At 59.6% G+C, this 45,798-nt stretch carries 35 protein-coding genes and 1 pseudogene (1 of these 36 cut by a window edge); 24 read left to right on the top strand and 12 right to left on the bottom strand.

Features of this window, described 5'->3' with window-relative positions; translation table 11 throughout:
- Positions 1-251 precede the first annotated feature (251 nt).
- From AC0L3U_RS31785 to AC0L3U_RS31775, 3 genes and pseudogenes are all read right to left on the bottom strand, one after another.
- Positions 252-413, bottom strand: a pseudogene (locus tag AC0L3U_RS31785) (Y-family DNA polymerase); the annotation flags it as partial.
- Between the two features lie 223 nt (positions 414-636).
- A complete protein-coding gene (locus AC0L3U_RS31780; RefSeq protein ID WP_259219230.1) occupies positions 637-1,035 on the bottom strand; it encodes a Rid family hydrolase in 399 nt (132 codons plus the stop codon).
- A 106-nt stretch (positions 1,036-1,141) separates the two neighbouring features.
- On the bottom strand, positions 1,142-2,668 hold the full coding sequence (locus AC0L3U_RS31775; RefSeq protein WP_259219231.1) for an NAD(P)/FAD-dependent oxidoreductase: 1,527 nt from the start codon (positions 2,666-2,668) through the stop codon (positions 1,142-1,144).
- A 45-nt stretch (positions 2,669-2,713) separates the two neighbouring features.
- Between AC0L3U_RS31775 and glnT the strand changes: the two genes are divergently transcribed.
- From glnT to AC0L3U_RS31755, 4 genes are all read left to right on the top strand, one after another.
- Positions 2,714-4,060 (top strand): type III glutamate--ammonia ligase, encoded by a 1,347-nt coding sequence (gene glnT, locus AC0L3U_RS31770; RefSeq protein WP_259219232.1) that lies wholly within the window; start codon positions 2,714-2,716, stop codon positions 4,058-4,060.
- A 24-nt stretch (positions 4,061-4,084) separates the two neighbouring features.
- Positions 4,085-4,981, top strand: a complete 897-nt coding sequence (locus tag AC0L3U_RS31765) for a class II glutamine amidotransferase (protein WP_259219233.1) — start codon at positions 4,085-4,087, stop codon at positions 4,979-4,981.
- Positions 4,982-5,096: 115 nt separating this feature from the next.
- Positions 5,097-5,744: a GltB/FmdC/FwdC-like GXGXG domain-containing protein gene (locus AC0L3U_RS31760; protein WP_259219371.1), complete on the top strand. Its 648-nt coding sequence runs from the start codon at positions 5,097-5,099 to the stop codon at positions 5,742-5,744.
- Positions 5,744-7,072, top strand: a complete 1,329-nt coding sequence (locus AC0L3U_RS31755; RefSeq protein ID WP_259219234.1) for an FMN-binding glutamate synthase family protein — start codon at positions 5,744-5,746, stop codon at positions 7,070-7,072. Before AC0L3U_RS31760 ends, AC0L3U_RS31755 begins: the two co-directional genes overlap by 1 nt.
- A gap of 14 nt (positions 7,073-7,086) precedes the next feature.
- On the opposite strand, the gene AC0L3U_RS31750 is transcribed toward AC0L3U_RS31755, so the two are convergent.
- The gene (locus AC0L3U_RS31750; protein ID WP_259219235.1) at positions 7,087-8,139 is read right to left on the bottom strand and encodes a helix-turn-helix transcriptional regulator; all 1,053 of its coding nucleotides are present in this window, start codon (positions 8,137-8,139) and stop codon (positions 7,087-7,089) included.
- 603 nt (positions 8,140-8,742) lie between these two features.
- Between AC0L3U_RS31750 and AC0L3U_RS31745 the strand changes: the two genes are divergently transcribed.
- From AC0L3U_RS31745 to AC0L3U_RS31680, 14 genes are all read left to right on the top strand, one after another.
- Positions 8,743-10,029 (top strand): ABC transporter substrate-binding protein, encoded by a 1,287-nt coding sequence (locus AC0L3U_RS31745; RefSeq protein ID WP_259219236.1) that lies wholly within the window; start codon positions 8,743-8,745, stop codon positions 10,027-10,029.
- Positions 10,029-10,799 (top strand): ABC transporter ATP-binding protein, encoded by a 771-nt coding sequence (locus AC0L3U_RS31740; RefSeq protein ID WP_259219237.1) that lies wholly within the window; start codon positions 10,029-10,031, stop codon positions 10,797-10,799. Before AC0L3U_RS31745 ends, AC0L3U_RS31740 begins: the two co-directional genes overlap by 1 nt.
- A 1-nt stretch (position 10,800) precedes the next feature.
- Positions 10,801-11,568, top strand: coding sequence for an ABC transporter ATP-binding protein (locus AC0L3U_RS31735; RefSeq protein WP_259219238.1), 768 nt, complete (start codon positions 10,801-10,803; stop codon positions 11,566-11,568).
- A gap of 3 nt (positions 11,569-11,571) precedes the next feature.
- Positions 11,572-12,453: a branched-chain amino acid ABC transporter permease gene (locus AC0L3U_RS31730; RefSeq protein ID WP_259219239.1), complete on the top strand. Its 882-nt coding sequence runs from the start codon at positions 11,572-11,574 to the stop codon at positions 12,451-12,453.
- Positions 12,454-12,456: 3 nt separating this feature from the next.
- Positions 12,457-14,112 (top strand): branched-chain amino acid ABC transporter permease, encoded by a 1,656-nt coding sequence (locus tag AC0L3U_RS31725; RefSeq protein WP_259219240.1) that lies wholly within the window; start codon positions 12,457-12,459, stop codon positions 14,110-14,112.
- Between the two features lie 47 nt (positions 14,113-14,159).
- Positions 14,160-16,493 carry a LamG domain-containing protein gene (locus AC0L3U_RS31720; protein ID WP_259219241.1) on the top strand — a complete coding sequence of 778 codons (2,334 nt, stop codon included), beginning with the start codon at positions 14,160-14,162 and terminating at the stop codon, positions 16,491-16,493.
- Positions 16,494-16,517: 24 nt separating this feature from the next.
- A complete protein-coding gene (locus AC0L3U_RS31715; RefSeq protein ID WP_259219242.1) occupies positions 16,518-16,880 on the top strand; it encodes a N,N-dimethylformamidase alpha subunit family protein in 363 nt (120 codons plus the stop codon).
- Between the two features lie 66 nt (positions 16,881-16,946).
- A complete protein-coding gene (locus AC0L3U_RS31710) occupies positions 16,947-19,265 on the top strand; it encodes a LamG domain-containing protein (protein WP_259219243.1) in 2,319 nt (772 codons plus the stop codon).
- 66 nt (positions 19,266-19,331) lie between these two features.
- Positions 19,332-20,000: a helix-turn-helix domain-containing protein gene (locus AC0L3U_RS31705; protein WP_259219244.1), complete on the top strand. Its 669-nt coding sequence runs from the start codon at positions 19,332-19,334 to the stop codon at positions 19,998-20,000.
- A gap of 771 nt (positions 20,001-20,771) precedes the next feature.
- Positions 20,772-22,193, top strand: coding sequence for an amidase (locus tag AC0L3U_RS31700; RefSeq protein ID WP_259219245.1), 1,422 nt, complete (start codon positions 20,772-20,774; stop codon positions 22,191-22,193).
- Between the two features lie 1,314 nt (positions 22,194-23,507).
- Positions 23,508-24,608: a hypothetical protein gene (locus AC0L3U_RS31695; protein WP_259219246.1), complete on the top strand. Its 1,101-nt coding sequence runs from the start codon at positions 23,508-23,510 to the stop codon at positions 24,606-24,608.
- Positions 24,609-24,651: 43 nt separating this feature from the next.
- Positions 24,652-26,430 (top strand): phospholipase D-like domain-containing protein, encoded by a 1,779-nt coding sequence (locus tag AC0L3U_RS31690; RefSeq protein WP_259219247.1) that lies wholly within the window; start codon positions 24,652-24,654, stop codon positions 26,428-26,430.
- 63 nt (positions 26,431-26,493) lie between these two features.
- Positions 26,494-26,772 carry a hypothetical protein gene (locus tag AC0L3U_RS31685; RefSeq protein WP_259219248.1) on the top strand — a complete coding sequence of 93 codons (279 nt, stop codon included), beginning with the start codon at positions 26,494-26,496 and terminating at the stop codon, positions 26,770-26,772.
- A 10-nt stretch (positions 26,773-26,782) separates the two neighbouring features.
- A complete protein-coding gene (locus AC0L3U_RS31680) occupies positions 26,783-27,211 on the top strand; it encodes a hypothetical protein (protein ID WP_259219249.1) in 429 nt (142 codons plus the stop codon).
- 30 nt (positions 27,212-27,241) lie between these two features.
- Here AC0L3U_RS31680 and AC0L3U_RS31675 read toward each other — a convergent pair whose 3' ends face one another.
- The 6 genes from AC0L3U_RS31675 to AC0L3U_RS31650 form a co-directional block, all read right to left on the bottom strand.
- On the bottom strand, positions 27,242-28,273 hold the full coding sequence (locus tag AC0L3U_RS31675; protein ID WP_259219250.1) for a S1/P1 nuclease: 1,032 nt from the start codon (positions 28,271-28,273) through the stop codon (positions 27,242-27,244).
- A 42-nt stretch (positions 28,274-28,315) separates the two neighbouring features.
- On the bottom strand, positions 28,316-29,014 hold the full coding sequence (locus tag AC0L3U_RS31670; protein WP_259219251.1) for an SGNH/GDSL hydrolase family protein: 699 nt from the start codon (positions 29,012-29,014) through the stop codon (positions 28,316-28,318).
- Between the two features lie 66 nt (positions 29,015-29,080).
- The gene (locus AC0L3U_RS31665) at positions 29,081-30,598 is read right to left on the bottom strand and encodes a DUF2235 domain-containing protein (protein ID WP_259219252.1); all 1,518 of its coding nucleotides are present in this window, start codon (positions 30,596-30,598) and stop codon (positions 29,081-29,083) included.
- A gap of 106 nt (positions 30,599-30,704) precedes the next feature.
- Entirely contained in the window at positions 30,705-31,442 is a 738-nt protein-coding gene (locus AC0L3U_RS31660; protein WP_259219253.1) for an RES family NAD+ phosphorylase, read from the bottom strand.
- Positions 31,435-32,115, bottom strand: a complete 681-nt coding sequence (locus tag AC0L3U_RS31655; protein WP_259219254.1) for a hypothetical protein — start codon at positions 32,113-32,115, stop codon at positions 31,435-31,437. Before AC0L3U_RS31655 ends, AC0L3U_RS31660 begins: the two co-directional genes overlap by 8 nt.
- A 778-nt stretch (positions 32,116-32,893) precedes the next feature.
- Positions 32,894-33,043, bottom strand: a complete 150-nt coding sequence (locus AC0L3U_RS31650) for a hypothetical protein (RefSeq protein WP_259219255.1) — start codon at positions 33,041-33,043, stop codon at positions 32,894-32,896.
- 1,240 nt (positions 33,044-34,283) lie between these two features.
- Between AC0L3U_RS31650 and AC0L3U_RS31645 the strand changes: the two genes are divergently transcribed.
- Genes AC0L3U_RS31645 through AC0L3U_RS31620 form a run of 6 tightly spaced genes read left to right on the top strand, consistent with a single transcriptional unit; the run spans position 34,284 to position 40,397 of the window.
- On the top strand, positions 34,284-35,384 hold the full coding sequence (locus AC0L3U_RS31645; RefSeq protein ID WP_259219256.1) for an ABC transporter substrate-binding protein: 1,101 nt from the start codon (positions 34,284-34,286) through the stop codon (positions 35,382-35,384).
- On the top strand, positions 35,362-36,381 hold the full coding sequence (locus AC0L3U_RS31640; protein ID WP_259219257.1) for an ABC transporter permease: 1,020 nt from the start codon (positions 35,362-35,364) through the stop codon (positions 36,379-36,381). Before AC0L3U_RS31645 ends, AC0L3U_RS31640 begins: the two co-directional genes overlap by 23 nt.
- A complete protein-coding gene (locus tag AC0L3U_RS31635) occupies positions 36,375-37,172 on the top strand; it encodes an ABC transporter ATP-binding protein (protein WP_259219259.1) in 798 nt (265 codons plus the stop codon). The genes AC0L3U_RS31640 and AC0L3U_RS31635 overlap by 7 nt, the downstream gene beginning before the upstream one ends.
- Positions 37,166-38,338: an acyl-CoA dehydrogenase family protein gene (locus AC0L3U_RS31630; protein WP_259219260.1), complete on the top strand. Its 1,173-nt coding sequence runs from the start codon at positions 37,166-37,168 to the stop codon at positions 38,336-38,338. The genes AC0L3U_RS31635 and AC0L3U_RS31630 overlap by 7 nt, the downstream gene beginning before the upstream one ends.
- Positions 38,339-38,367: 29 nt before the next feature.
- Positions 38,368-39,462 carry an LLM class flavin-dependent oxidoreductase gene (locus AC0L3U_RS31625; protein WP_259219261.1) on the top strand — a complete coding sequence of 365 codons (1,095 nt, stop codon included), beginning with the start codon at positions 38,368-38,370 and terminating at the stop codon, positions 39,460-39,462.
- The gene (locus AC0L3U_RS31620; protein WP_259219264.1) at positions 39,459-40,397 is read left to right on the top strand and encodes an ABC transporter substrate-binding protein; all 939 of its coding nucleotides are present in this window, start codon (positions 39,459-39,461) and stop codon (positions 40,395-40,397) included. The genes AC0L3U_RS31625 and AC0L3U_RS31620 overlap by 4 nt, the downstream gene beginning before the upstream one ends.
- A gap of 230 nt (positions 40,398-40,627) precedes the next feature.
- Here the strand turns inward: AC0L3U_RS31620 and AC0L3U_RS31615 are convergent, their stop codons facing one another.
- Positions 40,628-44,488, bottom strand: coding sequence for a hypothetical protein (locus AC0L3U_RS31615; protein WP_259219265.1), 3,861 nt, complete (start codon positions 44,486-44,488; stop codon positions 40,628-40,630).
- 34 nt (positions 44,489-44,522) lie between these two features.
- Positions 44,523-45,798, bottom strand: partial view of an argonaute/piwi family protein gene (locus tag AC0L3U_RS31610; protein WP_259219267.1) — the 3' portion only. The gene runs 257 nt beyond the window's last position; the window shows 1,276 of its 1,533 coding nt (coding positions 258-1,533); the start codon falls outside the window, past its right edge; it ends in the stop codon at positions 44,523-44,525.

The following is a 45,798-nucleotide window of genomic DNA, read 5'->3' as shown; positions in this document are numbered from 1 at the left end:
GCCGCCTTGGCGGCGAGCGTCGCATCAATCGAGATAACGGGCGAGCCGGTATACCGCGACAGCAGTGGATTGCGGGCACTCAGCTCGCTGCCGGTACGCGTTACGACGAAATAGCCTCAGGCCGGGCTCTTTGCAGCGCAAGGGCGCCACCACTGGCACGAGTCGCCGACCGGCGCGCCAGATGGCCGTTAGGGTCGGCGCGGGGAAATTGTGCGGCTTTGGCTTAAGATGCGCGCGCTCGCGGGCTTCGCGGCGACCGCCTTGTGCACCTCGAAGCGCGGCTTCACGAGGATGAGGTCGGGGCATTGCCTCTTCGCCGTCCCCGACCGTATGGCCGACCGAATGCCGAACTTGCGGTCTTCGTAGCATGCAGTCGCCACCACGCCGCAGGACGTGTGGCGTGCCGATGGATGCGATGCGTAAGCTTCCCGAAAAAGCAGGCCTGAGGCTTGCGCTCCGCGATTACCTCGACAAAATATGCTCGCCAGCCTGCTCATAGGATCGAAAAAGGCCCGAAGCTCGTTCGAGCTCCGGGCAAGTGGAGGGAGAAGCACCCGATAGGGCACCCTGCCGCCATTCGCTAGGTCCCTAGCTCGCTGGCGGCTGCGAATCACTGATTTGGCGGGAGCGCTGAGCCTATTCGATCAACGCATAGGCCTCGATCTCAACGAGCTGCCACTCGCGCAACATCGAGGTGACTTGAACAAGCGTTGAAGCCGGTCGAATCGCGTCGAAGATCTCAAGGTGAGCTCTTGCGACTTCGTCGGCGTCAGCAATATTGCGGACGTAGACAACAGTTCGGACAACATCACTAAGTTCCGCGCCTGCTGCCCCAAGTGCAAGCGAAATTATCTTGAACGCGCCTATCGCTTGGTCATAAGCGCAACGCGCTTCGAAGCCGGCCGGCGCACATGTGCCGGAGACGTGTATTTGGCCACGCTTCGCAACCGCTCGCGAATACCCAAAGATATTTTCATAAGCTCCGCCAGAGGATATGTTTTGCCTATTTCGTCGCGCTCTCGTATCAACTGTCATCTATACTCCTTCCGTGCAATGTCGTGGTGGCGGTAGTTAGTCGAGTCTGGCGGGCCCTCCCGTTCACAAGACCAGCAGTTTCAAACGCTGCAATCGGTGCTCTGTCTTACAGCCCTGTGGCATCGCGGACACGGTACCATGCTTCGAAACAAGGTACCGCCGGTCTTGCGAATGCGTGCAAAGCATGACTTGGAAACGTCAGCGCATCGAATGCCGACCGGCCTTCCGCCTTCCCGAGCATTTGAAGCGCAATCTTTCGTCCGAAATGGGTAGATCGCGAAACGCCCGTTCCGCAATATCCCATCGCGTAATGGATGCCATCGGGCGTGCGACCCAAGTGCGGGAGCTCATCGAACGTATACCCGATCAAGCCGCTCCAGGCGAACGACACCCTCACATCGCTCAACATCGGAAACGTGCGGAGGACATCGCGAGCCAGATGCGAATACCCGGCAAGAGCGGAATCTCTGGCGAAATGGTTTCCGCGTCCGCCCCAGATTAGCCGGTTCTCCCCCGGTGCTGGACGGAAATAGAAGAAGACGCGATGGGTGTTGCCGTAGACGCGCCTCTTTGGCATCAGCTGATCGAAGAGGTTCGCGGGTATTGTCTCGGTGGTCAGTTGCGCCGAGCGGATCGGGACAATCCGCTTACCAAAGAACGAGCCCACATTCTTGGTGTACCCATTTGTTGCAATGAGAACTTCTCTGGCCTGAGTCTCAAAGCCATCGAAGTGTAACGTATGTACGGTTCGCTGACTTGTGATCTCGCGTACGGCGGCTTGACCGTGAACCACAGCACCAGCCTGGATGACCCGGTCCAAAAGTCCCGCATGATACCTGCCTGGATGCAGGCTCGCATCGTCCGGTAGCAGCGATCCGCCATGGAAAAGATCTGAGCCGATCTCCTTATGCTGCTCAGATCGAGTGATCATACACGAGTCGACGCCGACGTACTGTCTCAAGTCTTCCATGTCGCGAGCCATCCTCTCGTAATGCTCTGGCCGCATCGCGCCTCGGAATCGCCCGCAACGGGCAAATGAGCAGTCGATCTTCTCTCGTTTGACAAGGGCTTCGATGCCGTCGAGCATCTCGATCCCTTCGCGAAGCAACTCGATCGCTTTCCGCTCGCCCTTCATCTGGACGAGGGTCTTCACCCGAAACTTCTGATTGCCGCTGCCGACTTGGCCGCCATTGCGCGTGCTTGCGCCAAAGCCGGGCACTCCAGCGTCAACGACCACGACGTGCCGTCCCGCACGAGCAAGGACCAAGGCGGCAGAAAGTCCGGTGAATCCCGCTCCGATGACAACAACGTCGGCTTTCTTCGGCGGCCTTGGCCAAGGGCCCATCATCGGGGGCGCTGCGTGCCACCAGAAAGGAGTGCCCGGCGTGGACCAGGACTTGGCGCAGCCTTCCGCAAGCTCCCACAGGCGAATGCCTATCTGCTCTTTTTCGGCGTCAGCCATTTCGATGGAGATCGACACGTCGTGTCCTAAGCGTGAGAGCAACTTGCATATAATAAAAATAACTTGCACAAAATGCAATATCAGAATACAACTTCTTCGTCGGGCATGGGCAATGCGCCAGACTTGGTGCAACATGGCGACGAGCCATTCAAAGGAGAAGTCAGAATGCATCTCCCGAACGCGTGGACTGGTGCATTGTCACCCGGATGTTTGGCGATGCCCAGGCAGTTGGACCTTGCCGGCGCGCACGCGTTTCTCAAGCAAGCGGGTGTCCGTTACGTTCTTGCGCAATTCGTCGATCTGCACGGAGTCGCCAAGAGCAAAGCCGTGCCGGTGCAGCATCTCGATGATGTTTTGACGGACGGAGCCGGATTTGCGGGCGGTGGCGCGTGGGGCCTTGGACTTCTTCCCCATGAAGCCGAATACATGGTGATCTGCGAGCTCGATACATTGACGGTGACGCCATGGGCGCCGGGATATGCGCGCATGATGGGCGTCGGCACCGTGAAGGGTGAGCCGCATCCGATCGACACGCGTAATGTTCTCAAGCAGCAAGTCGCCCGACTTGCTGAGCGCGGGTGGACGCTCAATACGGGACTGGAGCCCGAGTTCATTCTGCTGCGGCGGGAGCCGGATGGCAAGCTGTCGCCATTCGACGGGACTGACACGCTCGCCAAGCCCGCCTATGATTATCGCGGCCTCATGCGTGGCCGCAGCTTCCTGGAGCGCGTGACGGAATGCTTACAGGCCGTTGGAATCGACGTCTACCAGATCGATCATGAAGACGCCAACGGGCAGTATGAAATCAACTTCAAATACGCCGACGCCCTAAAGACGGCGGACCAGATCGTCTTCTTCAAGATGGCGGCCTCGGAAATCGCCCACGACCTGGGTGCGATCTGCTCCTTCATGCCCAAACCGCGCGCCAACTCTACGGGTAATGGCATGCATATCCACTGCTCGATCGCCGATGGAGACGGTCGGAATCTCTTTCACGATCAAGCAGACCCGAACGGAATGGGCTTAAGCAGGCTCGCCTACCATTTCCTGGGTGGTGTACTCGCGCATGCAAAGGCATTGACGGCGCTTCTGGCGCCGACCGTGAACTCCTACAAGCGTCTCGTTGTTGGTAGGACTTTGTCCGGTGCGACATGGGCTCCCGCCTTCATTGCCTACGGAGACAACAACCGCACCGCCATGGCACGAGTTCCCTATGGCAGACTTGAGATACGCACCGGCGACAGCAGTATGAATCCCTACCTTGCGACCGCAGCGCTCATAGCCGCGGGCCTCGATGGTGTCGAGCGCAAGCTCGAGCCAGGTGAGCCCAAAAACGTCAACTTCTATGGCCTGTCCCTCGAGGCCATCAAGGAAATGGGCGTGGAGCTGCTTCCTCAGACGCTCACCGAAGCGCTCGATGCGCTCGAAGCCGATCGGCTATTTGCCGGCACGCTCGGGGAGCCGGTGATCAAGGAGTTCGTCTCGCTAAAGAGATCGGAGTGGCTGGAGTACCACCGCCACATCTCCGATTGGGAAATCGACAGGTACCTCAACTTCTTCTGATCCTATCGTGTGCCGGAGATCAAAATGTGTGGAATTGCAGGCCTGTTCATCAAGGGCTCACGACTTCAGCCGCAACTCGGGGAGTTGCTTGCCTCAATGACATCGACCCTCTGTAGCCGGGGCCCGGACTCTGCCGGTTTTGCGCTCTACACGGCAGAAGTGGCAGGCAAGACGAAGCTGACGCTCACTTCTGTGGCGGGAAGGTCGGACTTTGAAGCGTTGGGCGTGATGCTCTCACGGTCGACAGGTGTTCCGGCTTCGTTAGTAAGCCGCTACACCCATGCGGTTTTGACCGTGCCAACCAACCTGGTGCGACTGTGCCGCGATTGGCTCTCGGAGAACACTCAGGATGTTCGGATCTTGAGCGAGGGGGCCAACCTCGAGATCTACAAGGAAGTCGGCTACCCCGACGATGTCTCGCGGTCGTTCGATATTGCATCTTTTGCTGGCACGCACGGCATCGCCCATACGCGGATGGCGACTGAATCCGCTGTATCCACGACAGGCGCTCACCCATTTTCGACGGGGCGGGACCAGTGCCTCGTCCATAACGGGTCGCTCTCCAATCACGCATCACTTCGGCGTGAGCTTCAGCGCGATGGGATCGTGCCTCAGACGGAGAACGATACCGAGGTTGCGGCGGGTTACTTAACCCGTGAGTTGAAGCGGGGCAGAACGCTAGGAGAAGCTCTCAAATCAAGTCTGGACGATCTCGATGGCTTCTTCACCTTTGTGGTCGGGACCAAGAACGGTTTCGGCGTGCTCCGGGACCCGATCGCTTGCAAGCCCGCGGTGATGGCTGAGACGGATGATTACGTCGCGTTTGCATCCGAATATCGGAGCCTCACCGCGCTTCCGGCGATCAAAAACGCGCGGGTGTTCGAGCCCAAACCGGCCACACCTTATTTCTGGGAGCACTAGGTAAATGAAGCAAATCATCGGCGATTGGCCGCATAGCGATCTTGGCCAGCAGCGATCGCTGGGTCGTACGCGGGAGATCGATCTTTTGACAACGCCGCTACGCGATCTCAACGCAATGTTGCAGGCACTCAGCAGCGAAGTGAACACAGACGAGGCGTCTTGGCGGGTCCTAAACCCCGATGGCGCACACGCAATTGCTGTCGGCATCGACGCGCCAGTCGATGTCGAAATCGCCGGCCATGTCGGCTACTATTGTGGTGGCATGACCAAGTGGGCCAGCATCGTCATTGATGGAAATGCCGGCCAGGGCGTCGGTGAAAACATGATGTCCGGTCTGATACATGTGAAGGGTGATGCCAGCCAGTGTGCTGGCGCTACTGCACATGGTGGTCTCCTTTTGATCGATGGCAATGCAAGCGCTCGCTGCGGTATCTCCATGAAGGGGGTGGATATCGTCGTAAAGGGTGACATCGGGCACCTGTCGGGCTTCATGGGGCAGACCGGCCGCCTCGTCGCATTCGGCGATGCCGGCGAAGCCTTGGGCGATTCGATTTATGAAGCTCGGATCTATGTGCGCGGAAAAGTCGAGAGTCGCGGGGCCGATTGCATCGAAAAGGAGCTGGGGGACGAGCATCGCGCCGAGCTGTTCGCGCTCCTCAAGCAGGCCGGTGAGGCTCACAAGATCGACGTGTCGGAATTCCGGCGCTATGGGTCCGCTCGCAAGCTCTATAATTTCAACATCGACAATGCCGGGGCCTATTGATGAGTGCGATCGAGAAGATGTGGGGCTACATTCCACCGCGCCCGTCCGCCACTTTTGACGATCACGCGATCGCCGAAATCCGGCGCGCGGCCGCGACCGGCATCTACGATATTCGCGGCGGTGGCACCAAGCGCAACGTCCCGCATTTTGACGATCTTCTGTTCCTCGGCGCGTCGATGTCGCGCTATCCGCTGGAGGGCTATCGGGAACGCTGCGACACCAGCGTGGTCCTCGGGACCCGCTTTGCCAAGAAGCCCGTCAAACTCGCCATCCCCGTTACCATCGCAGGGATGAGCTTTGGCGCTCTGTCGGCCCAAGCCAAGGAGGCGCTCGGTCGGGGAGCAGGTCTGGCCGGGACATCGACCACCACCGGAGACGGAGGCATGACGCCGGAGGAGCGGGGTCAGTCCAAGACACTAGTCTACCAGTATCTGCCCTCCCGCTATGGAATGAACCCGGACGATCTGCGCAAAGCCGACGCAATCGAGATCGTCGTAGGGCAGGGGGCCAAGCCTGGAGGCGGCGGCATGCTGCTTGGACAGAAAATCTCTGATCGCGTCGCAAGAATGCGGTCTCTGCCTAAGGGGATAGACCAACGGTCTGCTTGCCGGCACCCGGATTGGACGGGGGCTGATGACCTGGAAATCAAGATCTTGGAGCTACGTGAGCTGACTGGGTGGGAAAAGCCGATCTACCTGAAAATCGGTGCAAGCCGCCCCTCTTATGACGTGGCTCTCGCTGTGAAAGCGGGGGCAGACGTCGTGGTGCTCGACGGCATGCAGGGCGGTACGGCAGCAACGCAAGATGTCTTCATCGAGAACGTCGGAATTCCGATCCTTTCGGCGATCCGGGGCGCAGTGCAGTCGCTGCAGGATCTCGGCATGCATCGAAAGGTGCAGTTGATCGTCTCAGGCGGAATTCGAAGCGGCGCCGATGTCGCCAAGGCTCTTGCACTGGGCGCGGATGCGGTCGCAATCGGCACCGCCGCGCTAATCGCGCTCGGCGACAACGATCCCCGGTACGACGACGAATACCGGGCGCTCGGGACGAGGGCAGGCTGTTACGATGACTGGCACGAAGGCAAGGATCCGGCGGGCATCACCACTCAAGATCCGACCCTCTCCTCACGGCTCGATCCGGTGCTCGCGGGGCGCAGGCTGGCGAACTACCTCAAGGTGATCACGCTGGAAGCGCAGACCATCGCGCGGGCGTGCGGCAAGAGCCGCCTGCATAATCTGGAGCCGGAGGATCTTGTTGCTTTGACCATCGAGGCTGCTGCAATGACGCGGCTTCCTTTGGCCGGGACAAATTGGATACCCGGCTCCTAATCAGGACTCAGTTTTCAAGCTGAGCTTGCGGTCTCCCAGACGTCGCGACCGTGAGCGTTCTTGGAAGGTGTTTGCGCAAGCAACAGCCCCTCGGACATGGTTCTAGCCGCGAGCTGAGCTCGCGAAACACAATCCATTTTCGCAAGGATGTGCTCGATGTGAGTCGACACCGTGCGCGGGGAGACAAACAACTGCTCTGCAATCTGCGGATTGGACGCGCCGGTCGCAACCAGATGCAAAACCTGGACCTCTCGGAACGAGAGATCGTAAGGCCAAGGAATTTGCTCCTCCGTCACCAGCACCATATTGCGCTGGCACGGTATGATGGAGACGCGGTGGCAACGGCCGGTATCATCGCTCCACAGGAAGCGCCGTGGCGTCCAAGGCCTCAGCCTGTCCAATAGCAATCGACGCAGGGCACCGTCTTCCCCGAGATGGGGACCGGGGCTGCGCGACAGCAGATCAAAAGCTGCACCGCTCGAAGATATGACCAGCGCGAAAGAGTCCGGCGCCACCCCCTCCGCAATGAGACGTGGCGTTCGGAGCCGGTCACATAGCTCGGCCAGAATGGGACGGAATCGCTGAGTGATCTCTCTGCGCTCATCGGTTGCGGCAACCGCGGCGGTCCAGTTCATATGGAAGGCCCCGACATAGCGTCCATCGGACAGCCGCAGGCACATGGTCGAGCCCTCGTGGAAGCCTGAGGGAATGAGAAATTCGCGAGCGGTCAGAGTATCGGGAAACCAAAGATTCCAGTCCTGCTCGCAGTCTCGCCACCTGAGAGAGCGCGGATCGTCTCGGTGTGCGATTGTGAATGCCGGATTGTTTTTCACGAAATCATCGTTGATGTGCTCGAGCAGCTTGTCGGAATAGCCGTCGCTCGCGAGCGTCTGATGCCGATGGGTCTGAGCTAGCGGATCCCAGGCGGTCAAGGTGAAAGCTGAGCACCGTACCAAGTCGCGAATAAGTCGGGTGGCTTCTATCGTCCTGTCCAAGAGTTGCGCACGTGGATCGGCCGATGCCTCGTCCCACGGAACAATCACCGAACCCTCTAAATGTGCACTCACTGCTTCCTCCTGAGATATTTCCGAAAGGAGCCAGTCGGTAGCGTTCGGTTTATTGCGATTTATTGAGCGGCTGTCCTGCCGCCGTTGGTTCTCGGAGGCTCCAAGGCGCTCGCTTGTTGATAAGTCTATGCCCAATTGGGCCTTTTGGCACCGGAAATTCGAACCTATCAGTCAAACAAGAGAGGCATTGGCCTTTCTAACTGGAGCATCAACTCGTCCCATGTACCGTTGAACAGTTGAAACCAATGCGAGGACCCGCGGAGTGCGTCAGCCGAAATTTCTCCGGGACTTCTCCTGCCGCGCGGCTCGGGAGAGATGTCCGACAAATCCGTCAACCGACGTATTGAAGCATCGCCTTCGACGTTGGAAGCTCCCAGCCTATGGCACGCGGTCTTTTGCGCCTCAGAGGCGGCATTCGAATAGCCGATTCGTTCGCATCGTTCGGATAGGAATGGCCCGCAAACAGCAAGATTCGTTTTTTGTTGCATTTGCATGAAGTAAAAATGACTTGCATGAAATGCAAACAAGGAATAGGTTTTGTCATCGGTAGGCGCAACCGGGGCCATCCGACGATCTCGATCGGCGCAGGAGGAGGACGTTAAAATGACTTCAAAGCTGACCAGGCGGACGGTGACGGCGGGAATCGGTGCCGGCTTGGCCATGCCGTGGATTGTGCGGTCACATGCCTTGGGCGGACAGCCCATTGTGATCGGAATTCCCGCTGCCCAAACCTCGGCCGCTGGCGTCGCCGACCACCTGGATTTCATTCAGGGGACGACCCTTGCGGTTGAAGAAATCAATGCAAACGGCGGCGTGCTCGGCCGCGAGCTCAAGATATTCACGGTCGACATTGATGTGCTCTCGCCAGAGAGCAGCAAGCAGGCGGTTGCTGCCTGCGTTGACGCGAAGGTGGACGCCATCTCCTTCGCATTTACGCTGGTGCCGGTGCCGGCGATGGATGCGTCAGTGAAGTACAAGTGTCCGTGGATCCACGGCAGCGCACAACGCGCAGGGAGCGAGGCCGTCAAGAACAATCCGCAAAAGTATAGCCATGTCTTCCAGACGCCCCCCTCGGAAGTCGACTATGGCTGGACCTATCCGATCTGGCTCGAGCATGAAGAAAAGAGGGGCGTCTGGAAGCCGAAGAACCGAAAGGTTCACATCGTCCAGGAGCAGGTCGCTTACTGCCAAACCATTTCCAAAGCGGCGCAGGAGGCCTTCACGAAGCGCGGCAATTTCGAAGTGGCACGGATCACTGACATTCAGTTTCCGGTCCAGGACTGGGCGCCCGTCATCCGCGAAATGAAAGAAGTGGGCGCTGCTGCAATCATGGTCGACCATTGGGTCGCGGCCGAATATGCAGCCTTCTGCAAGCAGTTCGTGGCCGATCCTGTGCCGGATTCTCTGGTCTACCTCCAGTATGGCCCGTCACAACCTGAGTTTCTGCAGCTAGCAGGCAACTCTGCCAACGGCTTCGTCTGGTCGACGACGATGGGCCTCTATGCAGATGAGTCGGGCCGCGAATTTGCGCGCAAGTACAAGAAGCGGTTCCCGGGGATTATGGGATTTGCCTATCCCAGCATCTCGTATGACCAGACCTACTACCTGAAGAAGGCTTGGGAAGCGGTCGGCGATCCCCGCAAGTTCAAGGAGGTCTGCGACTGGATCCGAGCCAATCCTCAGCGCGGGGTGAGCGGGTTCATGAACATGAACAACGCCTATCAGGAGAGCTTCCATTTCCCCAACAATGGCGGTGACACGCTCCAAGTGTCGGAGATCGATAAAGGCGTGTCTCAGTTGTACTTCCAGGTTCAGAACGTGGAGCACAAGCTGATCTTTCCGAACGAAGTTGCTGAATCGAAGCTTCAAAAAGCGCCGTGGTGGTCCTGATGTTGAAGACCGCGCACGAGAACCGATCGTGGGACAATAAGTCGTCTCAGCCGCTGTTCTCGTGCAGCGGTATTCATCTCGACCTCGGCGGACGGGAGATCCTTCGGGACATCAACATTCATGTAGGGCTCGGAGAGGTGCTTGGCGTCATCGGCCCGAACGGCGCCGGTAAGACCAGCCTCTTCGAGGTGTTGTCCGGCCGTCTGACGCCTAAAAGTGGCAAGGTGACCTTCAAGGGCCAGGATGTCACCGCTCTACCACTGCACAAAAGGGCGAGGCGCGGGATTGGACGAACTTATCAGACACCCGTGATTCCGGAGGAGTTGACGGTCGGCGAAACCTTTAAGGCGGCGCGACAGGCATTTCCGCCATATCTGACAAAATTTGACGCGGAATACGGCGCTGAGCTCGTCGGCTTGAAAGTCGATGAGGATGTTCCGACGGCTCAGCTGGAAACCCTGAACCGCCGAAAACTTCTGCTCGCCTGCCTTTTAATGCGCCGGCCCTCGCTCTTGTTGATGGATGAACCGGCAGCCGGTCTGATCAACTCGGAAGTAGAGGAGATCGATTTCCTTCTTCGCCTGCTCTCGAAGGAAATGAACATCTCTATCATCATCGTTGAACACCGAATTGAGCTTTTGGGAACGATTGCCGATCGCGTCATGGTGATGGATGCAGGCGAGGTGATCTCGGAAGGCTCCATGGCGAAGGTGCTCTCCGACCCAAAGGTCCACGCGGCTTATTTCGAAAACGTTGACGAGGCGACTTGACATGAACGTCATGCAGCAAGATCTCGGCCGAGCCGAACACTCGCAGGTTCGACGGCGTGAGGTGCTCAACGTGTCCGGTCTGTCGGCCGGATATGGCCCGATGAGGGTCATTCACGACCTCGACCTGATTGTCAGCTCTGGAGAGCGCATCGGCATTGTGGGTCTCAACGGTCATGGAAAGTCGACCTTGTTCTACGCGATCGCCGGGCTGACGGGCTGGCAACGGGGGTCGATAAAGCTGAACGGCGTCGAGGTCGGCCGCACGCGGAGCCAAGGCCCGGGACGCTACACGCACCAGATCGTGCGTGCAGGACTTGCCCTCATCCCGCAGGGCGACGAGATCTTTCACGGACTGACCGTTGAAGAACATCTTGACTCGGGGGCGTTCACCCCGCGCTCCTGGCGCGAGCGGAAAGAGCGCAAGGAGCGCATGCTTCAAATATTTCCACCTCTGAAGAAGCTGATGAACGTCCCGGTTGGTCGGTTGTCGGGTGGCGAGCGGCGCATGGTATCCATTGGCCGCGGCCTGATGGGAGAAGCCTCGCTCTTCCTTGTCGATGAGCCTTCACTTGGGCTTGCGCCAAAGATCGGAAAGAACGTGATCGACGCGCTGATGGCGCTCGATCTTGGTGGATCAGCGATGGTGATTGCGGAGCAGAACGTGTCCCTGCTGGAGGGGCGCGTTGATCGAATCATCGGAATGCATGTGGGCAAGCTGAAAGGCGAAGCGTCGGTTGGGCTGATGCTGCAAGACCACGGAAGGGCATGAGCCATGGATGTCTGGTTTGTCGTCAGCAACACGATCGTCTTGGCCTGCATTTATGGCACGCTTGCCATTGGTGTATCCATTACGTGGTCAAGCCTGGGGCTGCTAAATCTCGCATACGGACTCATCTTCGCTTTTGCGGGTTATGGAGCCTGGCTATTTGCCCAACACGTCTCGAGCTGGGGCCCCGCCGTTCTCGCAAGCGGTGTTCTGTCAGGGGCTCTGGGTGGTCTCTTTGTCTGCGCCCTGGCCTTCATTCCCATCCACGACAAGCCGAACTTCACGATCAGGGGACTGATTGCGACGCTGGCCATAAACCTGATCGGGACACAATCCCTTCTCTGGTGGTTTGGTCCGCGCTCCAAGAGCTTGCCGGAGATATTCGGGACCTGGAAGGTCTCTCTGTCCGGAATAACGTTAACGGCCGACAAGATCGGTAATGTCGTCACCTCGATCCTCATGCTTCTACTCGTGCTCAGGTGGATGCGATCGAGCCGACGCGGCCTTGAAATCCGGGCCATGATGATGAATCCCCACGCCGCCTCCATCGTCGGCATCGGCGTGCGACGCACATCGTTCTACGTCATGGCTATCACCGGCGGTTTGGCGGGCCTTGCGGCCGTTCTCTTATCCCAGACCTATTATATTTCGCCGTTCGGTGGTCTTACGCCGATGATCAAGGCGGTGAGCATCGCGCTGTGTGGCGGGCTTGGAAGTGTGCAGGGAGCAATGATTGCAGCGGTCGTGCTCGGCCTGAATGAAGCGCTCACGACAGTCTCCATAGGCGGCCGCTACATTCTGATCACGCAATTCCTGATGATTATCATAATCCTGCTGGTGCGCCCGAGGGGAATCGCGGGAATTTTGGACAGGGCAAGGGAGGCTTAAAGCATGACCCAGGGCAGCCAAGCTCAGAGGACGTGGCGAAACCCATTGTTCGTGTGGGACAGCGAGCAGGAAGCAGAACAGCTTCCGACCGCCTCCTTCGTCAGCCATCAGGAGATCTGGGACACGACGCGCACCGCCAGGACAAAGCTGTTTCCGGTGGGACGGCTGCGATACTACCACAAATGGGCCGGCCACAGCAAAAACCTGTGGCAGCGCCACCGCTACTGGCCGACCCGCCGCCGGGTGCTGCGCGTTCGCGGAGAGTATAACGAGAAGAGCCTTCGGCGAGAGAAGACGATCGTCGACAAGCGTCCCATCTGGTGGGTGATGGGACTGATCGCACTTGCGCTAATTCCCCTGGTCACACCGGCCAGTCTCGAAAACACGCTGCTCACGGCGGGCGTCACTTTCGGGATCTACGCTGCCATTAATCTATGCTGGATGCTGGTCATCGGGACCGCGAGCATCTTCTCGCTGGCAACCTATGCCATTGTTGGCACGGCAGCTTTCGTAACAGCATATACGTCAACCACGCTTGGGCTGCCGTGGTGGGCGATGCCGCCACTCGGCGCGATGGTGGGATTGATCTTCGGAGGCATCATTGCGCTGCCCGCGACCAGGCTTGACGGGTTCTACTATGCTCTGCTGACGCTTGGTCTCAATGAGCTCTGCCGCGTCTACTTCGTCACGTCCAAGCAATTCGGGTCAGCGACGGGCGGCCTCTATGGTGCCACCACCTACATACCCCAGGACTGGTCCTCGTCCGGACAGCTGCAGCTGGCCTATTATGCGTGCTTTGCGCTGATGTTGCTTGCGCTGCTCCTTTATCGCTTCATCAACGGACGGCGACTAGGGCGCATCTTGCGAATGGCGCCTGAGAAGCGGGAAGCTTTTGCCGAGGCTACCGGTGTTAACTACCGTCAGGCGCGCGTCCGGGTGTTTCTGGTCTCGTCGGTTGCGCTGGGCTTCATCGGCGGCTTCTATTCCACAACCTACGGCGGTGTGGCGTTCTCAATTTTCAGTTTTGATACAGTTTTGCTTGGACTTGCCATGCTCGTGATCGGCGGCATCGGGCGGTCTGAAGGCGCGGTGGTCGGCACACTGATCGTGGTCTTTTTCGATAAAGTCCTGATCACGCTCGGGCCGATGCGCCTGATCATCATCGGGCTGATTATGCTGTTCGTTGTGCTCTATCTTCGCAACGGTCTGTTCGGCATCAAGCAGCAGTTCCGTACCTGGAGAGACAAGAAGAAGAGTGAACGCCGCTCCACCCGCGCGGAAAAGGGCGGCGAGTTACTGCCTGAGGAAGCGACCGAAGCCGGCAGCGTGGATGACGTCTATCGTCGCCGCTATGACAAGATGCAGCGCGAATTCCTGAAGAAGCTCGTGACGCCTGAAGTCATTGATGAGCATCGACGCGCGCCACAGGGCCAACACAGCGCCGCGCTGGAACGGCTTCTGATTTACTTCCGGAACCAGCCGCAACCGGACAAATACGCGATCACCACGCTCCAATCGATCAAGGGCTACCGCATCGTCGCGCTCTCAGGTCACCGGGGTGTCGCTCCTCGCGTGGTCGAGGACAAGATCTACGGGTCGCCCGTCGAAGCCTATCACGGTGTGTTTCTACGCCGGGTCCAAGATCTTCTCGAATCCTAAGCCGCGAGTCGAGACGCGGAGCATAGATGTGAGTGGAGAGTCACTAGATGGCACAAGTTAAGCTCTTTGGCTATTCGGACAAGATTTCGGTGAAGCCGGGAGACGTCATCCAGTTTTATGTCAATGCCGACGGGACAGACGCTGCCGAAGCGCACTTGGTCCGCCTGATCCATGGCGATCAGCATCCCGCGGGCCCAGGATTCGTCGAAGAGGAGATTGACTGTTCTGTCAATGGAGCCTGGCGCGTCGAAAAGCAGTACACGCAAGTGGGCTCGTTTCTCGAAGTGGCCGACCGCGAGCGCCGGCTGGCTCTAGAGGGGAGCCTCACTGTCTTTGCGTTTATCCATCCCTTGTGGCCGCAGGTTGGCCTGAGACAGTGCCTTGTCGGCCGGTGGGACAACGACAAGAACTGTGGCTTTGGCCTCGGCATCAAGCAGAACGGGCTGTTGGAGTTCTGGGTAGGCCAGGGCGAGGAGGTCGATTACCTCGAAGCCGAGGTGCCGCTCCAAGCCAACATGTGGTACTTCGTCGCTGCGAGCCTCGATGCAAAGACCGGTCGCGCCACGCTTTATCAAGAGGGCGTGGTCAACCGCTATAATAGCGTGCTCGGCAAGGTCGCTCCACTTGACCTCAGCTCGCATGTCTCTGAAGTCTTCCGCTTCCGGCCCAAGCATTTGGCCGATACGCCATTCTTGATGGCGGGATCGCGGGATTGGCACGAGAAGCGGGGGCACTTCGTCTCGCAACTCTATTGCGGCAAAATCGACCGGCCTGGATTGTTTAATCGCGTGCTGGGTCGTGATGAGCTCGACCTCATCCGAAGCGGGTACATTCCGCCATCCGAAGGCATGGTGGCTTATTGGGACACGACCCACGGATATACCGATCGGGGCATTGGCGATCTCGTGACCGACGTCGGTGCGTTCAAGCTGCACGCCAAGGGCTACAATCGGCCAGTTCGTGCACAGACCGGGTGGAACTGGAGCGGACGGAACGACTGCTTCCGACTGGCACCGAATGAATACGGCGGCGTCGAATTCCACTCCGACGCGCTCATTGATTGCAATTGGAAGGCCACGAAGGCACTCAAGCTCCCGGAGGAGCTACGGAGTGGCGCCTACGCCATGCGCTTGCGCGCGGGTCCGGGTACCGGCTTGGGTGAGGAATACATCCCCTTCTTTGTTCGCCCGAAGGTGCCGACTGGCCGGATCGCCTTCCTGGTGCCAACAGCAAGTTATTTGGCCTACGCCAACGAGCATCTGAGCTTCGATGCACCGATCGTGCAGGGCATGACGGGCATGACCCCGATCCTGACCGAGATCGATATCGAAATGTACAAGAACCCGGAGTTCGGGCACGGCTGTTACGATTCATGGGCGGACGGCCAGGGTGTCTGCTACAGCTCTTATCGTCGACCAGTGGTCAACATGCGGCCCAAATACCGCATCTCAAGCATGGATATCACCTGGCAGTACCCTGCCGATCTATCAGTGATCGCCTGGCTTGAACACCACAACTACGATTATGACGTACTCACCGACGAAGATCTCGATCTGGAAGGGGTTGCGGCGCTCAAACCGTATCGCTGCGTCATCAGCGGGACGCATCCTGAATACTATTCCGAGCGGATGATGGATGCGACCGAGGACTACATTGAGGGAGGCGGACGATATATTTATCTTGGGGCGAACGGATACTACTGCAACGTTGCCATCCGCCAAGATGAGCCGTGGGTGCTCGAGTGCCGCAAGTTCGGAGACACCTGGAAGGCTTGGGAGGCGCGTCCTGGCGAGCACTACATGGCGACCACCGGGCAAAAAGGCGGTCCCTGGAAATGCCTCGGCAGGCCGCCACAGAAGATCATGGGCGTTGGCTTTGTATCGGAGGGGTTTGGCAGGAGCGAGCCGTTTTTCCGGATGCCGGACAGTTATGATCCGACACTGTCCTGGATCACTAAGGGGGTCGAGGGTGAGATCATTGGAGATTTCGGCCTTGCTTATAATGGAGCCGCCGGCGTCGAACTGGATCGTTACGACCTGACACTCGGAACGCCACCGAACGCGAAAGTGATCGCTTCATCCGGTGGCCATACCGACAACTACATTACGCATGTGCAGGTTCAATTGCATCAACATCCCGGGATCACCGGCAGCTACGATTACCGCGTGCGTGGGGACATCACCTACTTCGCCACTCCCAACCATGGCGCGGTCTTATCTTGCAGTTCGATTGCTTTTGGCCAGGCGCTGCCGGTAAATGGATTCGAGAACAATGTTTCTCGACTCCTGGCCAATGTCGTCGACGCCTTCGTCAAACCTGGGCCGCTGCCCGATGCAGCGCCGGCTGAAGCCGTGCCAAAGCCCGAGACTGTCGCTTCGTAAGTTGCGCGATACTGAAGGAGACCGATGATGCAGAATACGGCGCAAGTTGAGGACAGGGACGAAATCTTCAGGCGTATGTTCGAGACAAGGCAGCGGGATTTCCTGCGAACGCTCGTCACACCAGAGGTGATCGAGGAGCATCATCTCTCTCCCTTGGGACAGCACACCGAGCCTCTGGATCGGTTGCTCATCTATTTCAACCGCCGACCGCTGGCTGACAGGTACGCTATCGTGACTGTCCGGCCATTCGAGGCGTACCGGGTGGTGGTCCTTTCAGGAGTTCGAGGCGTGCCGCCGAAGGGACTGGATGAGAAAATCTACACGTCTCACACGGAAGCACTGCACGCAGTCTTCCTCCGGAACGTGCACGACTTGCTCGAGTCCTGAAATGGGCTTTCGCGTTCAGTCGATGCTCTGCCGCCGGACGGAAGCCGGAAAAAATTGGAGTTTGTAATGACAAGACCTAAGCTCTTCGGCTATTCGGACAAGCTGTCAGTCAAGCCGGGCGACGTTGTCCAGTTTTACGTCAACGGGGAAGGCACAGACCGAGCCGAAGCAAAGTTGGTGCGGCTGATCCATGGCGATCAACATCCTTCCGGGCCCGGGTTCGTGGAGGAAGAGATCGACTGCAGCACTGGCACGTGGCGGGTCGAAACGCAGCACACTCAGCTCGGCTCATTCCTCGAAGTGGCGGACGATTCGCATCGCTTGGCTGTGGAGGGTAGTCTGACGGCTTTTGCCTTCATTTGCCCGACGCGGCCACAGCTTGGGCGCCGCCAAGCTCTCATTGCGCGTTGGGACAACGAGGAAGGTTGCGGATTTTACCTCGGCATCTCCCCAAATGGCCGGCTTGAGTTCACGTTGGGACAAGGTGCCGAGGTTGATCGCCTCGAGGCCGACGTCCCTCTGCAGGCCAACTCGTGGTACTTCGTTGCAGCGGCTTTCGATGCCAACACGGGTCGGGCGAGCTTATTTCAGGAGGGCGTACTCAACCGGTATAATAGCCTCTTGAGTAGAGTGGCGCTCGTCGAGCACAGCGCCCATTCGTCTGCAATTCTTCTATCGCGACAGAAGAATCTCCCCGTGACTCCATTTCTGATCGGCGGCGCGCGTGATTGCCGGGAGGGCCGCGGCCAGTTCGTCTCGCAACTCTATTGTGGCAAGATCGATCGGCCGGGCCTGTTCGATCGCGCACTATCACGCGAGGACCTTGATCAGCTCAGATTTGGCCAAAAGCCGTCACCGCAAGGGCTGGTGGGTTATTGGGATACGGCGGCAGGTTACACCGAGGCAGGGATCGGTGATGTGGTCACCGACACCGGGCCCTTCCGCTTGCATGCCGTAGGACGAAATCGGCCAGTGCGGGGTCAGACGGGATGGAATTGGAGTGGCCGCAATGATTGCTTCCGCTTGGCGCCACAGGAATATGGCGGCATCGAATTCCACGCTGATGCCCTGACGGACTGCAATTGGAAAGTGACGAAGGCAGTCAGGCTGCCAGAGACTTTGAGAAGCGGTGCCTACGCCATCCGCCTGCGCGCAGGTGAGGAGGCCGAAATCGGTGAAGAATATATCCCGTTCTTCGTCCGTCCCAAGAAGCCGACCAGCCGGATAGCATTCCTGTTTCCGACGGCGAGCTATATTGCTTACGCGAATGAACGACAGAGCTTCGAGTCGCCGATCACTCAGCCGGTCACCGGCATGCCGGCCGTCTTGTCTGAGATCGACATTGAACTCGGCAAGCGCGACGATTTAAGCCTTTCGGCCTGCGATCACTGGGCTGACGGGCAGGGCGTCTGCTACAGCTCCTACCACCGTCCGATCGTCAACATGCGGCCGAAATACCGGTCGTCCAGCACCAATCTTGCCTGGCAGTTCCCGGCTGACCTCTCGGTCATAGCCTGGCTTGAGCACCAAGGCTATGACTACGATGTCCTGACCGACGAGGACCTTGAGCGCGAAGGTGTATCATCGTTGGAGCCGTACACCTGCATCATCAGTGGCACTCATCCGGAGTACTATTCCGAACGGATGCTCGATGCAACTGAAGACTACATCGCTGCTGGGGGACGATACATCTACCTCGGCGGCAATGGTTTCCATTGGAGCGTGGCGTTCCGCCCGGACGAGCCATGGGTGATGGAGTGCCGCAAATTTGGCCCGGCGTGGAAGACCTGGGATGCGCGTCCCGGCGAATACTACATGGCCACCAATGGTCAGAAGGGCGGCGCTTGGCGTGCTCAGGGGCGACCGGCGCAAAAGGTCGTGGGCGTTGGCTTCATCTCGGAAGGCTACGGAAAGAGCCAATTCTACCGAAAGATGCCCGATAGCTACCACCGCACTGTCTCTTGGCTGACGAAGGGGATCGAAGGGGAGATCATCGGAGATTTCGGTCTGGCCTATGGTGGCGCTGCAGGCGTGGCCCTTGATCGCTGCGATCCAAGCCTTGGGACGCCACCCCACGTAAAGCTCATCGCCTCCTCCGGCGGTCACACGGACAGTTATCTCGTCAACCCGGAGGTCATCCACTATGCATTCGAAGGATTATCGGGGTCTTACGACTACCGGGTTCGCGCCGATATGGCCTTCTTCATGGCCCCAAACCACGGCGCAGTGTTCTCGGCGGGCTCTGTTGCGTTTGGGCAGGCGCTCCCGGTCAACAATTTCGAGAACAACGTGTCCAGGCTTCTTGCTAATGCCGTCGACGCGTTCGTAAAGCCTGGAGCCCTACCTGGATCGTGGTGGATCAGCGAAGAGAAGCAGTGGCGATAAGGACTATTGCTAGATCCAAAAACGCTTTAGACGTCATATCCTGCAAAGGCTGCGGGAGGCGTCGAATTGAGCAAAGCCAAACAAGCGAATCAAAAGCGCCAGCGCAACGGCAAGAAGGAGCGCGCGCCTGAGCAGGTTGCTCCTCCCACCGAAACGGCCGTGGCAAAGCCGCCGATCGACGAGAGAATGGGGGCTGCCATGAAGCGTGCTCGGCTCGACCGCGGCCTTACGCTTAGCGATCTTGCGTCGGCAGCAAGCATCTCGGTCCCGATGCTCAGCCGGTTCGAAAATGGCCAGTCCACTGCCAGCCTCGAGCACCTTGAGCGGATCTGTGCGTCTCTGGGAACGGACCTGTCGACGTTGTTTAGAGAGGTGGAGCAAACGAGGGGCGAGGCCCAGCTGATCAAGGCCGCCGACCAGATGGAGGTTGTTCGCTCAGGCACCAAGCACGGGCATACCTACCGGCTCCTGTCCTATCACAAGGGGCCGCGCAAAATCTTCGAGCCTTTTCTTATCAACATGGACAAGCAGAGCGAGAGCTATCCCCGTTTTCAGCATCCTGGAACAGAATTCATCTACATGCTGAGCGGCCGGATGCAGTACCGGTTTGGCGACAGAACGTTTCTCGTGGAGCCAGGTGACGCGTTCACATTCTCCGGCGGCGTCCTTCATGGTCCGGAAAAGCTGCTTGACGATCGGATCGAGTTCATCACGATCATCATCTATGCGGAATAGGCGTTGATCGTCGGATCGACTTCGATGGATCGAGATACTTCATCGTGGAGTGAAGCCTGCTGAGAACGACCAACAACCTAAGGAAAGTTGATTGCTCCTTGCCATCCATCATAGATGGGTATGGCTTGGTGCGCTGAAGCATGCCTCTCCGAAGTGAGCACCGCGGGGCAACAAAGTTGTTCGCGAATAGCGGTCCCATCGCGGCTCCCGGCAAAATCGGTCGACTGACGTATTGAAACAAGGCCCTGCCGGACCGAAGCTGGGCAATGGCAGCACTTGATTTCGAGCTTTTCAGGAACGGCAGTCGGCGAGGACAGATCTGCAACAGCCCGCATCAATCGCTGTCGAGGTACAGCAAAAGGATACGTGACGAGCAGCTACGAGAAAGAGGAGGAGCAAACAATGCCCCAATACTCGGAGACTCTTCGAAATGGCGGAGGGGCGCGTTGCGCTCTGTGTGGTGGCAAGTTCGGTCTCATCCGCCACTACTCGTGGCGAACTCCTCTTTGTTCGAGAAAGTGCGTCGGTCTCTTCAGGGCGCGCCGCGAAGGCGACAGCAATTGGATCGGCCGGATTCAAATCGTCATCCCGCGGCTCTCAGAAATCGGGCCGCAAGCTTTGTGATGCTTTCGTCGCGGAGCGTGGCAGGTCGTGTTGCACTAAACGCAATTTGCTTGCATTTAACGCAAAGAGCCTCTAGTAAGCAGATCCGGCGCACGTGCCGCGGATCCGCGCGGCCAAAGAGCATTCATGTCAAAAGGGGGGACAATCATGAGCACGTCCGACGAGCTCTGCTATCTGACGGCAACGGACGCGCTCAGGGCGTTTAGACAAAAGAAGCTCTCGCCCGTTGAACTGATGACAGCTGTGATCGCCCGCACAGAGGAAGTAAACCCAAAGCTCAATGCGGTGACGTACAAATTCTACGACAGGGCCTTGGACGCGGCAAAACGGGCCGAAGCGAAGTATTCCAAGTCCGATGACAAAGAGATCGGCCTATTGGAAGGTATTCCGGTCGCGATCAAGGATTTTCATCCCATCGAGGGAGAAATCACGACCTTTGGATCCCGGCTACACAAGGACTTCCGGCCCACAAGTACGGCCCCGACAGTCGAGCGGCTCTTCAGCGCAGGAGCGCTGATGCACATCCGTACCACCACGCCGGAGCACGCGCACTCTTCTGTCACGAAGAGCCCGCTTTGGGGTATCACCCGCAACCCTTGGAATCCGGAATATACGCCAGGCGGATCCTCTGGCGGCGCCGGTGCCGCTGTTGCGACCGGTATGACGACGATTGCGGATGGGACAGATGGAGGAGGATCGATTCGCATCCCTGCTTCGGCGTGCGGCATTGTTGGTTACAAGCCGCCATTTGGCCGCAATCCTCTCGACCGCGAACATCCCTACGAAGGCCTGATCCACTACGGGCCGCTCACGCGCAGCGTCGCGGATGCCGCTCTCATGCAGAACGTCATGTCCGGGCCGCACAACGCGGACGCGTGTTCACTGCGGGAAAAGCTGATCCTTCCGGCGACCTATCCCAGCATCAAGGGATGGAAGATCGCATTTTCGATGGACCTGGGGTATTTCGAGGTCGACCACGAGGTCCAGAAAAACACGCTTGCAGCCGTCGAGGTGTTCAAGGAACTTGGATGTGAGGTGGAGCAGGTCGATACGGGCTGGAATTGGAGCGTTCTTGATGCCTGGATGACGCATTGGGAAGGCTTATTCGCAGGCGTCGCCGAAGCCGACCTGAATCGCTGGTATGAAATGGATCCGTTCTGTGCGGGCATTCTCAAGCGCGGACAGCAGATTAGTGCGGCCAAGTTCTGGAGGGCCAATCTGGTACGCGGCAAAATGTACGAATTTCTGGGACCGACCCTCGATAAGTACAACGTGCTGATCTCTCCAACTCTGGCAGTGCCGGCTCCGCCCGCGACCCAGGACAATGCCGATCCAAACTTCACGATTAACGGTAAGCCAATCTATGCCTATCTGGGTTGGCAGATGACATATCCGTTCAATTTGGTTTCGCAACATCCGGCGATCAGCGTGCCAAGCGGATTTGCCTCGACCGGAGTGCCAACCGGCCTTCAGATTATCGCCAAGACATACGACGATCTCTCGGTTTTCCAAGCGGCGGCAGCTTACGAAGATGCAAATCCCTGGAGAGCAAGGCGGCCGACTATCTAAGGGCCACCAAGGTCCAGATTTCGGTGCGGTTTAATCAATCAGCGGGTCCGAGCTTCGAGCCCTGGTGCGCCATGCGAGAACATCACCTTTGGTCTCAGGATGTGTGCCATTCCGATGGATGCGAAGCATAAGCGGGCCGAGAAAGCACGGATGATTCGAGACGCAAAATGTTTGGCTCGACGCCGAAACGATCGCGAACGGCCGTCGTGCGCGCATGATCCCAAACATATGAACGGCTTGCAAGAATGACAGTTGTCGCCGTCGACGCGCGGGCTTTTACAATGATCTATTGAGTCGTCTCCTCACCCGTTCGCGCTACTTCGTCGAGCGCATCGATCACAAGCACGCTCTTCGGAGCGGGACCTTCGTGAACAAACTGACTCGCTGGCTGACGTGGAACCTCATAGCTCTCGCTTAGAAAGTCCAGCAACTCCGACTTTCCAGCGCCAGGCTCGGCAAGAACGACAAAGAATGTAAAATTGCAGCATGGAGACGCTTTATAAGAAAAAGAAAAGTAGCCAGCTAGCGCGCAACGCGCGATTCGCTCAACAGCCTGATCAAGGAGTTCTCGGCCTTCGAAGCCTGAATTCATGAAAGAGCACGAGCAGAAGAGGATCAGGAGAAAGAACTGTAGACGGCCGCCGCCGGGTGACCCTCTCCTTGCATCGCAGCGTAGCTCAATGGATAGAGAACTGCTTTCGATCTGGGGTGATCTTAGCAACACTACCTAGAGGCCGGAGCGTGCGAGTTCAAGTCCCTTGCGCACTCCATGGGACGATGATGGCGTCAGCAATGCTTCGAGTAATCCCAAGAGACGTTGTCCCTCGTCGCCTGCGCCGCGCGATCTTGTCAGCGACCATGCCCTCCGCCCGCACCAGCCGCTCATGCAGGATCTCAAACATATCGAGGATGTCATCATTGGGTTCATTCTTGCCCTGCTCGCTGGCTTCGGCGAGAGCTCATCGAGGGACGCCTCCGTCATTGGCCTATTGAGTGGGATGGTGCGAACAACCAACGACTTCGCTTTGTTTGCTTCTCGTCTGCCTCGCCGCTGCCCGCACTCCCAATTGCAGTGACCGCAGCGCCGGCATGCCCTTGAAGATTTTTGCGAGCAAACGAGCGGTGGCCGAGGATCGTTCCGGATGGCCGTAGCAGAACGAAAGGAATTTGGCCTTGCCTACCTAAGAAGTGAATGTCACACTCTACCTGTAGTTTAGGTATTTGACCTTGCATTGAGAACGTTTGCCGTGGTTGGCGTCCGGCTGGGGCGGATTCGCCGTCCCTTCGATCTGACCTGAGTGTTAGGAGCATCCCTTGGCTTACGAATTGCCCACCAATTTGTATTCTTCCGAAGATCTGCTGCGCGGCTACGATCCAAATTCGAAGATGGGACTGGCGGAGGCGTGGGATTTTCGTGTCTTCCGACAATATGTCGCTGACGGCGCTGACAACCCGGCGACTTTGGATGTGCGGAGGAAGCAGGCCGACCACGATGCCAACATATCTGACGCGCTCAGACGCTTCCTGACGCAGGAGACGCCAAAGCTCGTCGGCATTATGGTTGGGCACGAGCTGTCGAGGGCGGAACCGGCCTATGCGACGCTAGCAAGGCTGGCGCGTCAACTGACCGAACAGGGCCTTATGATCGTTACGGGCGGCGGCCCTGGTGCGATGGAGGCTGCTCACGTCGGCGCGACCTTCGCAGGCGCTGACGATGCGGACTTCACAGCGGCGCTGTTCACCCTCGGGAAGGAGCCCTTGCTTCCTGTGCTGGATCAGCTCGTGACCAGCGACGGGGGGATCGCGCCGGGCCACGAGAAGCAATTCGACGACGCGAGGCGCTGGATCAACGCAGCCCTGGACGCAAGGAAGCGTGCACCGGCCAAGCCGAGCCTCAGCCTCGGCGTGCCCACCTGGCTCTACGGTCAGGAGCCGACCACGCCCTTTGCGACACACTACGCTAAGTTCTTCCTCAATAGCATCCGCGAGGAGACGCTGATCACCAACTCGCGCGCCGGCATCGTCTACGCGCGGGGCAGCGGCGGCACGATCCGCGAAATCTTCGAAGACGCCGAGCGAAACTGCTACGTCCCTGACGCAAAATCGTTCACGCCAATGATTTTCTTCGACGAGGATCGCTACTGGCAACGCGATGCCGAATACGATGCAAATGGTGATCCCATTCCCTCCAAGAAGGGCGTCAAGGTCGAAGATACCGTCCGCAACCTGTTCACCCTGGCGAGAGCTCGCAAGAAGGACGGCGTGGCCTGTCTGCTCAAGGTGAGATTCACGGTAGATGCGAAGGAGATCGGCGATGTGATGCGGCTCCACTCGGGCATAGCGCTGCAGAACTTGATGTTTGCGCTGGCCGACGAGCCTATGAAGGTGTCGACCAGCTTCCTGAGCAGAGCCTGACAGACAAACGGTCAAATGGCCATCGAGGAGAGGACACATCGCCATGCCGGTTGTGGTTTCGAACGCGGTCAATGGAATTCAGCTACGAGCAACTGCCTATCATGATTGCGACGACGTCCAGCTCTTTTGGCGCGTCTCCAGCGGTGGTGCTTCGGACGTAGCGATCCGGGGATGCCTGGGCTTCATGATTGAACGTCAGCGCCAGGTGGGCGGGAATTGGTCGCCCACGGAGATCCTGCGCAATCGCGTGGGCTTTACGGACCAGCCGACAACGGATGGCGCTGATGACGCAAATAGCTCAAGGCCGTCGAGTGTATGGCCTTTCCAAAGATACGAATGGACGGATCACGGCGCCAACAACGGCCAGACTGTCCGCTATCGCATCAACGTGGTGGGATCGTCCGCGGAAGGCATTGTCGGAGAAAGCACGCTGGTGTCCTTGGCGGATTCCGGCTGGACCGAAGCCATCGAGGTGAATGGCCAGGCCGGCAACGGCATAGAGGCGTATTTCAATCGCGGCTTCGTCATGTCTCAATTCGTCGCGCGCATCGCGCGTGAGAAGAACTGGAAGCCGCGCGACATCAAGGATCACATAGCCGACCTCGAAGAGCCTTTGAGGCGATTTCTCTCGGGTGAACTTCGGTTGGCGCTCCTGCGCTTGCTCGATGAAGTCATCGGGGATCCCAGGCTGGAGCTTTATCTGGCGATTTACGAGCTCTCAGATGAGGAACTGATCGCGCGGCTGAAGCTTTTGAAGCGTCGCGCGCACCTAGTCCTCTCGAATGGCTCCGACAAGGGGGGCGACGGCAACGCGGATGCCCGCGAGGAGCTGAAAGCGGCCGGCGTTGACGTCCACGACAGGATTCTCGGCTCGAAGGGCCTGGGTCACAACAAGTTCGCCGTCGTTGTGTCCACCAATGGCGACGTCGCAACGAAGGTTTGGACCGGAAGCACAAATTGGGCGCCGACCGGCCTCTGCACGCAGGCCAATAATGGGATCCTGTTTGTCGACCCAAAGATCGCCGGATTGTATTTCGAGCAGTGGGGCCGTCTTAAAGATGCTGGCAGCGACTTCACGCGGGATCTTCTGGGCGACAACGCCAAATCGCCGCGTCCGGCGAACGGGACAGACGTCTGGTTCACCCGGGTCCGAAGCAAGTCGAAGAAGAACGTCGGGAAGGGTATCGACATCGAAGCGCTCATTGAGCTCGTGACGGGCGCCAAGGACATAATCCTCTATGTGATGTTCCAGCCCGGTCCCGATCCACTCGCTGATATTGTCGCAAGGGCCTCAGAGATCTACGTCAGGGGTGTCGTCAGCACCGTCACGTCGGATGACCGCGAAAAATTCACGCTGAGAGGTGTCGATACCGAGCCCCATGAGTTTGAGACGGCTCTGGTGCAGCCCGAGGGCGTCGTGAAGTCCTTTTCGGACTGGATTGGGGAGGTGACGCGCAACCAGTTTCTGTTTCCCAACCAGAACCCGGGCGTCGGCCATGCGATTACGCACTCCAAAATGATCGTGATCGACCCTTTTTCAGACGACTGCAAGGTGGTCACCGGATCCCACAACTTTTCCGCCTCCGCCAGCGAGCAGAACGACGACAATTTTGTCGTGGTGCACGGCAATCGATCTCTGGCGGAGGCGTACAGTGTCGCCTGTCTTGCCACTTACGAGCACTATTCCTGGCGTGCCTACGTCAAGCGGCAGTTCGATCAGGGCAAGGTACCGTGGTCGCACTTATCGGACGATCCCGCGTGGCAGGGCCGCTATCTATCCGCTTCGCGCAAGAAGCACTTGGCAATATGGTGTCCACAGTAGCGTTCGATAAGGCACTGCCACGCTGAGTGGTACGATATCCTTCACTAGCGAATGGTTTCACGAATGGAATTGGATGCAAAACCGCCCGTCGAAGGCAGGAATTTCCGGTTCACGATCCTGGGTGGCGTCGGCGTAACCCGCATTACCGTCCGGCTGAGCGGGAAGGTGGTGCACGACAGCGATTGTCCCGACCCACCGTGTCACGAAGAAATGCGGATGCCGCAGGGCGTGGGCGGCGCGGAATTGGTCGTGATCGCCAAGGATTCGACCGGAAAGGTCCTGGAACGAAAATTCATTGTCGGCAAAACGGAAGGTCAGGCGGGCGGAGCCATGTCAGCCTGAGATCCTCTCCATGAGCGCGCTTCAAAAGTTTTTTCAAGAGCTGTCCAAGCTGCAGCCGACCACGTTGGCGGCTGTAACAGCCGTCGTAAGTGCGACCGCCGCCGTGATCGTTGGCGTCATTACCGGGGTGATCACCAAATTTGTCGTAGGTGCGCGCGACAGACAAGATAGAGAGGTCGAATGGCGTAAGCATGCGATCGAGCTCACCAAGCTCGACCTTGACCGCAAGCTCAAAACTCGAGCGCCGACAGACACACGGCCACTGAGGCCGAGCATCCTGGATTTCTTGGCCAACTATCGTGATCTGCAGGACCTCGATAAGGCCTCGCCGCGTGATCTTTATGCGACTATCCTGGCGATGCGGATCAAGAAGCAGAACACGACGACGCCCGAGCCGTCTCCCAAAGAGCCGCCCGCGGCTGCCGAGTACGAAGATTGACGGATCGTTCCCGCGGAAGTGTTTTTCGGACTAGGGCCAAACGTGGTTCACGATCTCGGCGAGACGGGCTCCCGCCTTGGCAAGTTGCTGTCGCTTGATAGCATCCGCCGACTGTAGGTACGCCGCTCGATCCGAGAAGGAGATCGTCCACTTCCTGGGACCTATCTTCGTGTAGGTCACATTCGCCATCGCCTGTTTCGCCACCGCGATCGTGTCCGTGGCCCAAATTGCTGACCAGTTCTCGATGCGGTCCGTATCGGCCGGAACGGCCTTTGCGACGTTCACCAAAGCCAGCGGGGCGGTGTTTCCCAGATCGGATGGGGTGTCGTCCCAGGAATGATGGAACGCGTCGTTTCCGGCGGTGATGCCTTTATCGTGGATCCAGTTGCCGCCCGCGGTTTCGGTCGACGGGTCGATCGTGTGCGTGACGTCCGGATCGACCAGGCTTCCGCTGGGATCGAGGTACGGCGCAGCGACATGAAGCGGCTGTGCCATGTCGCCCACGAGATGAGCGAGTATGAACAGAGCCTCTTTCTTGTCTTTGATGTCGAAGGGTGGCGGAGCCGGCCGGCCAAGCAGCACGGCGATCGCGGCGTTGGTAGCCGCGACCAGATCATGATCATTGGTACCCGCATAGTTTCGATCGAACTTGTCGCGCTGAACGGCCACGTCGTCGAAGTGGTACGTATTGTGACAGCCAAGATTGGCGGTCGCGCTCGCTCCTTCCGGATAGACGCAATCGATCCAGTTTCGGCCGGCGTAATCGACCATAGCGTTGCGGTCGTTCGCGAAGGGGGTGCATGGAGGTTCGTACTGAGGATCCACAACGTAGGCGAAGCTGCCATCGTTTTGCCTGTGCACGCTCTTCACGCAATCGAGCCATGGCCCGGCTTGCCGCAGGTCGACGCCCAGCAAGGTCTTCACCTGCTGCTTGGCGTTCGGGGTCAGTAGTTGGTCAGCAATGGACCCGACCAAGCGGTGTCCGTCGGGTCCCCAAGCGGACGCGGGCTTTGCCAAGAAGAGGCTCAAGAGCACAACGACGCTGGCGGCAATCTTAGCCATGACGAATCCTCGCGTGGGTAAAAGTTCAACACTTCATTCCATTCATGAGCCCACGGTCGCGGCGATCGCGATCGTGTTGGCGAGCGCCTCTGCCATCCGGCGGGCGCTCCAGTCACTGTGGTGGAGGCGGTCGGGATCGGTGGGATCGACCATCCGGTCAAAGGAGATCCGTTCTGCCTCATGCCACTGCTTCATCAATGCGAAGCGGTGGAACACGTTGACCGGGAAGCCGGCCCGGCTGGCTGCCGTCTCAATCAATGCCACCATTCGGTGTGCACGCTCCTCCATTGTCGGAGTGAGCACGGCCGGCACGTACTGAAGATCCATGAGCACGACGTCCATCAATTCATTTGCGAACATCGCGAGACCGCGTTGGATCGCGCCGGCGGTGGCGTCGAGATCCTGGTTCTTCCAAACCGCGTTGGTACCAACCTGCCAGACCACGACCGATGGTTGCTCGCCGAGTACGTCGCCCTGAATCCTTCGTAGCTCGTCCGGAGCTTCTTCACCGCCGACGCCGCGGTTGAGAACATCGAAATTCCTGCCCGGAAAGCCTGCCCGCAGTGCACGCTCAAGACGCTGCGGATAGGGCACGATGTCGCCTTCACCCGCCGTGGTCGACGAGCCGATCGCCACGATCTTGATTGCTCCGACGCCGGCCAAGCGTCCTGACAGCCACCGCATGTGGTGCTGAAAGCGCTTCGGTTGGGCCGGAATGGCGGTCTGATCGACTGCGGGCATGAGGTTCAGCTACGCGCTCGAGAGGTTCGATGGAATTTGGCGTCGAAATGTGACGGGGCGATTACGCTAGAGGCGACCGACATGGTTGGCTTTCTCCCATTTGAGCTCGATGTCGTCGGCGATACATTTCGGCGGCTGCGGGGCGCTTCGATCGAAGTAATGCCTGAAGTCCACGTGGACTCGCATGTTGTCGGGAATGTACGCCGCCATGCGGTCGAACAGCAGCACCGGACCGGCCTCGAACCGCCGATAGACCGATTTGTGCATTGGCGAGCTTGACGCACCGGTGTTTGGATCCACGGGAAGCTGACGCACCCCAGCCTTCAAGAATCCACCGGCCTGCTCGTTGTGTTGTTGGCCGGCAGGGTTCGGGGAAAGACGGAGGACGCCGCCGTCATGGTTGAGCCCGTCTGGAATCAGCGACGCGCCCGCGAGCATCCAGCTCAGAGCCACGTCGGAGAGCCTGGCTTCGTTCTCTAGATAGCCCCCGCCGATATCGGCATGTACGCCGGGAAACCACACTTGTTCAAAGAACAGATTGCCTTGGGCATCGCGCCGATCTTGTTTCTCCGCCGTCGGCGACCAGGGCACTCGCTTGAAATCCGCACGATTCTCGTCGATCGAGATCGCATGTTTGGCGTAGCCGACATTTGGGTTCAAAGTGGTGTCGTAGAATTTGTGCTTCGGTGGCGCCAGGTGAAGCGTCAGCAGACGCCAGGCTAAGCTGTAGCCCGGCAACGGCGGGGCTATCTTGAGATAATTCATCAGAAAGCCAATCAGCGCGGCCGCGACGCCGAGGTAGCTCAGGATCCGAGCGGCCCAGCCGGCCCAAGGGAAAAACGGCTCGAGCGCACGGTCTCCCCAATTCAGCCCCACCAGGACAGCGATGCCAAGAGCCACGAGCGCAGGGCCGAGATATTTGTGACCGAGAGCCGCAACCGTATCGAACACACCGATGAAGTAAGGAAACACGTTGGCCTGCTCGGCCTCGCCGACGGTCCGTGAACTCCCATGTTCGCGCCTGAATTTGGCTGCGATGAGATCGCGTGTCTCGAGCAGGAACTGGCGGTAGCCCTTGGTGTCCTTGCGGCGATAAGAGGGGCAGAACTGATACACGTCCTTGACGCCATGTTCGGCCAGCTTTCGCAGGCTTTTCGGATCGCGTCTCAGTGGAGAGCCGTCCGGCATATGTCGCGGGATGCCGCAATAGGTCAAAACGCCGGCGACGGAACGCACCGTGTAGGCACCGCGGCTGAACCCGATCAGATAGATGCGATCGTCGGGCTCATACAGGTTGATGATCGCGGCGTAGCAGTCAACGATGTTGCGGGTGATGCCGAGACCCGTTGCCATGCTGGCGAGGTTGTAGAGCCATCGGATCCAGCCAATCTTGAAATGACCGCCGTCGGATGCCGAGCCGAGACCAGGATCATAGAAGGCGACCTGCTCCGAAGGCTCGACCTTGGTGTCGGGACCGACACGGCAGGCTCGATAGAGCTTGTAGACGTTGGTTCGGGCTTCGTCGAAATTGATGCCGCCGGCCTGTCCGGTGCCGTCGGAGAAAATGAGAATATTTTTCGGCATTGCACACTATCCCCCAAAAAGTGCGCCCAACACCTCGATTATATCACAGATTGTGTAAGTTGAAGTGTGACCTGCCTTACTCTTGAGGACCAGGACGGTTGCCTCGCTACTTGCCGTTGACAAGCTTGACGCCGATCCTGTCAGCGAGAATGACGAGGTCTGCGTACACGGCGTCGATAGTCAGCAGGTCCAGCGGAGCGCCTACGGGCGATAAATTTGCCGCGGCGACGCGATCGCCGAAGATCACGATCGACAAAGCGCGGTCGTCCTGGCGAGACACCCAGCAAAGTCCCTCGGCATGGGGGCAAGCAGCGTGAATAGCTTCGGCCCATTTCCGAGTGTTCGGATACTCGTTCTTCTCGGTATCGATGAGCTGACTGCGTGGAATCCCGAGCCTTTTGAGTGCCGTCACGCTGAGATCGGCCAGTTTCAGGTCTCGTTTCGGCGTCACTTGCGAATAAACGTGGCCGGCCAGCTTTTGCTTGTCGAAGGTCTTTAGTCCAGCGACAAAAGGCACGTCATGAAAGACGGTTTCCATGGCCGCGCAATCGAAGGCCGTGCCGCCATAAAGAGTAGGGATGTTCGCGCCGCTTGAAGCTTTGATCGGACTGAACCGGGCATTGCCATTTGGGCCTGGATTGAATTGGCTGCTGCCATAGGCTTTTGGATGGATCCGATGAATGATCTGGCCTTTCGGCCAGGTCATCATGTTCACCAGATTGGCGAAGCCGGCGGGCGGAGCCGGTACGACCGATTGCGGGGATGGGGTAGGCGGGGCTGGCCGCGGCCTGGCGATCTTCGTCCGGGCAGCCGGGCGGCCAACACCGGACTTCTTCTTAGCCATGGAGCACGCCGGCTGCCTCGTCCTCGGCCGCTGCGACAACGCGATCAGGTTCGCTTATCAGCAAGTCCTGCGGCCGCTTGCCTCCAAGGAAGCTGTTGACCGACGCAAACCAATAGGCAAGTCCCCAATCGTCCTTGTTTCCGCGGAAGACCTCCAGCACTCGTGCAAGGTCTTTGGCGGGTCGATAATCCGTCGATGGACCGAAAGCGTAGCCCGGGAAATAGTCGACCCCGTGATGACGCACGGCGAAGATCTGCCGATCCTTTTTCCATTTGTTCGGTTGAGCGCTCGGATTGCTCGTACTAAACCCCGCCATCTCGGCAACCTCTGCTGCCGTCATCCATTCGCCGGTTTCCAGCACGCCCTTGCGGGCTTGGGCTGTCATCCGAGCCTCAATCAGCTTGTGCTGGGGCATCGGGACGTCGGGCACGATAGCCTCGATGATCGACAGGTATTTCGCCTCGTGGCGGCGCTCAATAATGCCGGGGATCAGCGCGGCGAGGCCGGCAACCGCATCGAGGAGCACGTGAGCAAGCGCTTTATTGCCATGCTGCAATGTCAAAGCAACAACTTGATCCACGGGCAAATGGGCAAGTTTTTTTCGGACTTCGTCGGGGGTCCCGGTAACGGTTCCGACACCTGAGATCTCAAGAGCTTTTTCTTTGGTTGTCATGGCTTGAATTCCGATGATATAGGTTATCTATATAGCTTAATAACCTAAATCATCAAGCCCTCTTGAGCCTATCTGCGGGACGCCAAACCCTTCTTTAGCCGATTGCGCTCATAAGCTCGGCAAGCCTTGGAGGAACAGGCTTCCGGCGGCTCGATTCAGGTCGCACGTGTCACGACCAGCTGCTGGGATTGTCTTGCACACTTTCATCGCGATCTGTCCCTGCCCGGTAACCGGTCAGCCCAATAAGCATTTGAACTCTCAGTCGTTTCAACGGAATTACGTCCGATACCAACAAAAGACGAGCAAGCTGACGCGCACTATTAGCTGGTGAAAATAAAATTGCAGGCTCCCCGGCAGCAGGCGCGCCCGATGCCGTTTCGGTCTCGGCAATCGCGCCGCTGACCGCGCGACGCTGATCCGCGATCTGTTGGAAGTGACGATGGCCTGCCAACGTTTGCCAATATGCCGCGCAACAACCTTCCGTCAGACCAGTCTCGGTGATTGGAGATTGTATGCCGACTGGGGTATCGGGCCGCTCGATCCAGCCGTTGCGGAGAAGAGCTCGGTCTTGGCGTATCTGGAAGGCCTGAAGCCGCGACCCAGCCGGCATTTCGAAGCCGATTTAAGAACTGGCGGTGATGCTGATCGAACACTTGGAATCGTCTCTAGAGAGCGCTGCTTTTCCCAGCTGGCAGTGTTGGCCGCATTATTGAGGAGTGGTTATCGGCAGCCGTGCGGCCGTGCTGGAAACCCGCGCCATGAACGGGTGCGAGTAAGGTCAACGCCTGATCTTTGAGAGATGGGCAGCCGAGCTCTGGCTTCGCCGCTCTTTCGCCTCGGTGCCTAGGCGCGCCACCGTCGTGATGATCGCCGCAAGCAGTACGATCCAAAAACAGACGCCGAAGACGATCAAAAGCAATTTGCGCATGTCGCTTCTCGGGCCGATGAGCGGAGCGGACGCGCCGAGTATGTTGGTGCGCGAGCTCCGCCATGGGTCCCGGACGGGGCAATGTCCGGTGCACACAGCCTAGCGTCCACGTTGGTAGCCGCAATCTAAGTCGCGAGTTAAGCTTGACGTCGTGGTCGCAGGTTAAATCCGGAACTGCTTTCGCAGACCCATTGAGAGAACACTTGGCAATGCTCGTACATCGCGCCATGAAGCGCAGGGGGAGGGCGAACCGTGCAAACAATCGGACGTCGGCTGCTGAGGCACGGCATGGCTCTATTTCTGCTGGGGCTGCTCACCGGCTTGCCGAGCAGCACTTCTCCAACATCAGGATGGCACTTGCGGCCCATCCTGAAGGCCTGATGAATGGCACCTTGCCTGTTGGCGCTGGGAGGTTGTTGGGCGCACGTTCGGCTCTCCGCCGCGCTCGAACGCGCCGCGCAGCGCTCTTGGGTGGGACATATGGCATTTGGGCGACGACGACGGTCGCGGCCGCGACGGGCGCAGCCGCACTTTCACCGATAACGGCCGCGGATCGAGGTGCGCCGGCCTGGCAAGAGATGCTGGTGACGACCGGCTTCGTGTCGGTCGGGATCCTTATGCTGATCAGCACCTGCCTTGTTCTTTGGGGCCTCCGTCGCTGAGGTGGGTAGAACGCGCAACCAAGATCTCGCGAACCATTGCCTCCCACCGCCCGGCGTTTGCCGCGATCGAATCGAGGAGGGCGGCCACATCGGCACGACCGAGGTCGCCACGATCAATGTGTGGTCCACAAATGCCAACTTTGCTCAGACTCGTCTGATGAGCACTGCCAAATCACGTGGCGTGAGAGGAGAGAGAATGCCCCTGCTCCGGCAAGTAAGACGATAGCTGGCGAACAGGAACGACGCTTTCAAGAAAACGCTGTGTACGCCGATCAAAATGCGCATAAAGACGCAGGTGATGGCGTTGCGGGGCTTCCAATTCTGGCGGCGCCTCGGTCGAAACCGATTCATCGTCTCCGCGAGCAGCCATGGAGAGAATGACTTCGGTTCGCAACACATTCGAAATTCCATTTCATTGACGATACGAGCAGTGCGCCGCATGATTTGCTCATCGCATCAACGCGGCGTGTGAAGCGCCGACGGAAAGATTTTCTCTCGACGCAGCTCCGCACGGAACATGCGCAACGCGAACCGTTGCGCAGGCGGTGGAGCCGTGCCAGCGCAGGAGCTACAGCCCGATGACTAACGAGACCAGGCGCGGCGGATCGACCCTCGACCGGCGTCACTTGCTTCGGGCGGGCCTTGCGGCAGCCTTTGCCGCGCCGCTCGGGGCTCTTGGCGCGCAGGCCTTCGCGCCGCGCGCCCCAGCGCCCGGCATCGATCTCTCGGAGTTTCCGCTGTGCCGGACGGCATCCGACGCCCCCGCGCTCACCGGCGCGCCGCGCAAGTTGAAGCTCTCGTGGAATGCCGGCGCGGTCTGCCTCGCGCCGCTGCCCGTCGCTATCGAGCATGGCTTCTTCCAGAAGCAGAATCTCGATGTCGAGCTCGTCAACTATTCCGGCTCGACCGATCAGCTGCTTGAGGCGATCGCGATCGCAAAGAGCGATGCCGGTCTCGGCATGGCGCTGCGCTGGCTGAAGCCGCTGGAGCAGGGCTTCGACGTCAAGATCGCCGCCGGCACCCATGGCGGCTGCATGCGCGTGCTAAGCCACGCCGATTCCAGCGTGAGCAAGCTCGCCGACCTCAAGGGCAAAATCGTCGCCGTCGGCGATCTCGCCGGTCCGGACAAGAACTTCTTCTCGATTCAGCTCGCCAAGCTCGGCATCGATCCGAACAAGGACGTCGACTGGCGCGCTTATCCCGGCAACCTGCTCAACGTCGCCGTGGAAAAGGGCGAGGTGCAGGCCTTCCTGTCATCCGACCCGCTGGCCTATCTCTGGCTGAAAGATACCCAGTACAAGGAGATCGCCTCCAACCTCGACGGTGATTATCGGGACAAGAGCTGTTGCATCGTGGGCTTGCGTGGCAGCCTCGTGCGCGAGGAGCCGCAAGTCGCACGCGCCATCACGCAGGCGCTGCTCGATGCCGCGAAGTTCACCTCGCAGAACCCGGCGGTGGCGGCGAAGTCGTTCCAGCCCTACGCGCCGAAGGCGGCGACGCTCGCCGATATCGAAGGCATGGTGCGCTACCACACCCATCATCATCATCCCACAGGCGAGGTGCTCAAACGCGAGCTCAAGGCCTATGCTGACGATTTGAAGAGCGTGCAGGTCTTCAAGCAGAGCACCGATACCGCCAAATTCGCGGAGCGCATTTATGTCGACGTATTCGCTGTCTGACGGGCTTGCCTCGGGCGCGCCGCGCCTCTCGCGTGCTCCGCTGCTCGCGTGGCTGCAGGAATCCGGTGTCGGCGTTCTCGCCAGCGTCGCCTGGATCGCCTTCGGGCTGTCCTGCCTGTTGTGGGAGGACGTCGGGGACTGGTCACGCACGCATTCGCTCGGTATTGCGGCCTTCATCGTTGCCGCACTCGCTCTGTTCGGAACTGTCAGCGCCGATTACCTGGGATCGGCCGGCCGCGGCTTGCGCCAGCGCGCGCCCTGGCTGGTCGCGCTCGGTGCTTTCCTGACCCTGTGGGAGCTCGCGACCGCCAAATTCGCCTGGCTGCCGCTGCCGTTCTTTCCGCCGCCCCAATCGATCGTCGAGATCTATACCGATGATCTGCCAAAGCTGCTCGACAGTGTCTTTGCCTCGGTCAAGCTCCAGCTCGGCGGTTATCTGATTGGCGCGGTTATCGGCTTCCTCACCGGCGTCTCGATCGGCTGGTCGCGCGCGGTGGGCTATTGGGTGCATCCGGTGCTGCGCTTCATCGGCCCGCTGCCGGCGACCGCCTGGCTGCCGATCGCCTTCTTCACGTTTCCGTCGAGCTGGAGCGCCTCGACCTTCCTGATCGCACTCGCAACCGGATTTCCGGTGACCGTGCTGACGTGGTCCGGCGTGGCAAGCGTCAGCAGCGCCTATTACGACGTCGCGCGCACCTTGGGCGCCAAGCCGTCCTTTCTGGTGCTGAAGGTCGCGATCCCCGCCGCGCTTCCGCACGTCTTTGTCGGCCTGTTCATGGGGCTCGGCTCGTCGTTCGCCGTGCTCGTCGTCGCCGAGATGATCGGCGTCAAGGCCGGGCTCGGCTGGTACCTGCAATGGGCGCAGGGCTGGGCCGCCTACGCCAACATGTATGCGGCGCTGATCGTGATGTCGCTGCTCTGCTCCGGCGCAATCACGCTGCTGTTCGCGATCCGCGATCGCCTGCTGGTCTGGCAGAAGGGGACGGTCAAATGGTAGAAGCAGCTGTCGCAGAAGCGGTGACGCATCCGCTCGCCGGCGCCGCGCTCGATATCGAGCAGGTCAGCCACGCCTTCGACATCGACGGTGCCGAGCTTCCGGTGCTCAGCGATGTCAGCATCGCCGTCGAGCCCGGCGAGTTCGTCGCGCTGCTCGGCCCTTCCGGCTGCGGCAAGTCGACCTTGCTGCGTCTCGTCGCAGGCCTCGACAAGCCGAAAGCAGGAACGTTGCGCGAGGACGAGAGCCGCATCAGGAACCCGCACCCTTCGCGCGTCGTCGTGTTCCAGGATCCGACGCTGTTTCCCTGGCGCTCGGTCTGGGACAATGTCGCCCTCGGGCTGGAAGCGCAGGGCATCCTGAAGCGGCAGCGCCACCGCGTCGATGCCGCGCTCGACCTGGTCGGGCTGTCGGATTTCCGCAATGCCTATCCGCACCAGCTTTCCGGCGGCATGGCGCAGCGCGTCGCGCTGGCGCGTGCGCTGGTCAACGGTCCCAAAATCCTGATCCTGGACGAGCCGCTCGGCAAGCTCGACTCGCTCACCCGCATCACCATGCAGGCCGAGCTGGTCTCGCTGTGGCAGCGCAAGGGTTTCACCACGCTGCTGGTGACGCATGATGCCGAGGAAGCGCTGGTGCTCGCCAACCGCGTCATCGTCTTCAGCGACCGTCCGGCGCGTGTCAAGGCCGACATCCGCGTCGACCGGCCCTATCCGCGCCATCGCGGCGATCCTTATCTCGCCGATCTACGCCGCCAGATCCTCGGCCTGCTGGGGTTGGATGCCACATGGTGACTTCTATAGCCAGAGGACGCACGGCCCACAGCGAGCCCGATTACATCGCACGCGCCGAAGCATTGGCCGAGCGCTTTGCTGCGTGTGCGGTCGAGCACGACCGCACCGCCAGCTTCCCGTTCGAGAATTTCCGCGAGCTGTCCGAAGCAGGCCTGCTGTCGCTGACCGTGCCCGCAGCCCACGGCGGCGCGGGCGCCGGCGCCAGATACAGCGCGCGCGTGATCGGTATCATAGGCAAGGCCGATCCGTCGACCGCGCTGGTGCTGTCGATGCATTACATCAATCATCCGGTGATGGGGCGGAGCCCGGCCTGGCCGTTACGGCTGGCGCGCAAGCTCGCGCGCGAGACGGTCGAGGGTGTTGCGCTCGTCAACGCGCTGCGGGTCGAGCCGGAGCTTGGCTCGCCGGTGCGCGGCGGCTTGCCGGCGACGATCGCCCGGCGCACCGAGACCGGCTGGCGCCTGACCGGCCACAAGATCTATTCGACGGGATCGCCGATCCTGAAATGGTACCTGGTCTGGGCGCGCACCGACGAGGCCGAGCCCCGGGTCGGACAATTCCTGGTGCCGGCGGGCCTGCCGGGCACGCGCATCGTCGAGACCTGGGACCATCACGGCCTGCGCGCCAGCGGCAGCCACGACGTCATCTTCGAGGACGTCGTGATCCCGCTCGATGCCGAGATCGATGTTCGCAAGCCTGCGGACTGGCGCGGGCCCGACGTGACGCAGGCGACCGTCCATACGATCCTGGTCGCCGCGATCTATGACGGTGTCGCCCGCGCCGCGCGCGACTGGCTGATTTCCTTCCTGAAGCAGCGCGTTCCGGCCAGCCTTGGCGCGCCGCTGGCAAGCTTGCCCCGCGCGCAAGAGATCCTCGGCGCCATCGAGGCCCGGCTCGCGGTCAATGCGCGGTTGATCTCATCCTTCGCGGGTGATTTCGACGAGGGTATCGAGCTCTCCGCCTCGGAGTCGAACGTCATCAAGCTGACCGTAACCAACAATGCCGTTGCCGCGGTCGAGGACGCGCTGTCGCTGACCGGCAATCACGGTCTCTCCCGCACCAATCCGCTGGAGCGGCATTATCGCGACGTCCTTTGTGGCCGCGTGCACACGCCGCAGGACGATTCCACGCGCGTCGGCCTCGGCCGTGCCGCATTGGGACTCTAGATTTCCGCCAAACAATCAGGGAGACGATCATGTCGGTCGAGTTCATCGGCTTTATCGCCAACAGCAATGCTTCCGAGACCATCGTGCGCCAGGGGCCGGTGCTCGATCCCGCCTATATCGAGACGGTCGCGAAGGCGCACGAGCTCGCCGGTTTCGACCGCGCGCTGCTGGCGTTCCATTCGACCACGCCGGATGCACTCCAGGTTGCCCAGCACGTGCTGACCATCACCAAGAAGCTCAAGGTGATGATTGCACAGCGGCCGGGCTTCACCGCGCCGACGCTGCTGGCGCGTCAACTTGCGACGCTTGACCAGCTCTATGGCGGCCGCGTCTCGCTGCACGTCATCACCGGGGGCAATGCGATCGAGCTCAGACAGGACGGCAACACGCTCGACGACAAGGACGAGCGTTACGTCCGTACCAGCGAATTCCTCGATGTGGTGCGGCTGGAATGGACCAGCGACAAGCCGTTCAACTACAGCGGCAAGTACTACAACGTGGAGAATGGCTTTTCGCAAGTGAAGCCGCTCCAGACGGGTGGCATCTACACCTTCGTCGGCGGCGGCTCGGATTCCGCGATCGAGGTTGCGGGCAAGCATGCCGACACGTTTGCGCTGTGGGGTGAGTCCTACGCGCAGGTGCGCGACGTCACTGCGCGGGTACGCGCGGCGGCTGCCAAGCATGGCAGGCCGACGCCACGCTTCAGCCTGTCCGTGCGACCGATCCTTGCCGATACCGAGGAGCAGGCGTGGAGAAAGGCAGAGACGATTCTGGAGCGCGCTACCGCGCTTCAGGACCAGACCGGCTATCGCCGGCCCAATCACGCGACCGATGGCGCCAAACGATTGTTGGCGCTCGCCGACCAGGGCAGCCGGATCGACAAGCGGCTCTGGACCGAAATCGCAAAGCTCACCGGCGCCAACAGCAACACCACCGCGTTGGTCGGCACGCCTGAGCAGGTCGCCGAGGTCTTCGCCGACTATTATGATCTCGGCGTCAGCCACTTCCTGATCCGCGGCTTCGATCCGCTTCCCGATGCCATCGAATATGGCCGCGAGTTGATCCCGCTGACGCGCGAGCTCATCGCCAAGCGCCAGGTGACCCATGGCGAGGCGGCGGAATGATCCGTCTCGTGCTGGCCGGCGCGCTGCTGCTCGGTTCGCTTGAACTTACGGCAGCGCAAACCACGCTTCGGGTCGGCGACCAGAAGGGCAATTCGCAGGCCGTCATGGAGGCGGCAGGCGCGCTGAAGGACGTTCCCTACAAGATCGAGTGGAAGGAGTTTCCGGCGGCCGCGCCCCTGCTGGAGGCGTTGAGCGCCGGCGCGATCGAGACTGGGGTCGTTGGCGATGCGCCTTTCACCTTCGCCGCCGCCTCCGGCGCGCCGGTGAAGGCGATCGCCGCGATACGCCAGACCCGCGAAGGCCTTGCGATCCTGGTGCCCGAGAATTCGCCGATCAAGAGCTTCGCCGATCTGCGCGGCAAGAAAATCGCAACCGGCCGCGGCTCGATCGGCCATCAGCTGATCCTGGCCGCACTGGAGAAGAACGGCTGGGGTGCGAGCGACGTGCAGATTGCATTCCTGGCGCCATCGGACGCCAAGATCGCCTACACCCAAGGCTCGGTCGATGCCTGGTCAACGTGGGAGCCCTATGTCAGCCAGGAGGAGGTGCTGTTCAGATCGCGCCGCATCATCACCTCGGAAGGCCTGACGCCGGGCCTGAGTTTTCAGGTGGCGCGGCCCGACGCCATCCGCGACAAGCGCGCGGAGCTGACCGACTTCATCCGCCGCCTCACTGCTGCGCGGGCTTGGTCGCTGAACAATGTGAATAGCTACGCCGAGACCTGGGGCAAGCTGATGAACATCCCGACCGCCGTGCCGCAGAATTGGCTTTCGCGCGCAAAGATCCAGATCGCGCCGATCGACGACAGCGTCGTCGCCGACGAGCAGAACACCATCGATCTCTATTTTCGCTGGGGTCTGATCAAGCAAAAGCTCGATGCTGCCGAGGTCGTGGATCGCTCGTTCGCTGACGCGATTGTGAAAGCGGGGTTGTAACCACCATCTCGTGTCTTGGACGCGGTGCAGCATGCGCCGCGGGCCAGCTCCGATCGATTCACCTTTATGCTTCGATCGAATACTCCGCCAGAATGGATCGTCGGCCATTCTCACCCAGCCAGTTTTGCCGACAGCCTGACTCCTACATGGCCTATCACTCGCCGAGCACGCACTGTGCACATTGCAAGCCATGATAAGCGGGGCTGATGATAGGAAGTTCTTTTCTTCTCCTACTCGAAACGGTTGTTGCGTTCCTTATCCTCGTGCCGCTCGCTCAATCGCTCAGCGTCAATAATTTTCTGGAGTCGCTCGTTTGCGGCTTGGACGACAGAAGCCAGCCCTGGCGTCATCACGCCTGGCAAAGCACTGAGGAGCGTTTGTCGCTTCTCTAACACGGTAGCAAGCGATCCGCTCCACATTGAGGGGTAAAGGCGCTGCACGATTTCGTTCATAACCAGAGTGGGATCGGGTGCTTTCTTTAGTAGCTCACCAATAAGGGGCCGCCACTCGGTCGCGGCGTTTTCATCGTTGCCGCTGAAAAGGATTGCCACGGAAGCCATGAGTGGATAGCGCAACGCAGGTGCGCGATCACACCACTTTAGGATGGCCTCGTCCGTAACACCGTCAAAAATATTCTGATGATAGCGGGAGAGGTTTTGAAAGAACCTCACGCTGCGCTTGATCCTGGCGGGAGGGCCAGAGAAGAGCTCGTCAAGCACTTCCGTCGAATGCACCCGCAACAACCCGTTCACTAGATCATCGTTGTCGTGGGCGCGGACATCGTGCCTTGATGCAGCATCAATCAGCTTACGGCTTAGCCGCCGGGCCGCGGAAGCACCTTCCGGTCCGCTAAGCGTTCCTCGCACCACCATGCCTAACTCGTGATCTTCCCGGTGGGCTCGCCCATTTGTGCGCTGGAATTCGAAATGGTCGAGGATTCGCCGGCCAGCCTCGCGAACCTCGGATGCGGGCGGGCGCTTGGCCTCTGCGTCAGAATGAAGGCGCATGGCAATGATTTCCAGCGCGACGGGGATGCCACCAGGATCCCGAGATATGGCAAGCAACAAATCCCGAAACTCGGGTCCAGGAATTTTTTCGCATGCGCGACCGTAGGCCAAGTTGTTGAATGCTTCGATCGGCGCCAAGCCGAGGTCGAGGGATTTATGCAAACGTCCAAGGGCAGGCCCATCGATCGTTGCTGAGGCCTGCAGCAGAGGAAAAGATTTGCCGAGTGTTGTACTGGATAGCGCTGCGTCAAGGACGACATCCCCGAGTGCCTGGTCGCGCTTCAATAGGCCCTGCAAGACCCCGCCGACCAAGGTCAGGCGCGCGTCCTTCATGGCTCCATACTGCTTGACGATCTCATCCCACACCGCTCGCGGGTCTTCCGCCGCCTCGGCAAGAGCCTCGCCAAACATGCGTGCCTTATCGTTGCCATTCATGAGCTCAGGCAAAAGGGCACGAAACGCGTTCTCATCCACGGCAACATCATGCGCCAGTTCCCTGATGGCCGCAGTCGCGCGCGCCGCTCGTACTTCATAGCTCTCTTGTGGCTTGCGCGGACTGGCGACCGAACCTGGAGCGCCAGACTCTTCGTCCTCCTCCTCATCCGCGAAATCTTCGAGATCGAGTGCCCCTCCGCGTTGCCCGCAAACGAGGCCTCGCACGCGGTTAATAAGGTCCTTCGGGCGAAGATACTCCTCCAGTTCCGTAAGCCGCTTCCGCAGGCCGGGTGGCATGGCACTGCCATCCAGCCGCCGCGCCTCGCGCGCCGCGACCCATCCATCGCGCCAGAACGTTGCGCCGGCAATGTCACGAGCGAGTTGGTCGAGCTGCTCAGCTTGGCCCGAGCGACTCCAAAGATCGCGGAACTCTTGGGAAATTGCCTTCTTCACAGCTGGCGCAATGGGACTATTCGAGAGAGCCACGCCGCGCGCCAACTTCAACGTCGCATCGAACCACGCTCGCACCTCGCCGCCATTAGCGGGATGATAACCGTGATCACGCGAGCGCGCGCCGAAATCAAAGTCATAGCTCGACATGAAGTGATCGGTTTTTAACATCGCTTCGATAGCATTGAGACCAACCGCACGCTCTTTCTCATCGTCAGATGACAATAGCCTTTCCGCGGCGTTTATCCGCATATCGATTGGTGCGTGGGTCCCGGACAGAACGATATAAAATAATGACGCGACGACTCGATTGGCGTCGCTGTCCTTTTCGCTGTCGGGAGTAAGTGCCGCGAAGGCTGTCAAAACAGCAATTGCGAGCTCGTAGAACGCGGGCTCATAGGCCAGCGACCGCAGTAGACGTACAAAGTGCTTGCAGCGATTAAGCGTCTCCAGGTCGTCCAACGCAACCGTGCGCTCGATCGCCGTTAGAACAGCCTCCGGAGCAACAGGAGCGATGTTAGCAAAGATCGCGCGACCGAGCTCGTTAAGATCGCCAACGTCGCGGAGAAGTCCGCCCGGCGCCAACCAGCCCTCCACAATCGCCTTGGCCTGCTTGCTATCATCGAGATACCCAAGACGGCGTGAAAACGAGCGCAACAAGCGTTCGGACGCATTATCCACCAGCAAGGACGCCACGCGGGCGGGTGGGATGTTCTGAAGCGCCATTTTGGCCAGGCGGTTCGCAATGGCGTGCGGCAGAACTGCGCGCCAGTGCGCACGCGCCTGAACGAGATCGCGGCGCTGCAGCTCCGCAACGCCCTGGTAGACCTCGTTCGCTGTTTTGCCGATGAGGTGTCCGAGGATGGGAAGCTCGGCATTTTCGCCGTCAAGAGTGTCACCCTCGAAGGAATAAACGAGCGAGCACGCTTGCGCGATTAATAGCAGCGAGGGGTCGGCATCGTGACGTTGTTGAAAAAGCCGCTTGAACAGCTCTTCATCACTTAACTCAGAGACGCGCTCCGTTTTTTCGATACGTGATGCAAGTGCAAGCGCGACCCGGGCGTTGCCATCGGAAAACACAGCAATCGTGCGCCCATCGACCTGAGAGAGGTCTGGATAACGCCGTATGACCAGCTTTTCAATTAGCTCGATCGACGACGTATCGAGGCGGAATACATCGGTGCCCTCAGGCTGGTCGTCACGAATATCGTATTCGATTGTGATGACGCTTACGGCCGATCCGTGTGCTCGGGCAACATCTGAAAGCGTTCGGTGCAACTCCGGAGGGCAATTGTCGATCACGAGGATCGCGCGGGTCTCATTGGCATTCAGGTCCGATGCCAGGCCGACTGGCGGCGGATTGGGCTGGTCCGCGACATTCGTGTAAATCGCATAGGAAGGATCGAGAGCGGCATCTCCCACCGATGGATCGAACAATGCTTCTGCCAAGCGGGTCTTGCCCACCCCTGATAGGCCGGCCAGCCGAACCACGCGCCCTGGTTTAGACAACACCTCGCGGATCTTGTTGATGCCATCGATCGCCGATATGCCATCGCCTTCGTCTTTGTCCCCGGTTCGAATACGCGCGTGCTCGTCGAAGAGGTAACTGCTCTCAGCACCTTCGGGTGCAAGCGACCATGAGCCGAAGGCCTTCCATCCGGGCACGGCCTTGCCGATTTTTTCTCGCACCCATGGGATAACGCCCGCGTGCTCGCGGACCCACGTTGCCATGCGGTGACGGTCGTAGAAATCAAGGACGAGCTTTCCGTCCGCCGTGGTGCCGGTCAGGGCCTCTGCCATCGCAGCGCGGCGGTCCTTCAATGCCGTGTCAGCCACGGAGCCCTTTGAACTGACAATGATGTACGCGCCGTCCAGATCGCCCAGTTCGATAATCGAGGGGCGCAGGGTCTGCGCCGGCTTAGGCTTCATCTCATCGAGGATATCTCCCCGAGGCATATCTTGGGACTTCACCTGGAAGGCCGTTTGCGGCTTAGGAATGAAGCCGTGGATCGGTGACCCGCCCGGCGCGGCAACGCGGACATCAAGACCGCCGTCCTTCGCAGTTTGATTACCGCCATAAGTCACGGCGGAGACCGAAAGACCTTGTCTGCGCATCTCGGCTTCACTGAGCCGGCCGACCAGTGTGCGAAGGTCTGTGTCGGTTAAATCCGCAATATCGTCGCCTGTGATTTCAAACATGGCTCAAAGCGAGTTTCTGTACGATGTGGGTTTCTTACAGGTAGTGCCTAAATGGGAGCGGCTTCGAGGTTACATCCGGAATCGCCGTGAGAATCTCGCCGATGTCGTCCGCGAAGCGCAGTGTCACGGGCAACCCGTCATTGAAGATGCACGTGTTGAAGTTGACCTTGGTGAGAGCTAGGATGTCAGCAATCACTTGCTCGAGCTTGGTGTCGCCGAACACGATCTTGACCTTGAGGGGCGTCGGCACTTCGCGCCCAGGGTAGGTCAGAAGGTGCGGCACGTAGCCCGCAGACCAGACGAAAGCATTGCGCTGGTCGATCTTCAGGGCGAGGCCACGCATCACGGCTTTGCGGCCCTCGCGGAAGAGTTTGAGGTCATTCGGCCGGAGGATCTGGATTCCGGTGACGGACGTGCCTTCCGGCGCCCCCTTGCGGAAGCCCCTGACCTCGTCGCGGTTGAAGCGGGTCCGGCCGTGGATAAAGACCTCGCGCGGCGGCTGCCGGTTGTGAAGGTTCTTGTAGGCTTCGACGCAACGGCGAACGATGTCCTCGGCTTTATCCTCTGACAGGTGGTATTCGCCGTACTTGTCGGAAGCCCATTGGCCGACGGCGCCCTTGAATACGATGCCTTCGCCGGTGTGAAGGAACATCTGCGCGCCGCAGCAAGCCTCCTTGGCTTCGAGCGGATTGTTGGTGCGCTTGAAGACGAGGCCGATGTAGCACACGCCGTCGCGAATGTCGGCAAGGGTCCACGGCTTCTCGCCCGCCTTGTAATAGATGCCGGTCGTGAGATTCCAGGCGACCGTGGCGTCGTCCTGCATCTTGCGGGAACGCTCGCCCTTGCTGTTGAGGTATTCGTGTGGGGCGATGGTGCTTTGGCGTACAAGCTGGGTGATGGCCTCGCAGCCGAGCAGCTTCGCCTTCAGCTGGTTGTGGAAATGATTTTCGAACAAGTGCTTCTCCGCGGCCACATTGACCTCATCGAAGAAGTCGGGCTCTTCCCAGAGTTCGATGGCTTTTGAGTGCGAGAGCGCCACTTTCGGTGCGATACCTTCAGCCTTGCTGATGGTCGAGCGCGGCCGGCACAGCTTCCACACTTCCTCGGTCACTATCACGAACCAGAGGGCGACCTTGGGATCCTCCTCTTCGACCCAGCGGATGATCGGCTTGGAGAACAGCTCCACGGTGTCATAGACGCGCTGATGCGGATCGTTCAGCTTGACCGTGAAATTCAGTTCGCAGGGATCGACCTCGATCTTGACCCGGGGGGCCTCGTCCCACGCGGTGCGGAATACCGCCTCGAACCCA

It is taken from the genome of Bradyrhizobium sp. Kon69, from assembly GCF_055807515.1.
Note: the sequence above shows the minus strand (reverse complement) of the source record. Positions and strands in the feature narration are given on the sequence as shown.

Excerpts from the sequence above, each read along its gene's own strand:
- AC0L3U_RS31685 (WP_259219248.1), top strand. The coding sequence starts at position 26,494 with ATGGAATTGGATGCAAAACCGCCCGTCGAAGGCAGGAATTTCCGGTTC.
- AC0L3U_RS31690 (WP_259219247.1), top strand. The coding sequence starts at position 24,652 with ATGCCGGTTGTGGTTTCGAACGCGGTCAATGGAATTCAGCTACGAGCA.
- AC0L3U_RS31775 (WP_259219231.1), bottom strand. The coding sequence starts at position 2,668 with ATGCATTCTGACTTCTCCTTTGAATGGCTCGTCGCCATGTTGCACCAA.
- AC0L3U_RS31735 (WP_259219238.1), top strand. The coding sequence starts at position 10,801 with ATGAACGTCATGCAGCAAGATCTCGGCCGAGCCGAACACTCGCAGGTT.
- AC0L3U_RS31635 (WP_259219259.1), top strand. The coding sequence starts at position 36,375 with ATGGTAGAAGCAGCTGTCGCAGAAGCGGTGACGCATCCGCTCGCCGGC.
- AC0L3U_RS31615 (WP_259219265.1), bottom strand. The coding sequence starts at position 44,488 with ATGTTTGAAATCACAGGCGACGATATTGCGGATTTAACCGACACAGAC.
- AC0L3U_RS31650 (WP_259219255.1), bottom strand. The coding sequence starts at position 33,043 with ATGCGCAAATTGCTTTTGATCGTCTTCGGCGTCTGTTTTTGGATCGTA.
- AC0L3U_RS31640 (WP_259219257.1), top strand. The coding sequence starts at position 35,362 with ATGTCGACGTATTCGCTGTCTGACGGGCTTGCCTCGGGCGCGCCGCGC.
- AC0L3U_RS31765 (WP_259219233.1), top strand. The coding sequence starts at position 4,085 with ATGTGTGGAATTGCAGGCCTGTTCATCAAGGGCTCACGACTTCAGCCG.
- AC0L3U_RS31625 (WP_259219261.1), top strand. The coding sequence starts at position 38,368 with ATGTCGGTCGAGTTCATCGGCTTTATCGCCAACAGCAATGCTTCCGAG.
- AC0L3U_RS31670 (WP_259219251.1), bottom strand. The coding sequence starts at position 29,014 with ATGCCCGCAGTCGATCAGACCGCCATTCCGGCCCAACCGAAGCGCTTT.
- AC0L3U_RS31645 (WP_259219256.1), top strand. The coding sequence starts at position 34,284 with ATGACTAACGAGACCAGGCGCGGCGGATCGACCCTCGACCGGCGTCAC.
- AC0L3U_RS31665 (WP_259219252.1), bottom strand. The coding sequence starts at position 30,598 with ATGCCGAAAAATATTCTCATTTTCTCCGACGGCACCGGACAGGCCGGC.
- glnT (WP_259219232.1), top strand. The coding sequence starts at position 2,714 with ATGCCCAGGCAGTTGGACCTTGCCGGCGCGCACGCGTTTCTCAAGCAA.
- AC0L3U_RS31745 (WP_259219236.1), top strand. The coding sequence starts at position 8,743 with ATGACTTCAAAGCTGACCAGGCGGACGGTGACGGCGGGAATCGGTGCC.
- AC0L3U_RS31780 (WP_259219230.1), bottom strand. The coding sequence starts at position 1,035 with ATGACAGTTGATACGAGAGCGCGACGAAATAGGCAAAACATATCCTCT.
- AC0L3U_RS31700 (WP_259219245.1), top strand. The coding sequence starts at position 20,772 with ATGAGCACGTCCGACGAGCTCTGCTATCTGACGGCAACGGACGCGCTC.
- AC0L3U_RS31740 (WP_259219237.1), top strand. The coding sequence starts at position 10,029 with ATGTTGAAGACCGCGCACGAGAACCGATCGTGGGACAATAAGTCGTCT.
- AC0L3U_RS31725 (WP_259219240.1), top strand. The coding sequence starts at position 12,457 with ATGACCCAGGGCAGCCAAGCTCAGAGGACGTGGCGAAACCCATTGTTC.
- AC0L3U_RS31620 (WP_259219264.1), top strand. The coding sequence starts at position 39,459 with ATGATCCGTCTCGTGCTGGCCGGCGCGCTGCTGCTCGGTTCGCTTGAA.
- AC0L3U_RS31715 (WP_259219242.1), top strand. The coding sequence starts at position 16,518 with ATGATGCAGAATACGGCGCAAGTTGAGGACAGGGACGAAATCTTCAGG.
- AC0L3U_RS31680 (WP_259219249.1), top strand. The coding sequence starts at position 26,783 with ATGAGCGCGCTTCAAAAGTTTTTTCAAGAGCTGTCCAAGCTGCAGCCG.
- AC0L3U_RS31755 (WP_259219234.1), top strand. The coding sequence starts at position 5,744 with ATGAGTGCGATCGAGAAGATGTGGGGCTACATTCCACCGCGCCCGTCC.
- AC0L3U_RS31720 (WP_259219241.1), top strand. The coding sequence starts at position 14,160 with ATGGCACAAGTTAAGCTCTTTGGCTATTCGGACAAGATTTCGGTGAAG.
- AC0L3U_RS31655 (WP_259219254.1), bottom strand. The coding sequence starts at position 32,115 with ATGACAACCAAAGAAAAAGCTCTTGAGATCTCAGGTGTCGGAACCGTT.
- AC0L3U_RS31660 (WP_259219253.1), bottom strand. The coding sequence starts at position 31,442 with ATGGCTAAGAAGAAGTCCGGTGTTGGCCGCCCGGCTGCCCGGACGAAG.
- AC0L3U_RS31760 (WP_259219371.1), top strand. The coding sequence starts at position 5,097 with ATGTTGCAGGCACTCAGCAGCGAAGTGAACACAGACGAGGCGTCTTGG.
- AC0L3U_RS31675 (WP_259219250.1), bottom strand. The coding sequence starts at position 28,273 with ATGGCTAAGATTGCCGCCAGCGTCGTTGTGCTCTTGAGCCTCTTCTTG.
- AC0L3U_RS31730 (WP_259219239.1), top strand. The coding sequence starts at position 11,572 with ATGGATGTCTGGTTTGTCGTCAGCAACACGATCGTCTTGGCCTGCATT.
- AC0L3U_RS31630 (WP_259219260.1), top strand. The coding sequence starts at position 37,166 with ATGGTGACTTCTATAGCCAGAGGACGCACGGCCCACAGCGAGCCCGAT.
- AC0L3U_RS31710 (WP_259219243.1), top strand. The coding sequence starts at position 16,947 with ATGACAAGACCTAAGCTCTTCGGCTATTCGGACAAGCTGTCAGTCAAG.